General features: G+C 72.9%; 52 protein-coding genes and 1 pseudogene (1 of these 53 only partly in view). 33 read left to right on the top strand and 20 right to left on the bottom strand.

Annotation, left to right across the window (positions count from 1 at the left end; genetic code table 11):
• Window positions 1-154 precede the first annotated feature (154 nt).
• Complete coding sequence (locus QEZ54_RS18685; protein ID WP_281305928.1) at window positions 155-811, bottom strand: response regulator transcription factor; 657 nt, start codon at window positions 809-811, stop codon at window positions 155-157.
• A complete protein-coding gene (locus tag QEZ54_RS18690; RefSeq protein WP_281305929.1) occupies window positions 802-2,064 on the bottom strand; it encodes a sensor histidine kinase in 1,263 nt (420 codons plus the stop codon). The genes QEZ54_RS18685 and QEZ54_RS18690 overlap by 10 nt, the downstream gene beginning before the upstream one ends.
• A 227-nt stretch (window positions 2,065-2,291) precedes the next feature.
• On the opposite strand from QEZ54_RS18690, the gene QEZ54_RS18695 reads away from it, so the two are divergent.
• The 7 genes and pseudogenes from QEZ54_RS18695 (at window position 2,292) to QEZ54_RS18725 (ending at window position 8,434) form a co-directional block, all read left to right on the top strand.
• A complete protein-coding gene (locus QEZ54_RS18695) occupies window positions 2,292-3,038 on the top strand; it encodes a lytic polysaccharide monooxygenase (protein WP_281305930.1) in 747 nt (248 codons plus the stop codon).
• Between the two features lie 71 nt (window positions 3,039-3,109).
• Window positions 3,110-3,706, top strand: coding sequence for a DUF305 domain-containing protein (locus QEZ54_RS18700; RefSeq protein WP_281305931.1), 597 nt, complete (start codon window positions 3,110-3,112; stop codon window positions 3,704-3,706).
• A gap of 276 nt (window positions 3,707-3,982) precedes the next feature.
• Entirely contained in the window at window positions 3,983-4,723 is a 741-nt protein-coding gene (locus QEZ54_RS18705) for an SGNH/GDSL hydrolase family protein (protein ID WP_281305932.1), read from the top strand.
• 312 nt (window positions 4,724-5,035) lie between these two features.
• Complete coding sequence (locus QEZ54_RS18710; RefSeq protein ID WP_281305933.1) at window positions 5,036-6,013, top strand: ATP-dependent DNA ligase; 978 nt, start codon at window positions 5,036-5,038, stop codon at window positions 6,011-6,013.
• Between the two features lie 7 nt (window positions 6,014-6,020).
• Window positions 6,021-6,414: pseudogene (locus tag QEZ54_RS36395) on the top strand (hypothetical protein).
• Between the two features lie 53 nt (window positions 6,415-6,467).
• On the top strand, window positions 6,468-7,370 hold the full coding sequence (locus tag QEZ54_RS18720) for an ABC transporter ATP-binding protein (protein ID WP_281305934.1): 903 nt from the start codon (window positions 6,468-6,470) through the stop codon (window positions 7,368-7,370).
• On the top strand, window positions 7,367-8,434 hold the full coding sequence (locus QEZ54_RS18725) for an ABC transporter permease (protein ID WP_281305935.1): 1,068 nt from the start codon (window positions 7,367-7,369) through the stop codon (window positions 8,432-8,434). The genes QEZ54_RS18720 and QEZ54_RS18725 overlap by 4 nt, the downstream gene beginning before the upstream one ends.
• Window positions 8,435-8,438: 4 nt before the next feature.
• On the opposite strand, the gene QEZ54_RS18730 is transcribed toward QEZ54_RS18725, so the two are convergent.
• Window positions 8,439-8,768: a YkvA family protein gene (locus QEZ54_RS18730; RefSeq protein WP_281305936.1), complete on the bottom strand. Its 330-nt coding sequence runs from the start codon at window positions 8,766-8,768 to the stop codon at window positions 8,439-8,441.
• 159 nt (window positions 8,769-8,927) lie between these two features.
• Window positions 8,928-11,135, bottom strand: a complete 2,208-nt coding sequence (locus tag QEZ54_RS18735; protein WP_281305937.1) for an MMPL family transporter — start codon at window positions 11,133-11,135, stop codon at window positions 8,928-8,930.
• A gap of 279 nt (window positions 11,136-11,414) precedes the next feature.
• Between QEZ54_RS18735 and QEZ54_RS18740 the strand changes: the two genes are divergently transcribed.
• Entirely contained in the window at window positions 11,415-11,996 is a 582-nt protein-coding gene (locus QEZ54_RS18740) for a TetR family transcriptional regulator (RefSeq protein ID WP_281305938.1), read from the top strand.
• Between the two features lie 231 nt (window positions 11,997-12,227).
• On the opposite strand, the gene QEZ54_RS18745 is transcribed toward QEZ54_RS18740, so the two are convergent.
• A complete protein-coding gene (locus QEZ54_RS18745; RefSeq protein WP_281305939.1) occupies window positions 12,228-13,478 on the bottom strand; it encodes a family 16 glycosylhydrolase in 1,251 nt (416 codons plus the stop codon).
• Between the two features lie 293 nt (window positions 13,479-13,771).
• On the opposite strand from QEZ54_RS18745, the gene QEZ54_RS18750 reads away from it, so the two are divergent.
• On the top strand, window positions 13,772-14,605 hold the full coding sequence (locus QEZ54_RS18750) for a PhzF family phenazine biosynthesis isomerase (RefSeq protein WP_281305940.1): 834 nt from the start codon (window positions 13,772-13,774) through the stop codon (window positions 14,603-14,605).
• A 68-nt stretch (window positions 14,606-14,673) separates the two neighbouring features.
• On the opposite strand, the gene QEZ54_RS18755 is transcribed toward QEZ54_RS18750, so the two are convergent.
• Window positions 14,674-14,976, bottom strand: a complete 303-nt coding sequence (locus QEZ54_RS18755; protein ID WP_281305941.1) for a glycerophosphodiester phosphodiesterase family protein — start codon at window positions 14,974-14,976, stop codon at window positions 14,674-14,676.
• Between the two features lie 142 nt (window positions 14,977-15,118).
• Between QEZ54_RS18755 and QEZ54_RS18760 the strand changes: the two genes are divergently transcribed.
• Window positions 15,119-16,066: a MerR family transcriptional regulator gene (locus QEZ54_RS18760; RefSeq protein WP_281305942.1), complete on the top strand. Its 948-nt coding sequence runs from the start codon at window positions 15,119-15,121 to the stop codon at window positions 16,064-16,066.
• 50 nt (window positions 16,067-16,116) lie between these two features.
• Here QEZ54_RS18760 and QEZ54_RS18765 read toward each other — a convergent pair whose 3' ends face one another.
• Window positions 16,117-16,692 (bottom strand): hypothetical protein, encoded by a 576-nt coding sequence (locus QEZ54_RS18765; protein ID WP_281305943.1) that lies wholly within the window; start codon window positions 16,690-16,692, stop codon window positions 16,117-16,119.
• A gap of 304 nt (window positions 16,693-16,996) precedes the next feature.
• On the opposite strand from QEZ54_RS18765, the gene QEZ54_RS18770 reads away from it, so the two are divergent.
• The 8 genes from QEZ54_RS18770 to QEZ54_RS18805 all read left to right on the top strand — a co-directional run bounded on the left by QEZ54_RS18770 (window position 16,997) and on the right by QEZ54_RS18805 (window position 27,376).
• The gene (locus QEZ54_RS18770) at window positions 16,997-17,824 is read left to right on the top strand and encodes an alpha/beta hydrolase (protein ID WP_281305944.1); all 828 of its coding nucleotides are present in this window, start codon (window positions 16,997-16,999) and stop codon (window positions 17,822-17,824) included.
• Window positions 17,825-18,026: 202 nt separating this feature from the next.
• Complete coding sequence (locus QEZ54_RS18775; RefSeq protein WP_281305945.1) at window positions 18,027-19,682, top strand: hypothetical protein; 1,656 nt, start codon at window positions 18,027-18,029, stop codon at window positions 19,680-19,682.
• Between the two features lie 121 nt (window positions 19,683-19,803).
• Entirely contained in the window at window positions 19,804-20,754 is a 951-nt protein-coding gene (locus tag QEZ54_RS18780) for a DUF916 domain-containing protein (protein WP_281305946.1), read from the top strand.
• Window positions 20,751-21,911, top strand: coding sequence for a hypothetical protein (locus QEZ54_RS18785; protein WP_281305947.1), 1,161 nt, complete (start codon window positions 20,751-20,753; stop codon window positions 21,909-21,911). Before QEZ54_RS18780 ends, QEZ54_RS18785 begins: the two co-directional genes overlap by 4 nt.
• A 3-nt stretch (window positions 21,912-21,914) precedes the next feature.
• Window positions 21,915-23,246 carry a hypothetical protein gene (locus QEZ54_RS18790; RefSeq protein ID WP_281305948.1) on the top strand — a complete coding sequence of 444 codons (1,332 nt, stop codon included), beginning with the start codon at window positions 21,915-21,917 and terminating at the stop codon, window positions 23,244-23,246.
• Complete coding sequence (locus QEZ54_RS18795) at window positions 23,239-23,955, top strand: ABC transporter ATP-binding protein (RefSeq protein ID WP_281305949.1); 717 nt, start codon at window positions 23,239-23,241, stop codon at window positions 23,953-23,955. The genes QEZ54_RS18790 and QEZ54_RS18795 overlap by 8 nt, the downstream gene beginning before the upstream one ends.
• Window positions 23,952-26,780 (top strand): ATP-binding cassette domain-containing protein, encoded by a 2,829-nt coding sequence (locus QEZ54_RS18800; protein ID WP_281305950.1) that lies wholly within the window; start codon window positions 23,952-23,954, stop codon window positions 26,778-26,780. The genes QEZ54_RS18795 and QEZ54_RS18800 overlap by 4 nt, the downstream gene beginning before the upstream one ends.
• Window positions 26,781-26,788: 8 nt before the next feature.
• Window positions 26,789-27,376 (top strand): neocarzinostatin apoprotein domain-containing protein, encoded by a 588-nt coding sequence (locus QEZ54_RS18805; protein ID WP_281305951.1) that lies wholly within the window; start codon window positions 26,789-26,791, stop codon window positions 27,374-27,376.
• Window positions 27,377-27,442: 66 nt separating this feature from the next.
• Here QEZ54_RS18805 and QEZ54_RS18810 read toward each other — a convergent pair whose 3' ends face one another.
• Window positions 27,443-27,931 (bottom strand): cupin domain-containing protein, encoded by a 489-nt coding sequence (locus QEZ54_RS18810; RefSeq protein ID WP_281305952.1) that lies wholly within the window; start codon window positions 27,929-27,931, stop codon window positions 27,443-27,445.
• A 128-nt stretch (window positions 27,932-28,059) separates the two neighbouring features.
• On the opposite strand from QEZ54_RS18810, the gene QEZ54_RS18815 reads away from it, so the two are divergent.
• Together QEZ54_RS18815 and QEZ54_RS18820 are read left to right on the top strand one after the other, a co-directional pair.
• Window positions 28,060-28,638, top strand: a complete 579-nt coding sequence (locus tag QEZ54_RS18815) for a TetR/AcrR family transcriptional regulator (RefSeq protein WP_281305953.1) — start codon at window positions 28,060-28,062, stop codon at window positions 28,636-28,638.
• Between the two features lie 54 nt (window positions 28,639-28,692).
• Window positions 28,693-29,304 (top strand): tyrosine-protein phosphatase, encoded by a 612-nt coding sequence (locus QEZ54_RS18820; protein ID WP_281305954.1) that lies wholly within the window; start codon window positions 28,693-28,695, stop codon window positions 29,302-29,304.
• A 5-nt stretch (window positions 29,305-29,309) separates the two neighbouring features.
• Here QEZ54_RS18820 and QEZ54_RS18825 read toward each other — a convergent pair whose 3' ends face one another.
• Window positions 29,310-29,498, bottom strand: a complete 189-nt coding sequence (locus QEZ54_RS18825) for a hypothetical protein (protein ID WP_281305955.1) — start codon at window positions 29,496-29,498, stop codon at window positions 29,310-29,312.
• Between the two features lie 215 nt (window positions 29,499-29,713).
• On the opposite strand from QEZ54_RS18825, the gene QEZ54_RS18830 reads away from it, so the two are divergent.
• Together QEZ54_RS18830 and QEZ54_RS18835 are read left to right on the top strand one after the other, a co-directional pair.
• On the top strand, window positions 29,714-30,652 hold the full coding sequence (locus QEZ54_RS18830; RefSeq protein WP_281305956.1) for an acetyltransferase: 939 nt from the start codon (window positions 29,714-29,716) through the stop codon (window positions 30,650-30,652).
• Window positions 30,653-31,046: 394 nt separating this feature from the next.
• On the top strand, window positions 31,047-31,754 hold the full coding sequence (locus QEZ54_RS18835; protein ID WP_281305957.1) for a M23 family metallopeptidase: 708 nt from the start codon (window positions 31,047-31,049) through the stop codon (window positions 31,752-31,754).
• Between the two features lie 34 nt (window positions 31,755-31,788).
• On the opposite strand, the gene QEZ54_RS18840 is transcribed toward QEZ54_RS18835, so the two are convergent.
• The 3 genes from QEZ54_RS18840 to QEZ54_RS18850 form a co-directional block, all read right to left on the bottom strand.
• A complete protein-coding gene (locus QEZ54_RS18840; RefSeq protein ID WP_281305958.1) occupies window positions 31,789-32,910 on the bottom strand; it encodes a CaiB/BaiF CoA-transferase family protein in 1,122 nt (373 codons plus the stop codon).
• Window positions 32,907-34,601, bottom strand: coding sequence for a long-chain fatty acid--CoA ligase (locus QEZ54_RS18845; protein ID WP_281305959.1), 1,695 nt, complete (start codon window positions 34,599-34,601; stop codon window positions 32,907-32,909). The genes QEZ54_RS18840 and QEZ54_RS18845 overlap by 4 nt, the downstream gene beginning before the upstream one ends.
• A 62-nt stretch (window positions 34,602-34,663) precedes the next feature.
• Window positions 34,664-35,638: an alpha/beta hydrolase gene (locus QEZ54_RS18850; RefSeq protein WP_281305960.1), complete on the bottom strand. Its 975-nt coding sequence runs from the start codon at window positions 35,636-35,638 to the stop codon at window positions 34,664-34,666.
• A 134-nt stretch (window positions 35,639-35,772) separates the two neighbouring features.
• On the opposite strand from QEZ54_RS18850, the gene QEZ54_RS18855 reads away from it, so the two are divergent.
• On the top strand, window positions 35,773-36,393 hold the full coding sequence (locus tag QEZ54_RS18855) for an acetoacetate decarboxylase family protein (RefSeq protein WP_281305961.1): 621 nt from the start codon (window positions 35,773-35,775) through the stop codon (window positions 36,391-36,393).
• Window positions 36,394-36,756: 363 nt separating this feature from the next.
• Here QEZ54_RS18855 and QEZ54_RS18860 read toward each other — a convergent pair whose 3' ends face one another.
• The 3 genes from QEZ54_RS18860 to QEZ54_RS18870 are packed head-to-tail and all read right to left on the bottom strand — an operon-like array spanning window position 36,757 to window position 40,951.
• On the bottom strand, window positions 36,757-38,517 hold the full coding sequence (locus QEZ54_RS18860) for an NAD(P)/FAD-dependent oxidoreductase (protein ID WP_281305962.1): 1,761 nt from the start codon (window positions 38,515-38,517) through the stop codon (window positions 36,757-36,759).
• 52 nt (window positions 38,518-38,569) lie between these two features.
• The gene (locus QEZ54_RS18865) at window positions 38,570-39,190 is read right to left on the bottom strand and encodes a TetR/AcrR family transcriptional regulator (protein WP_281305963.1); all 621 of its coding nucleotides are present in this window, start codon (window positions 39,188-39,190) and stop codon (window positions 38,570-38,572) included.
• Between the two features lie 48 nt (window positions 39,191-39,238).
• Window positions 39,239-40,951: a GMC family oxidoreductase gene (locus QEZ54_RS18870; protein WP_281305964.1), complete on the bottom strand. Its 1,713-nt coding sequence runs from the start codon at window positions 40,949-40,951 to the stop codon at window positions 39,239-39,241.
• 51 nt (window positions 40,952-41,002) lie between these two features.
• Here QEZ54_RS18870 and QEZ54_RS18875 point away from each other — a divergent pair, with 51 nt between their 5' ends.
• From QEZ54_RS18875 to QEZ54_RS18890, 4 genes are read left to right on the top strand one after another with little or no spacing between them, the layout of a single operon-like run.
• Window positions 41,003-41,791, top strand: coding sequence for an alpha/beta hydrolase (locus QEZ54_RS18875; RefSeq protein WP_281305965.1), 789 nt, complete (start codon window positions 41,003-41,005; stop codon window positions 41,789-41,791).
• Window positions 41,792-41,807: 16 nt separating this feature from the next.
• Complete coding sequence (locus QEZ54_RS18880; protein WP_281305966.1) at window positions 41,808-42,977, top strand: acyl-CoA dehydrogenase family protein; 1,170 nt, start codon at window positions 41,808-41,810, stop codon at window positions 42,975-42,977.
• A complete protein-coding gene (locus QEZ54_RS18885) occupies window positions 42,967-44,181 on the top strand; it encodes an acetyl-CoA C-acetyltransferase (protein WP_281305967.1) in 1,215 nt (404 codons plus the stop codon). Before QEZ54_RS18880 ends, QEZ54_RS18885 begins: the two co-directional genes overlap by 11 nt.
• Before the next feature lie 11 nt (window positions 44,182-44,192).
• On the top strand, window positions 44,193-46,271 hold the full coding sequence (locus QEZ54_RS18890) for a 3-hydroxyacyl-CoA dehydrogenase NAD-binding domain-containing protein (protein ID WP_281305968.1): 2,079 nt from the start codon (window positions 44,193-44,195) through the stop codon (window positions 46,269-46,271).
• A 67-nt stretch (window positions 46,272-46,338) separates the two neighbouring features.
• Here QEZ54_RS18890 and QEZ54_RS18895 read toward each other — a convergent pair whose 3' ends face one another.
• On the bottom strand, window positions 46,339-46,986 hold the full coding sequence (locus tag QEZ54_RS18895) for a TetR/AcrR family transcriptional regulator (RefSeq protein ID WP_281305969.1): 648 nt from the start codon (window positions 46,984-46,986) through the stop codon (window positions 46,339-46,341).
• Between the two features lie 56 nt (window positions 46,987-47,042).
• Here QEZ54_RS18895 and QEZ54_RS18900 point away from each other — a divergent pair, with 56 nt between their 5' ends.
• From QEZ54_RS18900 to QEZ54_RS18910, 3 genes are all read left to right on the top strand, one after another.
• Window positions 47,043-47,387, top strand: coding sequence for a cytoplasmic protein (locus QEZ54_RS18900; RefSeq protein WP_281305970.1), 345 nt, complete (start codon window positions 47,043-47,045; stop codon window positions 47,385-47,387).
• Window positions 47,388-47,476: 89 nt separating this feature from the next.
• A complete protein-coding gene (locus QEZ54_RS18905) occupies window positions 47,477-47,824 on the top strand; it encodes a PadR family transcriptional regulator (protein WP_281305971.1) in 348 nt (115 codons plus the stop codon).
• Window positions 47,821-48,930: a hypothetical protein gene (locus QEZ54_RS18910; RefSeq protein WP_281305972.1), complete on the top strand. Its 1,110-nt coding sequence runs from the start codon at window positions 47,821-47,823 to the stop codon at window positions 48,928-48,930. Before QEZ54_RS18905 ends, QEZ54_RS18910 begins: the two co-directional genes overlap by 4 nt.
• A 4-nt stretch (window positions 48,931-48,934) precedes the next feature.
• Here QEZ54_RS18910 and QEZ54_RS18915 read toward each other — a convergent pair whose 3' ends face one another.
• Together QEZ54_RS18915 and QEZ54_RS18920 are read right to left on the bottom strand one after the other, a co-directional pair.
• On the bottom strand, window positions 48,935-49,516 hold the full coding sequence (locus QEZ54_RS18915; RefSeq protein ID WP_348650555.1) for a sugar O-acetyltransferase: 582 nt from the start codon (window positions 49,514-49,516) through the stop codon (window positions 48,935-48,937).
• A gap of 72 nt (window positions 49,517-49,588) precedes the next feature.
• A complete protein-coding gene (locus tag QEZ54_RS18920; protein WP_281305973.1) occupies window positions 49,589-51,229 on the bottom strand; it encodes a RecQ family ATP-dependent DNA helicase in 1,641 nt (546 codons plus the stop codon).
• Between the two features lie 91 nt (window positions 51,230-51,320).
• Between QEZ54_RS18920 and QEZ54_RS18925 the strand changes: the two genes are divergently transcribed.
• From QEZ54_RS18925 to QEZ54_RS18935, 3 genes are all read left to right on the top strand, one after another.
• A complete protein-coding gene (locus tag QEZ54_RS18925; RefSeq protein WP_281305974.1) occupies window positions 51,321-52,175 on the top strand; it encodes a metallophosphoesterase in 855 nt (284 codons plus the stop codon).
• Window positions 52,172-52,837, top strand: a complete 666-nt coding sequence (locus QEZ54_RS18930; protein ID WP_281305975.1) for a 4'-phosphopantetheinyl transferase superfamily protein — start codon at window positions 52,172-52,174, stop codon at window positions 52,835-52,837. Before QEZ54_RS18925 ends, QEZ54_RS18930 begins: the two co-directional genes overlap by 4 nt.
• Before the next feature lie 86 nt (window positions 52,838-52,923).
• On the top strand, window positions 52,924-54,909 hold the full coding sequence (locus QEZ54_RS18935; RefSeq protein ID WP_281305976.1) for an amino acid transporter: 1,986 nt from the start codon (window positions 52,924-52,926) through the stop codon (window positions 54,907-54,909).
• A 52-nt stretch (window positions 54,910-54,961) separates the two neighbouring features.
• Here QEZ54_RS18935 and QEZ54_RS18940 read toward each other — a convergent pair whose 3' ends face one another.
• Together QEZ54_RS18940 and QEZ54_RS18945 are read right to left on the bottom strand one after the other, a co-directional pair.
• The gene (locus QEZ54_RS18940) at window positions 54,962-56,050 is read right to left on the bottom strand and encodes a DUF2855 family protein (protein WP_281305977.1); all 1,089 of its coding nucleotides are present in this window, start codon (window positions 56,048-56,050) and stop codon (window positions 54,962-54,964) included.
• 89 nt (window positions 56,051-56,139) lie between these two features.
• On the bottom strand, window positions 56,140-56,328 hold the 3' portion of the coding sequence (locus QEZ54_RS18945; RefSeq protein WP_281305978.1) for an alpha/beta fold hydrolase. It continues 486 nt past the right edge of the window; only the last 189 of its 675 coding nucleotides appear in the window; its start codon lies beyond the right edge, outside the window — the gene reads right to left on this strand; its stop codon occupies window positions 56,140-56,142.

Here is a 56,328-nt window from a genome sequence, read left to right on the forward strand (position 1 = left end):
GGGTCAAAGAGTCGCTCCGCAACAGGCAATCCGACCGCATACAGTGATCACCGCCAGCCCCCGCTCACCGCTGCGCACGCGCTCACCGCCGGGTCCGCGTTCACCATCAGCCCGCGGTCACCGCCGGGTCCGCGATCCGGCGGGTCGCCGTTGGTCAGGAGCGGAGGAAGGTGAGCACGGCCAGGACGCGGCGGTGGTCGTTGTCGTCGGGTGCCAGGCCGAGCTTGGTGAAGATGCTGGTCACGTGCTTCTCGACGGCACCCTCCGTGACGACCAGCCGCCGGGCGACCGAGGTGTTCGAGCGGCCCTCGGCCATCAGCGCCAGCACTTCGCGCTCGCGCGGACTCAGCACCGCCAGCGGATCGGCCTGCCGGCGGCGTACCAGCAGCTGGGCCACCACCTGCGGGTCGAGCACGGTGCCGCCCGCCGCGACCCGGCGCACCGCGTCGATGAAGTCGGCCACGTCGGCGACCCGGTCCTTGAGCAGGTAGCCGACCCCGCCGGGCCGCGGCCCGCCCATCAGCGCGAGCAGGTCGTCGGCGTAGGACGCCTCGACGTACTGCGACAGCACCAGGATGGGCGCCTCCGGGTGGGTCCGCCGGATCGACACCGCCGCCCGCAGCCCCTCGTCGGTGTGCGAGGGCGGCATCCGTACGTCGACGACGCTGATGTCGGGCCGCAGCCGCGCGACGGCCGCCACGAGGGCCGGTCCGTCGCCGACGGCGGCCGCCACGGTGCAGCCGTTCTCCTCCAGCAGCCGGATCAGGCCCTCGCGCAGCAGCACCGCGTCCTCGGCGAGGACTACTCGCACGGCAGCTCCCACCGCAGGGTGGTGGGCCCGCCCACCGGGCTGTCGACGGTCATGCGCCCGCCGAGTGCCTCGATCCGGTCGGCCAGGCCGGCCAGCCCGTGCCCCTTCGACATGTGTGCTCCGCCCCGTCCGTCGTCGGTCACCGACGCGAACACGGTAGCGCCGTCGGCGGCCACGGTGACGCTGGCGATGCCCGCGCCGCTGTGCTTGGCCACGTTCGTCAGCGCCTCCGCGACGGCGAAGTAGACGCCGGTCTCGACGGCGTCGGGCAGCCGCCCGCCCGCGGCGAGGGCCTCGTCCAGGCGGAGCGCGACCGGGACCGGGCAGCGGCTGGCGACCGCGGTGAGCGCGCTGGCCAGGCCGCGGTCGGCCAGGATCGGCGGGGCGATGCCACGCGAGAGCGTACGCAGCTCGTCGAGGGTCTCCCGGGTGAACTCGATCGCCTCGTCCAGGGTCTCGCGGACCCGCTCGGGGTCGGCGTCGAGCTGCTGGCGGGCCCGGCCCAGGTCGAGTGCCAGCCGGACCAGGCGCTGCTGCGGGCCGTCGTGGATGTCGCGCTCGAGCCGCCGCAGCGCGGTCGCCTCCGCCGAGACCGCGGCCCGGGTCTGGGCGCGGGAGCGTACGAGCTGGGCCCGGGTGTCGGCCAGGTCGCTGAGCAGGGTCGCGGCGGGGCGGGCGGTGAGCAGGGCACTGCCGCGCACGACCCAGGGCAGGCTGAGGGCCAGCGCCGTACCGATGGCGAACTGCAGCCAGCGCTCGGCGGCCAGGGTGTCGCCCAGCCCGATGAGCTCGGCCAGGCCGTGCTGGTCGGGGCCGTCGGGCAGCCAGCGCGACCAGAACCAGAAGGTCAGCCCGCCCAGCGCGCCGGCCCACCAGGTCGTGGTCAGGACGAAGCCGATGATCGCCAGCGGGAACTGCAGCACGCTCCAGAGCAGGTCCAGCCAGGACTGGCCGTCGCGCAGCGGGGTCAGCAGGCGCCGCAGGGTCGAGTCGGCCGGTTCGGCGGTGCGGTAGTACGGGCGGGGCAGCGGCCGGTCGAGCACCCGGGCGGCGCGCAGCCGCTCCAGGTCGGCCAGGCCGCGGGCCACCATCAGGCTCCCGGCCAGGACGAGCAGGCCGACCCCGAACAGGACCAGGGTGCCGACGCCGAGGCTGAAGCCGACCACGGCGAAGACGAAGGCCGGGACGCACAGCAGCATGCTGACCAGGACGTACACGGTGTCGGCGCCCAGGCGGCGCACGGTGGGGGTCATGGTCGAAACGGTAGAGGCCGGACGGCGCGCCTCCCATGCGGCCAGCAGGCGAACCGGGGGTGGGGTTAACCCGAACCCGACCGGTCCGCAGAACGTGCCAACCTGAATCGGCATGGTAAGGAGTATTTACTGTTAGGAATCTTGACTTTACATTTCTATGAACCAGCGTCGATGGCTTCCCACCCCGGCGACCGGCGCGTACCTCTCCAACCAAGTGAGGAGGAGCCATGCGTAAACGTCTCGCCGTACCGGTGCTGTCGATCCTCGCGGTCGCGGCGTCCCTGCTGGTCGGTGTACCGGCCGACGCCCACGGCTACATCTCGTCGCCGGCCAGTCGGCAGGCCAACTGCGCCCAGCACAAGACGTCGTTCGACTGCGGCGACATCGTCTGGGAGCCGCAGAGCGTCGAGGCCCCGAAGGGCTCGATGCAGTGCAACGGCGGCGGCAGCCGGTTCGCGATCCTGAACGACAACTCGCGGCCGTGGCCGACCACGTCGGTGGGCAACAACGTCACCTTCAACTGGGTGCTCACCGCCCGCCACCGGACCAGCACCTGGGAGTACTTCGTCGGGAGCACCCGGATCGGGGTCGTGAACGACAACGGCGCCACCCCGGGCGCGACGGTGTCGCACAACATCAGCCTCGGCGGGCGTACCGGCCGGATCACCGTGCTGGCGCGCTGGAACGTCTACGACACCGGCAACGCGTTCTACTCCTGCGTCGACCTGCAGGTGGGCGGCGGTGGCGGCGGCAACCCGACGCCCAGCCCGACTCCGCCGACCAACCCGACGCCGTCCCCGCAGCCGACCTCCAGCCCGAACCCGCCCTCGGGTACGACCTGGACCGCGGGCACGGCCTACGCGGTGGGCGCGACCGTCACCTACGCCGGTCTGAGCTACCGGTGCCTCCAGGCGCACACGGCCCTCGCCGGCTGGGAGCCGCCGAACACGCCCGCGCTCTGGCAGCGCGTCTAGTCCCACCCGAGGACCGGGTCCGCCACCCCCGCCAGGGTGGCGGACCCGGCACCGTACCCCCGAGGAGGACCATGAAGCGCGTCGTCGCGCTGGCCGCCGCCGTGCTCGTGCTGGCCGGCTGCGGGAGCACCGAAGGGGCGGCCCCCGCGGCGCAGCCGCCCGCCGCGTCCGCGCTCGGCTCGCCGCCGCCGATCTCGCCCTCGGGGGCGTTCAACGACACCGACGTGATGTTCCTCCAGATGATGGTCGGCCAGTACGGCCCAGCCGCCGAGCTGCTGGATCTGGCCCGCAGCCGCAGCACCGACCAGAAGGTGCGGGAACTGGCCGCCGCCATCGCGGTCACCCAGGCCGACGAGGCCAGGACCATGCGGGACTGGCTCGCGACCTGGAAGCAGGCGCCGTCGCCCGCCGCCGACCCGCACCTGCACGAGGGCCACGGCGGGCTGCCCGCCACCGGTCCGAAGGAGATCGAGGCGCTGCGCGGGGCCGCCGCGGCCGACTTCGACAAGACGTTCCTGAACCTGCTCATCGGGCACCAGCACCAGGCCGTCGAGTACGCGCGGATGGAGCTGGGCGGGGGCATCCACTCCGGCGCGCTGGAACTGGCCACGCGTGTCGACCAGACCAGATCCTCCGAGATCGCCATGATGCTCGGCATGGTCGCCTGACTGGATTGGACGCGCATCCGGCAATTCCTGGATCTCGTCATCGCCACCATCCGGATTCCAGCGCGCTGACCAGCGACATCCACTCAGGACCTCGATCAATTACGGGCGGTCACGCCAAGATCGCTGAAAGTTCTTGCACGCCTTGCGTTACGGGGTATTCCCACCCGGCATAGAAGCTGGTATCTATACGTGCACGATCGACCCCCTAGCCCGGAGGACGACTTGCGCCGATCGCGTCTCGTGACCCTCGCAGTAGGATTCGCCACCGCATTCGCTGTGACGGTCACCCTGGCAGCCACACCCGCACAGGCTGCCTCATCTGTCCGCTACGTCGCCCTCGGCGACTCCTACGCCTCAGGCGTGGGAGCCGGCTCCGAGAGCGGCACCTGCCAGCGCAGCCCCAACGCGTACCCCGCGCTGTGGGCCGCCGCCAACGCCCCCGCCTCCTACGTGTCGGTCGCCTGTTCCGGGGCGACGACCACGACCGTCATCAACTCCCAGCTGTCCGCGCTGAGCAGCACCACCACGCTGGTCAGCATCTCCGTCGGCGGCAACGACATGGGGTTCAGCAACATCATGTCGACCTGCGCGCTGAAGGGCACCACCGAGTGCGTCGCCGCGGTCCAGGCGGCCGAGGACAAGGCCCGCTCCAGCCTCACCGGTCTGTTGAACAACGTGTACAACGGCATCCGGTCCAAAGCGCCCAACGCCCGCGTCGTCGTCCTCGACTACCCGGTCTTCTACCAGCTCGGCACCACGTGTGTCGGGCTGAGCGCCACCTCGCGCACGAAGATCAATGAGGGCATCAACGTCATCGACGACATCATCCGCTCCGCCGCCCAGGCGCACGGGTTCGTCTTCGCCGACGTCCGCTCGATCTTCGTCGGGCACCAGCTGTGCAGCGGCGACAAGTGGCTGCACGCGCTGAACTTCGCCAGCCTCAGCATCTCCTACCACCCCAACAGCTCGGGCCACGCCAAGGGATACCTGCCGGTGTTCCGCACGGCCGCAGGCTGATCCGGGGTCCGGTGCGGCGGGCACCTCCCGGCCCGCCGCGCCGGACCTCGCCCCCGGCCCCCTCGACCCTCGTCGGGTCAGCGCGAGCGGCGGGCCGGCCGCAGCCGTTCCGGTGATGATCGCCGTCTGGAAGCGCAATCTGGTCTCAGCGCGCGCCGTCCGACTCCGATCCCTGACGCGCTCGGAGTCCGGGAGCGGCTGCGGGCAGGATACGGTGAAAGCTGTGAATTGCCGCCTCGGTGAGGCACCGGTGGCGGTATTGGTGGAAGTGCCGCAGTGACGGCGGCGGCATCGATGGTGGAGGGTGATCAGGTGGCGGCAGCGGGTGAGACGCGCGACGGGGTGTCGCTGACCAACCTCGACCAGGCCCTCTTCGAGGGGGCCGACGCGACCAAGCGCGACCTCGTCGACTATCTGGACGCCGTACACCCGATGATGCTGCCCGCGCTGCGCGACCGGCCGCTGTCGGTGGTGCGGATGCTGCGCGACCAGCCTCCGTTCATGCAGAAGAACCTGCCGAAGTACACCCCGGACTGGGTGCGGTCGATGTCGCTGTGGGCCGAGACCTCGCACCGCGAGGTGAACTACGCGCTGTGCGACGACCGCCGCACGCTGCTGTGGTTCGCCAACCAGAGAGCCATCGAGTACCACCCGACGCTCGTGCTCGCCGCCGACTTCGGCCACCCGACCCATCTCGTCCTGGACCTCGACCCGCCGGACGTGCACGAGCACGCCGCGGAGGCGTTCGCCGCGGCCGCGCGGGCCGCGCTGCTGGTGCGCCAGGTGCTGACCGAGGCCGGTCTGGACGGCGCCGTAAAGACCAGCGGCGCCAAGGGCGTGCACGTGTTCGTGCCGCTGGACGGCAAGGCCGGCACCGAGGACGTCGCGGCCGCCACCAGGGCGGTCGCCGCCCGCGCCGAACGGCTCGACCCGGCGCTGGCCACCACCGCGTTCATCAGGGCCGACCGGGGTGACCGGGTGTTCCTCGACTCGACCAGGGCGGGCGGCGGCACGGTCGTCTCCGTGTACAGCCCGCGCCTGCGCCCCGGCGCGCCGGTGTCGTACCCGGTCGGCTGGGCGGATCTGACCTCGGCCACCCCGGCCGACTTCACCATCCGGACCGTGCCGGGGCTGCTCGGCGGCGTCGACCGCTGGGCCGAGGCCATGCCCGCCGCGCAGGTGCTGCCGGCGGATCTGATCGCCGAGGGCCACACCATCCCGATCGCCCGGGTCCAGGCGATGCACGAGGGCAAGCGCCGCGCCAGGGCCCGCCGCGAGCAGGCCGACTAGCGGTGGTATCGGGTCAGGGTGCGCCACACGTAGGCACCCGGATCCCAGAGCAGCAGCGGCGTCATGGTCCACCAGCAGAAGAGGCCGGCGTCGTGCCATGACCAGACGTCGCACTCCGGGCGACGATTGGGCGGGCGCGGAGGGGGTATGCGATCTTCATGGTGACGAACGTGACTGCCCCGCCCGGTGGGGTGATGACCGACGAGGTCGGGACCATCACCGGCGACCTCAGCCTCGAACCGACGGTGACGCCCGACGGCCTTGTCACGCTCCGGGTGCAGTACCAGGGGGCCGACGAGTGGTACACGGTCGCCGGTGCCAGCGCGAGGGTGCCCGACCCCGCCGATCAGGAGGCGGTGGAGCGGGTCGAAGAGCAACTTCTGGCCCGGTTCGCCGGATAGGCGCCGTCCATTCCCGATGATCGTCGTGGCGCGATGTCGGTATGGTGCAACGCATGCCACCTACGATCCAGGTCACCGACCTGCGCAAGGCCTACGGGGAACTCGTGGCCGTGGACGGGGTGTCGTTCGAGGTCCAGACCGGGGAGTTCTTCGGCATCCTCGGCCCGAACGGCGCCGGCAAGACGACCACGCTGGAGATGATGGAGGGACTGCGCCAGCCCGACGCGGGGCAGGTCACCCTGTTCGGCGAGAAGCCGTGGCCGCGCAACCCGAAGCTGCTGCCCCGCATCGGGGTGCAGCTTCAGGCCAGCGCGTTCTTCGAGCGGCTGACCGCCCGCGAGCAGATCCGCACCTTCGCCTCCCTGTACGGCGTCTCCGCCAAGAAGGCCGACGAGTGGCTCGACCGCGTCGGCCTGTCCGACATGGCCGGCAAGCGCAACGAGGACCTGTCCGGCGGCCAGCAGCAGCGGCTGTCCATCGCCTGCGCGTTGGCGCACGAGCCCGACCTGGTCTTCCTTGACGAGCCCACCTCGGGGCTGGACCCGCAGGCGCGCCGCAACCTGTGGGACGTGCTGCGCGACATCAACTCCCAGGGCCGCACCGTGGTGCTGACCACGCACTACCTGGACGAGGCCGAGTCGCTGTGCGACCGGGTCGCCATCATGGACCACGGCCGGATCCTGGAGTCCGGCCCGCCCGCCGCGCTGGTGCGTGACCTGGACGCGCCGACCCGCATCTCCGTCGAGACCGGCACCATGGCGCTGGACGCGGCCCGGGGGCTGGTCGAGGGCGTGGAGGTGGAGGACGACGGGGTGTCGCTGACCTTCGCCACGCGTACCCCCGCGCCGGTGCTCTCCGCCCTGGCCGAGCGTGACGCGCTGCGCGGCCTGTCGGTGCGCGGCGCCACGCTCGAAGACGTCTTCCTGCACCTGACCGGACGGGAGTACCGGGCATGACCGGGCTGCTCAGCCTCTCCGCGGCGATGGCGCGCGGCTTCTTCCGCGACCGCACCGCGCTGTTCTTCACCATCCTGTTCCCGCTGATGTTCCTGATCATCTTCGGGGCGCTGCTGAACTCGCCGGGCTCCTCGAAGACCGAGGTGGTGCAGATCGGGTCGATCGCGGCCCTGGACAATCTGCCCGCCGACGCGAAGCAGCAGCTGTCGGACGTGCTCGAGGTGGTGCGCGTGGACGACCGCGCCGCCGCGCTGCAGCAGGTGCGCGACGGTGACGTCGCCGCCGCGCTGGAGCAGCAGGGCGACCGGGTGATCGTGCACTTCTCCGCCGCCGACCAGGTCAAGGCGGCCACGGTGCACGGCATCATGCAGGCGCTGGTGCAGCAGGGTAATCTGGCCGCCGCGGGGGTGACCAAGCCGGCGCTGACGCTCACCAGCCAGCAGGTCGAGGACGAGTCGCTCAAGGCGATCCAGTACATGACCCCGGGGCTGCTGGGGTGGGCCATCGCCAGCGGCGCGACGTTCGGCGCCGCGCTGACGCTGGTGTCGTGGCGGCAGAAGAAGATCCTGCGGCGCCTGCGGCTCTCGCCGGTGCCGCTGGTCTCGGTGATCGGCGCCCGGGTCTCGGTCAGCGTCATGATCGCGCTGGTGCAGTCGGCGGTCTTCGTCGGCGTGGCGCTGCTGCCGATGTTCGGCCTGCAACTGTCCGATCAGTGGTACGCCTTCATCCCGCTCATGATCGTCGGGACGCTCGCGTTCCTCTCGATCGGCCTGCTCGCCGGGGCGGCGGCCAAGACGTCCGAGGCCGCCAGCGCCATCGCGAACCTGATCGTGCTGCCGATGGCGTTCCTGTCCGGCGCGTTCTTCCCGCTGGACAACGCCCCGAAGTGGCTGCAGCAGATCTCCGACCTGCTGCCGCTCAAGCACCTGGTCAGCTCCATGCAGGACGTGATGGTCCGGGGCGAGGGCTTCACCGCCACGCTGCCCGCCATCGGCATCCTGGCCGGGTTCTCGATCGTGGTGTCCGGCATCGCCGCACTGCTGTTCAAGTGGGACGACGCCTGACGGTTCAGCGCCGTACGCCGCGCTCGCTGCCAGCCTGGCGCGAGCGCGGCAGCGGCAGCTTCACGCCGCGTTTGCGCAGCTGGCTGGTCAGGTAGACGAGCGCCGCGGCGAGCACGCCCATGTCGTCCAGGTAGATCGGGTCGGGCAGCAGGTCGACCGGCAGGAACGTGTAGATCAGCGCGCCGTAGAAGGCCCATCTGCCGCCGGCGCCGACCTGGTCCAGCAGGCGCTTGGTGACGAACAGCCGCTTGCCCAGCTTGATGGCTCCCCAGAGGGTGAGCAGGCAGAAGACAGCGCCGACGACGGCGATCAGAATCCAGGTCTCTCGCGACACGAACGCTTTCTACCCCATCCCCCCGCGAATAAGCACCGGGGTGTCGGGCGGGCTCGTCGGCAGGTGCAGTTTCGGGGAAAGTGCTGGAATCTTGGCTCGGATTCCTACACTTTCCCCGAAACTGCAGTGACCACCAGGCCGTGGAGGCCGGCGCGACGATCAGTCGACGGCGACCGGCTCGGCGAGCGCCGCGGGCGCCGCCGGCTCCGGCTGGTGCAGGCGCTGGCCCTCGACGTCCATGTCGGGCAGCAGGCGGCCCAGCCAGCGGGGCAGCCACCAGGCCGCCTTTCCGAGCAGCGACATCACCGCGGGCACGATCGTCATCCGGACGATGAACGCGTCGACCAGTACCCCGAACGCCAGCGCGAACCCGATCGACTGGATCAGCGTCTCGCCGGAGAACACGAACCCGCCGAACACGCTGATCATGATGATCGCCGCCGCGGTGACCACCCGGGCCCCGTGCCGGAACCCGGTCACGACCGCCTCCCGCGCCGGCGCCCCGTGTACGAAGTCCTCGCGCATCCGGGTCACCAGGAACACCTGGTAGTCCATGGCCAGGCCGAACAGGATGCCGATGAGCAGCACCGGCAGCATGCTCATGATCGGGCCGGTCTCCTCGACCCCGAACACCTCGCTCAGCCAGCCCCACTGGAACACGGCCACCACCGCGCCGAACGTGGCCGCGACGCTGAGCAGGAACCCGAGCGTGGCCTTCAGCGGCACCAGCAGCGAGCGGAACACCAGCAGCAGCAGCAGGAACGCCAGCCCGACCACGACCGCCAGGTACGGCACGAGCGCGTCGTCGAGGCGGGTGGACACGTCGATGGCCAGTGCGGTGACGCCGGTGACCGCGAGGGTGGCGCCCGTTCCGGCGGCGATGTCGGCGCGGTGGTCGCGGATGCGGTGCACCAGGTCGGCCGTGGCCTGGTCGTTCGGGCCGGTCTTCGGGATCACCGCGATCAGCGCCGTGCGCCCGTCGGGGGACAGGCCCTGCGGCGCGGCGTACGCCACGTTGCGCTGGCTCATCAGCTTGCCGGTGAGCGCACCGGTCACGGCCTGCGGGTCGGCGCCCGCGGGCAGTTCGGCCACGATCACCAGGGAGCCGTTGAAGCCGGGACCGAATCCGGTGGTGAGCAGGTCGTACGCCTTGCGCTGGGTGGTGGCCGAGGGCTGCATGCCGTCGTCGGGCAGGCCGAGGCGCAGGTCCTTGGCGGGGACCGCGATCACGGCGAGGGCGGCGATGGCCAGGATCAGCACCGGGATGCGGAAGCGGACCACGAACCGGGCCCAGCGCTCGCCCATCGGCACCGGCCCGCCGTCGGCCTCCGGGTCGGGCGTGGCGTGGCCGAACAGGCGGCCCTTGACCAGGCGGTTGCCGCTGAAGCCGAGCAGCGCGGGCAGCAGGGTGACGGCCACCAGCACCGCGATCGCGACGACGCCGGCGGCGGTCAGGCCCATACCGCGCAGCAGCGGGATGCCGACGACCGACAGGGCCGCCAGCGCGATGATCACGGTGAGGCCGGCGAAGACCACCGCCGATCCGGCCGTGCCGACCGCGCGCCCGGCCGCCTCCGCGCCGTCCTTGCGCACCAGCAGCTCGTGCCGGAACCGGGACACGATGAACAGCGCGTAGTCGATGCCGACGGCCAGCCCCAGCATCAGGGCCAGGATCAGGCTGTTGGAGTTGATGTCGGCCACGCGGGCGACGATGAGGATGGCCGCCATGCCCACGGCCACGCCCGCGAACGCGGTGAGCAGCGGCAGCCCGGCGGCGATCAGCGAGCCGAGTGTGATGATCAGCACGAGCGCGGCGATGGCCAGGCCGATGACCTCGACGATGCCGGTCTCCGGGTTGGCCCGCAGCGCGTCGCCGCCCACCTCGACGGTCAGCCCGGCGTCGCGGCCGGTCTGCGCGGCGTCCATCAGCGCCGCGCGGTCGTCGTCGGTCAGGGCCATCCCCTGCACCGCGTACGAGACCTGGGCGAAGGCGTAACGGCCGTCCAGGGAGATGGACTTCGCCGTGTACGGGTCGACGACCCGCGCCACCTGCGGCGCGTGCTGCAGCTGCGCCACCACCTGGCCGATCGCCGCCTGCACCGCCGGGTCGGCGACGGTCTTGCCCGCCGGCATCGCGAACACGACCCGGGCGCTGGCGCCACCGGCATGCGCCTCGGGGAAGCGCTCGGCCAGCTGGTCGATGGCCCGCTGCGCCTCGGTGCCCGGAATCTTGAAGTCGTTGGACATCTTGCCGGACAGGGTGGCCGCGCCGGCGCCCGCGAGGGCGAGCAGCAGCACCCAGACGCCGAGCACCAGCCAGCGACGGCGGTAAGAGAACCGGCCGAGTCGGTAGAGGATCGTTGCCACGGTGGAGAACTCCAGACGAGGGAAGGGTGGCGGTCATCACGGCGAAACACGCAGTTCATACGCGTGAAGGGGTTGCCGTGCTCGGGGCCGACACTAGCCGTTCGTCAAGGCCGCAGCAAGCCGATCGGCAAGGCGTGAACTTGACGTTCGGCAAGTTTTCAGCTTGCCGTTCGGTAAGTTCGCAGCTAGCCGAACGGCTGGGTAAGGGCTTGCCGAACGGCTAGCCTTTACTCGAACAGGGACTTTCCCTAGAGTGAGTGATCTGGTAAGGAGTACGCCGTGACAGCTGTGGCCCAGGCCGACTCGCGCGGTCCGGAGCGCACCCGGCAGCGCCTGATCGACGAGGCCTGCCGGCTGTTCGCCATGCACAGCTTCGCGGGCACCTCGCTGCAGATGATCGCCGACAACCTCGGTGTGACGAAGGCCGCGATCTACCACCACTTCAAGACCCGTGACGACATCCTCACCGCCGTGATCGCGCCCGCGATCGAGGAGCTGCGCGGCATCATCACGACGGCGCAGGCGCAGCGGACCCCGGCCCTGCGGGCCGACGCGATGCTGTCGGGGCTGGTGGACCTCACGGTCAAGCACCGGGCGCTGATCGCGATGATCGGCACCGACCCGGGGGTGACCAGCGCGCTGGAGAGCCACCCGGACATAGTGGACCTGTTCCGGCGTCCGGCCGAGCTGATGACGCTCGACGACACCCCGGCCGCCGAGATCAACGCGGTGGCGGCACTGGCGGGTATCGCCACGACCGCTTCGTCGCCGATTCTGCAGCACCACGAGTCGTCGGTGCTGCGCGAGTGCCTGATCGCGGTGGGCCGCCGCATCCTGGGCATCCGCGGCCGCCGCGCCTGACCGGCGCCGGGGCTCGACCGCCGGTGGCGATCTCTGGGCCGAGATCGCTTCGTGATCGCTGTTCGCGGTCGGAAAGTGGCGCGGTGGCCGAGGTCTTCACCCCGGACGGCGATCTTGGAGGTTCGGCGGGCTGGTGATCGCCGGCTGGGGCGGAAAGCCGGTGGCCGTCGGCTGCGGGGTGAGCGGGTCCGTCGCGGTGGGCGCGACGGACCCGCGAGCCGACACGTCGGATCAGCCCTTGCGCCACTTCTGGGCGCTGGTGCCGTTGCAGGTCCACAGCTGGAGCTTGGTGCCGTTGCCGGTGGCCGCGCCGGTCACGTCGACGCACTTGTTGGCCTGCGGGTTCACCAGGTCGCCGGCGGCGTTGAGGGTGAACTTCTGCGCGCCGCTGCCGTTGCAGGTGTAGAGCTGGATCGCCGCGCCGTCGGCGGATGAGCCCGCCGCGACGTCCATGCACTTGCCCAGCGCCTGCACGCTGCCGTTGGCGGCGAAGGTCCACTTCTGGGCACCGGTGCCGTTGCAGTCCCAGATCTGCAGGCGCGCGCCGTCGACGGCGTTCGAGCTGGGGATGTCGATGCAGCGGTTGCTGCCGCTGCCGATGATCGAGGAGCCGGTGGGGGTGGTGCCCCCGTCGTTGGCGTACACGCGGACGTAGTCGACGACCATGGTCTGCGGGAACACGGTGCCGGCGTTGGGGGAGCCGGGCCAGTTGCCGCCGACCGCCACGTTCATGATCATGAAGAACGGGTGGTCGAAGACCCAGCGGTTGCCGCCCGCGTCGGCGCTGGTCTTGCGGGAGTACTGGATGCCGTCGATGTACCAGGTCACCGAGCCGGGCGCCCAGTCCACCGCGTACGTGTGGAAGTCGTTGGCCAGCGCGGCGCCGCCGGGCAGGGTGTACTGGCCGGTGAGCGGGTTGCCGCCGGAGTAGCCCGGGCCGTGCAGGCTGCCGTGGACGGTGCCCGGCTCGGCGCCGATGTTCTCCATGATGTCGATCTCGCCGTTGTTGGGCCACGGGTTGGTGGCGATGTCGTTGCCCAGCATCCAGAACGCGGGCCACAGACCCTGCCCGCGCGGGATCTTGAGGCGCGCCTCGAACCGCCCGTACGTCTGGGTGAACTTGCCCTGGGTGAGCAGGCGCGCGGAGGTGTACTGGCAGCTGCCGTACCAGCAGCCGTAGCCGGCCGGGTTCTCCTTGCGCGCGGTGATCACCAGGTGGCCCTGGCCGTCGTGTGCGGCGTTGCTGGTGCTGTTGGTGTAGTACTGCAGCTCGTTGTTGCCCCAGCCGCCACCGCCGATGTCGAACTTCCACTTGCTGCCGTCGACCGGCGTGCCCGCGGCGGCGTTGAACTCGTCGGCCCAGGTCTGCGGGCCGACCGCGGCGGCGGGTGCGGCGGTGACCACATTGACCGGAACGGCCAGGCCGACCGCGACGAGTGCGGCCGCGGACAGCCGTGCGACCAGGTGTGTTGCTCTGCGCATGTGACTACCTCCCGGGCTCGGGATCGGATGCCGCCAAGCGGTGCCGAGCGGGACACATTGGAAGCAAACTTTATAGATGTATGTCGCTGACGTTACAAATCCGCACCGGTCCCGTCAAGAGAGCGCTCCCTCGCGGCCCGACGGAGCTGGTCGATCAGGAAGCCGTGCCCGCGACACGCCGCCGAACCGTGCCATAGGTTCATGATCGACGGGGTGAGGGGCGGCGCCGGTCACAGCCAGGAATACGGAATTGGTCGTCGTGGCGGGCCCCGGCCGTGACTACGGTCGGGGGCGTGGAGATCCTGCGATACACGGCGTTCAGCGAAGATCCGCGCGGCGGCAACCCGGCCGGGGTGGTGCTCGACGCGACCGGCGCCGACGACGCCTCGATGCAGGCCGTCGCCGCCGAGCTCGGCTACTCGGAGACGGCGTTCCTGGTGCCGCGCGGCGGTGACGACTTCGACGTGCGGTACTTCAGCCCGCAGGCGGAGGTGCCGTTCTGCGGCCACGCCACCATCGCCACCGCGGCCGCGTACGCGCGGCGGCACGGGGCCGGGCGGCTGCGCCTGCACACCAGGGCGGGCCTGGTCGAGGTCGGCACGGCGGTGGACGGCGGCACCGCCACGGCGACCCTGACCAGCGTCGCGCCCCGCGTCGAGCCGCTGGCCGAGGCCGACCTCACCGAGCTGCTGGCCGCGCTGGGCTGGTCGGCCGACGACCTCGAGCCGGTGCTGCCGCCCCGGCTGGCGTACGCCGGGGTGTGGCACCCCGTCATCGCCGCCGCGAGCCGCGAGCGGCTGGCCGAGCTGTCGTACGACATGGATGCGCTCGCCCCGCTGATGGCCCGGCGCGGCTGGACGACGGTGGCCCTGGTGTGGCGCGAGTCGGCGACGGTGTTCCACGCCCGCAACCCGTTCCCGCCCGGCGGCGTCTACGAGGACCCGGCGACCGGTGCGGCCGCCGCCGCGTTCGGCGGCTACCTGCGCGAACTCGGCCTGGTGGCGGCACCGGCGACGATCACCGTGCGCCAGGGCGACGACATGGGCCGCCCCAGCCTGCTCACGGTCGCCATCCCGGCCGGGACCGGCGGCATCGACGTCACGGGCACGGCCGTGCCGCTGGCCTGAACCCGTTCTGAGCGCGGGTCCGCCGGCACGCGGACCCGCGCTCATTCCAGCGGGGAGGATCGCCGGAGTCAGTGGGCGTACGAGTTCCAGCCGGCCAGTTCGGCCGGACGGTTGGTGATGATCCCATCGACGCCCAGCGCGTCCAGCTGGTTCCATGTCGTGTCCGAATCGACTGTCCACGCCATCACGGCCACCCCTGCCGCGTGCAGTCCCGCCACCGCGGCGGGGCGGCCGAGCAGCGCGGAAGCGTCCGGGTTGTACGCGGTCAGGTGCAGTTGCGCGGCGAACGCGGCCGGGTCGGTGTCCAGGGCGGGTGGAGCGGCGCGGGGTTCGTGCAGTTTCGGGGAAACTGCACGAATCTCGGCCCGCATTCGTGCAGTTTCCCCGAAAATGCAGTCACCGCACGCGCGGGCGGGGGGCGCGGCGCGGGCAGTCGACTCTGACGCTGCCGTCGGTGCGCGGTGCCGGTTTCCGACTTGAGTCTCCAGTAGGGGGAGACGGCAGGGTGGGGGCATGAACGACGACGACACGCTCTACACGATCGGCGCGTTGGCCCGGCGGACCGGGCTGACCGTGAAGACCATCCGCTTCTACGCCGACAGCGGGATCGTGCCGTCGACCGACCGCAGCCCGGCCGGCTACCGGCGCTACGACGTCCACGCGCTCGCGCGGCTGGATCTGGTGCGTACGCTGCGCGACCTGGGATTCGACCTCGCCGCCATCCGGCGGGTGCTGGACCGCGAGGTCTCCGTGCCCGAGGTTGCGGCGATGCACGCCGATGCCCTTGACGTGCAGATCCGCACACTCCGCCTGCGCCGGGCGGTGTTGCGCGCGGTGGCCCGGCGGGGCTCCACTTCCGAGGAGCTGGATCTCATGCACAAGCTGGCGAAACTCTCCGACGCCGAGCGGCGCCGCCTCATCACCGACTTCGTCGACGACGTCTTCGGCGAGTACGACGCCAACACGGCCTTCATCGAGCTGCTTCGCTCCACGATGCCGGAGCTGCCCGACGACCCCGAGCCCGAGCAGGTCGAGGCGTGGGTGGAGCTGGCCGAACTCACGCAGGACGAGGACTTCCGGGCCTCCGTACGCCGGCTGGCGCGATACCAGGCGGCCGAGCGGGCCAGCGGAGACGACACCGGTCTGCACCACGAGCTGACCGAGCAGGTGCGCAGCACGGTCGCGGCGGCCATCGAGGCGGGCGTCGATCCGACGTCCGCCGCGGCGGCGCCCGTCCTGGCCCACGTCGCCGCCCGGTACGCCGCGGTGTTCGCCCGTTCCGACGACGATGAGCTGCGGCGCTGGCTGCTCGACCGGCTGGAGACCGCCAACGATCCGCGTACCGAGCGTTACTGGCACCTGCTGTCCGTCGTCAACGGATGGCCGGTCCCGCCGAGCCTTGCCCCCGTCTTCGCCTGGCTCATCGAAGCCCTCCGCCACCACGTACGCGACGAGCGTTAGGAAGGGGCCCTTTTACATCGTATTGCGATAAGAAGGGTCTCTTCCTTTCCTCAGGGCCAGCGGGCCGTGAGGTGGCGGGTGATGAGGGCGGCGTGGGACAGCGGGGTGGCCAGGTCGGTCACGTCGCCGTTGACGGTGTAGTCCAGCAGGACCAACGGGCCGGCCAGGGCCAGCGCGCGCAGCTCGGCGACCACGTCGGCGGCGCGTTGCTCCAGCTGGAACAGGTAGGTCGGCAGGTAGATCTCGCGGCGGGCCTGCTCGTATCCGAGCAGTTCCGTGCCGTGCAGGCCGCGCCGGTGCCCGCGGACCGTGCCGCCGCGGTGCGGGGCCCGCTTGATGCCCCGCATCGCGGCGACGGAGAGCTTGGCCGGGTCGACGTCGGCGTGGTCGAGCACCTTCAGCGCCTGCCAGACGCCCTCGGTCGACATGCTCGTCACGCCCGGTGTGAACGGCACCGGAATGCCGCCGTGCGGGTAGAACGGGCTCAGCCGCACCCACGGCTGCTCGCCGCGCGAGGTCACGTCGACGACGGTCGCGCCGGGAAACCGGCGGGCCAGCGTCGCCGCGCCCAGTCGCGCGCTCGCGACCTGCAGATTCTGCGGCGGTACGGTCTCGGCGTCGGTCACGGACCGATACTGCCGCCCGGGTGTGACAAGCCGTCTGAACAGGACTTCCGATCGCTACGTCGGCAAGCCGGGTCCTTGCTCGGCGCCGGTGGTTGAAGAGATCGTTCTGCGGTCGGTGCCGAAACGGATTAACGCAGCAAACAGGCATTTTGCTCCTGAACGGCCTCGGAGCTCTCGCTAGGGCAAACCGCTGAGGGTGAAATGTCGCTGATGCTAGCTTCGTGAGATGGCGGCCCGGCGCCGTGCCGCGACACCCCCGACGCCACTCGCCCGTACCTGGGCGTCGACCTCAGGGAGTCGCAGCATGAGCACCGGTAGGGTCACCACCAAGGACGGCACCGAGATCTTCTACAAGGACTGGGGCACCGGCCAGCCGGTCGTGTTCAGCCACGGCTGGCCGCTGACCGCCGACGCCTGGGACGACCAGATGTGGTACGTCGTCTCCAACGGCTTCCGCGCCATCGCCCACGACCGGCGCGGCCATGGCCGCTCCAGCCAGCCCTGGGAGGGCAACGACCTCAACACGTACGCCGACGACCTGGCCGCCGTGATCGAGAAGCTGGACCTGCGCGACATCGTCCTGGTCGGACACTCCACCGGCGGCGGCGAGATCACCCGGTACATGGGCCGGCACGGCACCGACCGGGTGGCCAAGGCGGTGCTGGTGGGTGCGATCCCGCCGCTGATGCTGCAGACCGACGCCAACCCCGAGGGCCTGCCGCGCAGCGTCTTCGACGGGCTGCGGGAGAGTGTCGAGCGGGACCGGTCGCAGTTCTGGCAGGACCTCAGCGCCCCGTTCTACGGCGCCAACCGGGACGGCTCGAAGGTGAGCCAGGGGGTGCGGGACGCGTTCTGGCTGATGGGCATGACGGTCGGATTCAAGGGGGCGTACGACTGCATCAAGGCGTTCTCGGAGACCGACCTGACCGAGGACTGCAAGAAGATCGACGTGCCGACGCTGATCATCCATGGCGACGACGATCAGATCGTGCCCATCGTGGCCTCGGCGAACAAGTCGTCGAAGCTGATCAGGGACTGCACCCTGCACGTGTACAAGGGCGCGCCGCACGGGCTGACCGCCACGCACCAGGACGAGTTCAACGCCGACCTGCTCGCCTTCCTGAAGGGCTGACGGCGTTCCGTTCAAAGGAACAGTGTTTCTCGTAAGGAAATTTTGGTGGGCCGATCCCTGGTCAGGGGCTCGGCCCACCGCTCGTTGTTTGGCAACCCCCGATTCGACCGGTTGACAACCGGGTTCGGCCCTGCCTTCATTGTCGTATCGCAGATGAGAACGACGTTTCATCTAGCGAAACAATCGAGGGAAGGGAGGTGCCATGCGAAAGAAACGTGCGGTCGTCACCAGCAGTCTTGTGGTCGTCGCCGCGCTCGGCCTGAGCAGCACAGCCGCCCAGGCGTACGGGCCGACGGCGGACTCGCTGGGTTGCCGCCTGTACTTCGGCGACACGGGCACGGGCAGCTCGCCCAGCACGTGGAGTGACACGTTCGGGCTGACCCTGTCGCCGGCCACGCCGACGCCCGGGCAGACCGTGACGGTCACCCTCACCGCTGCGGCAGGTGTCACCAACGGGCCCGCACCGCTGAACCCGGGCGACGTGCCGGTGATCGTCAAGATCGCGCTCGGCGGGTCGCAGTCGGGTTCGGTGAACCTGAACCTGGCCGCCTACCCGGCGGCGGCGAAGGCGGGCTACGTCCCGCTCGGTCCGATCACGGCGACGGGCACGTTCGTCGCCGGAGCGGCCGGTGCCGCCACCGCCACGGTCAGCCAGGTCAAGTTCGCCAACGCCACCGCGGCCACGTACTGCTCGGCCGCGGGCGACCGCGACCAGAAGGCCGCGCCGCAGGCGACCGACATCGCCGAGGCGTTCACCGTCTTCGACGGAGCGGTGCACGTCACCACGGTGTCCGGGCAGACCGTCAGCACGCATGCCCGCGCCGGCAACATGATCGACTACACGGTCTCGGGCCTCGCGCCCGGCGCCACGCTCTCCGCGTCGCTCAAGGACGCGGCCGGGGCGGGCACCGGCGAGGGCTCGGGCACGGGCAGCACGGACGGCACGGGCGCCGGCAGCGGCACCCTGGTCGTACCGGCTGGGGCCACCACCGGTGCGCGGACCCTCGCGGTCACCGACGGGGTCAACACCGTGGTCACGCCGATCACCGTCCTGGGTACGCCGAGCATCGCCATCACCCCCGGTGGCGGCGGCGCGGGCACCTCGGTCACGGTGACCGGCACCGACTGGAACCCGGGCAGCGCCGTCGCGATCCGCGGCTACAAGGCGCTGACCGGGCCGCCGCCGCCCAACCCGACCGGTGACGCCCCCGTGGGTGTGACCGCCTCGGCGACCGGCGGCATCAGCGGCACGTACGTCGTGAACGACGCCGCCACCGCGTACCTCGGTGCGTCGTCGGGCGTCGGTCCGAGCACGCTGTTCGCCGTCGCGGCATGGGCGGCCTCGGCCGACTCCTGCGCCGCGAAGACGGGCTCGGCGACGACCGGGACGTGCGGGCTGACCTACAACCTGTCGCAGACGGTCACCGCGGGCAACCTCGCGATGGGCCGCGCGGCGGGCACCGGCAACATCGCGCTGTCGGGCGTCACGCTCGACGGCACCGTCCACACCAGCACCGGCGCCCTGGCGCCGATCACGGTGACGGACTACCGCGGCAGCACCTTCGGCTGGAGCCTGGTCGGTACGGTCACCGACTTCACCGGCACCCCCGGCGGCACCATCCCGAAGGCGAACCTGTCCTGGACGCCTGCCTGCACCGGCACCGCCGGCGCGACCAACGCCGCGACCGCGGTCGCGGGTTCGGCAGGCCCCGTCAACGGCGCCACGCTGTGCTCGGCCCCGGCCGACGCGGCAGGCACCGGCGGCAGCTTCGACGCCTCCGCGGCGCTCGCCCTGACCGTGCCGGCGAACCAGCTGGCCGGTTCGTACACCGCGACGCTCACGCTCACGCTGAGCTGACCGGGACCGGTGGGGGCGGGCGCTATCCGTCCCCACCGGCCGATCGAGGACGCGGACCGGCCTTCCGGCGCGTCCCGCGTGTTGATTCTGCGATCCAATTCAAGCATCGGGGAGTCGGACCATGACCACGCTGGCCCGTACCACCGCCGCCCTGGCGGCCCTGCTGCTGGCCGGGGCGCTGACGGCGGTGCCCGCCGCGCCCGCCGCAGCCGCGGGCAACGGCCGGTGGGCCGTGGTGCCCACCCCGCCGAAGACGCCCACCCCGGCCGCGCGGCAGTACTTCTTCCTGGAGTCGCCACCCGGCCAGACGGTGCTGGACTCGGTACGGGTGACGAACCTGACCGACGCCGCGCTCACCCTGCGCGTCTACGGCGCCGACGCCTACAACACCGCCGACGACGGCGGGTTCGGCCTGCGGGAGCAGTCCCAGCCCCAGCACGACATCGGCGCCTGGACCAGCACCGGCGTCACCGACCTGGTCGTGCCCGCCCGCCGCGGGGCCGACATCCCGTTCACGGTGGTGGTGCCCAGCAACGCCAGCCCCGGCGACCACGTCGGCGGCATCGTGGTCGCCGAGGCCGCCCCCAGCGGGCAGCTCGACAGCGGCGGGGTCGCCGTCGCCGTGCGGCAGGCCGTGGCCGCCCGCGTCTACCTTCGGGTCAGCGGTCCGGCGGTGCCGGCGCTGACCGTCGGCGCGGCGGCCGCGGAGCGGGACCGGATCGCGTACACGGTCACCAACACCGGCAACCTGCACCTCGCCCCGACGATCACCGTCGCCTCGACCGGACTGTTCGGACACGCGGTCCAGGCGGGGCCGGTGCCGAAGCTCGACCTGGTGCCCGGTGCGCAGACGGTGCTGCGTACGGCGCTGCGCGGCGCCTGGCCCGTCGACGTCGTGACCACCACGGTCACGGTCACCGCCGACGGCGGTGTGCGCGCCAGCACCGAGGCCACCACCGTCACCGGCGGATGGCAGCTGCTCGCCGCCGTGGGCGTACTGCTGGCCGCCGGGTTCGCGCTGCTACGCCGGCGCCGCCGGGCCCGCCTGCGCCGCCCGCGAGGCATCGCGTGAACCGCCGGATGAGCGTCTTCGGCGACGGGCGTCACGGCCGCCGCTCGACACCTGCCGGGCGCCGCGCCGCCAGGAGGTTCGCCGTGCCGCGCGGTGCCGCCGCCACACTGGCCCTGTGCTGCGCCTTCGTGCTGGCCGGCCCGGCCGCGGCGACGGCTGAGCCGGGCCGCAGCGTCAGCCTGGCCGCCGCCCGCGCCCAGGCCGGAGACCGGCTGCGGGTCACCGGCGCCGGCTGGCCGCAGGGCGCCCTGATCCAGCTGGTCACCTGCGGCGAGCTGGCGCTGCCCGGATCGTCGTCGTGCGACATGCGCGCCGCGCTGGCGACCGTGGCCCGCGCCGACGGCACGTTCGCGGTCGAGCTGACCCTCGGCGACCCGCCCCGGCCCTGCCCGTGCGTCGTACACGCGGCCGAGGTAGGCAGCGGCAGCGGCGGCGGGCACGTGGACGCGCCCATCGAGCTGACCGGCCACGCCACCGGCCCGACTCCGGTGCCCGGCCGGGTGCAGGCCCGGCTGGAGGTGATCGAGGCGCGGCTGACCGGCGGCAGCAGGACGGCCGCCTGGTTCGGCTGGGTGCAGCACCGGAAGCTGGTCTACACCGTGCGCAACGCGGGCAGCCAGCCGCTGGACGGGGCGCCGCTGGTGGTACGCGTCGGCCGCAGCGCCGAGGGCGTGCCCACGCCGCCGACCGGGCAGCTGCGACCGGGGGAGACCCGCACCTTCGAGGTGCCGGTGACCATCCCGTTCGCCGCGTTCGGGGCGTACCCGGTCACCGCCGAACTGGGCGGACTGGGCCAGGCGAAGGCGGTGCACCAGGCGTACCCGTGGGGCCTGGTGGTGCTGAACGTGATCGGCGCCGCGATGATCGCGTTCGGCGTGCTGCGCCTGGTCCGCCGCCGCCGTGCCCGCACCGTGCCCGCCCTGGCCGTCACCGACGAGGTGCTGCTGCCCGCCGTGGTACGCGTGCCCGCGCTGCAGGCGTACCTGGTCTTCGACGACGCCCCCGGAGCGGGCCGGCTGCGCCGCCTGGCCGCGGGGCAGCTCGACCCGGCCGAACTGGACCGGCTGCTGCACGCCGCGCCGCCGCAGCAGGAGCCCGACGCCGTCGTGGACCTCGCGGCGCTCGACGAACACCTGACCCGACCACGAAACGGGTGACCCGTGGACCGACCCCTCATCCTGCGGCTCGGCGCGGTCGCGGCCGCCGCCGTGCTCGCCTTCACCGGCTGCTCGGCGATCATGCCGGGCGCCATCGACCAGCCCGGCACCGCGACCGCCGACGGCGTCGGCCCCGGCGTCACCGACAGCACCGTCAAGGTGGTGTTCGTCGGCGTCGACCTGGGCAAGACCAGCTCCTTCACCGGCTTCCGCACCGCCGACGCGGGGAACCTGCCCGAGCAGGTCAAGGCGCTGCAGACGTGGATCAACGCCAACGGCGGCATCGCCGGGCGGCGGCTGGAGGCCGTCTACCGCAGCTACGAGGCCAGCGACGACTCCCCGGCGGCCGAAGAGAAGCTGTGCAACCAGATCACCCAGGACGACCGGGCCTTCGCGGTCGTGCTGACCGGGCAGTTCCAGGCCAACGCGCGCCCCTGCTACGCGCAGCGGCACACGCTTGTGCTGGACGCGACCCTGGTCGCCACCGACGACGCCACCTACGACCGGCTCGCGCCCTACCTGTGGTCGGCCAGCTACCCGGGCTACGACTCCTTCGTCCGGGCGCTGCTGAAGACGCTGGCCGAGCAGGACTTCCTGGCCCAGGGCAGCGCCGTCGGGGTGGTCGCCGCGGACACCCCGGCCAACCGCGCCGTCTACACCGGACTGGCCGCGCCGGAGCTGGCCCGGCTGGGCACCACCGCGACCGTGGCCTGGGTCGACACCACCGACCTGGGCACCCTCAACGCCGGGCTCAACCAGGCCGCCGTGGACTTCCGCAGCAAGGGCGTGACCCGGGTGGTGTTCCTCGGCGGCGCCCGGCTCGCCTCGTTCTTCCTGACTACGGCGGCGGCGCAGGACTTCACCGCCCGTTACGCGGTGTCCAGCTTCGACAACCCCGCGTTCCTGGTGAACAACCCGGCCACCATCCCGCCCGCCTCACTGCGCGACATGGTCGGCATCGGCTTCAACCCCAGCCAGGACGTGCCCGACAGCCAGGCGCCGTTCCCCGGCGGCGACGCGGAGAAGCAGTGCCTGGACATCTTCGGCGCGGGCGGGCAGACCTTCAAGACCAGGGAGAACGCGCGGATCGCGTTCACCTACTGCGACGCCGCGCTGCTGCTGCACGCCGCGGCCAAGGACCTCGGGCCGAACCTCAACGCCACCGCGTTCGCGCGGGCGGCCGCCGCGCTCGGCGACGGGTTCACCCCGGCCGCCGGGGTCAGCGGCGGGCTGGGCGGCGGCCGCCGCGCCGCCGGGGGCGGCTACCGGGTGCTGGCGTACGACACCGCCTGCTCCTGCTTCACCTACCGGGGCGAGGAGGTGCGCTTTGACTGACGCGCTCACCGCCACCGGGGTCTGCTGCTCGTACGGCCCGGTGCAGGCGCTGTTCGGGGTGGACCTGCGGGTCGGCCCCGGGGAGCTGGTCGGCCTGTGCGGGCCCAACGGGGTCGGCAAGTCCACGCTGCTGCGGGTGCTGTCCGGCCTGCACCGGCCCTCGTCGGGCACGGTCGAGCTGCTGGGCGCCGACGTCACCGCCGTGCCGGCCGCCCGCCGGGTACGGCTCGGCCTGAGCACCGTGATCGGGCAGGCCGCGTACGGCTCGCTGACGGTCCTGGAGAACCTGCGCCTGCAGGGCTACCGCATGCCGACCGCCGACGCCCGCGCCGGACTGGACGCGGCGCTGGCCGTCTTCCCGCGCCTGGCCCGGCGGGCGCATCAGCCCGCCAGCACCCTGTCCGGCGGCGAGCGCCAGATGCTGGTGCTGGCCAAGGCGCTGGTGCAGCGGCCCCGGGTGCTGCTGGTCGACGAGCTGTCGCTGGGCCTGGCCCCGATCGTGGTCGGCGGGCTGCTGGAGATGCTGCGCCGCATCAACGCCACCGGCGTGGCGATGCTGATCGTCGAGCAGTCGGTGAACGTGGCCCTGTCGCTGGCCGACCGGCTGTACTTCCTGGAGAAGGGCGCGGTCGCCGCCGAGCACGACGCGGCGCGCCTGGCCGGGCGGCCGGAGCTGGTCCGCTCGCTGATGCTGGGCGGTCACTCGTGATCGACGCGGTGGTGCTGGGACTGTTCACCGGGCTGACCTACGGGCTGCTCGCGGTCGGGCTGGTGCTGGTGTACCGGTCCAGCCGGTTCGTCAACTTCGCGCACGGCTCGGTCGGCGTCTTCGGCGCGGCGGTGCTCGGCAAGGTGGTGACGAGCGGGGTGCTGCCGTACTGGGTGGCGTTCCCGCTGGCCATGGCCGCCGCCGGAGCGGTGGCCGCGGCGATCGAGGTCGTCGTCGTACGCCGGCTGAAGAACCGGCCCGCCGTGACCGGCATGATCGCGACGCTCGGCCTGTCGCAGTTCATCCTGATCGCGGCGCTGCTGCTCAACAGCCAGGGCCTGAGCGGCCTCACCTTCCCGCGCCCGCCGGGCCTGCCCACGTTCACGCTCGGCCGGACCCCGATCGGCCCCGCCTTCGTGGCGATGGCGCTGCTCGCGCCGGTGCTCTTCGGGGCGCTGGCGCTGCTGCTGCGGCGCAGCCGGGCCGGGCTCGGCCTGCGGGCCGCCGCCGACGCGCCGGACATGGCCCAGCTCGACGGGGTGCCCGCCGCCCGGATGACCACCCTGGCCTGGGCGGTGGCCGGTGCGGTCGCGGCGTTCTCGGCGATCCTGGTCACCCCGACGCAGGGCGCCCAGTCCATCGACACCCTCGGCCCGGAGCTGCTGCTGCGCGGGCTGGCCGGTGCGGTGGCGGCGCGGATGTCCTCGCTGCCCCGGGCGCTGGCGGCGTGCCTGGGCATCGGCGTCGCCGAGCAGGTGCTGCTGTCCTGGGGCGCCGGACGCGGCGGGGTCAGCCTGGCGTTGGCCCTGTTCATCCTGGTCACGCTGCTGAGCCAGCCCCGGTTGGGGCGCCGCGACAGCGCGCAGGCCGGCTGGCCCCGCAGCGTGCCGCTGCCGGGCACCGCGCTGGGCCGCGCGGCCACGGGCGTCGGGCTGCTGGCCGCGGCCGGGCTGGCGTACCTGGTCAGCAACGAGACCGCGTCGGTGCTGACCACTGTCGCCGGGTTCGCGCTGGTCGGACTGTCGGTGCTGCTGGTCACCGGCCTGGCGGGCGAGCTGTCGCTGGGCCAGTTCGCCTTCGCCGGTATCGGCGCGGCCGTGTCCCTGCATGTCGCGGCCGCCACGGGCAACTTCTTCACCGCCGCGCTGGCCGGCTGCGCGGCGGCCGCGGCAGCGGCGGCCCTGGTCGGGCTGCCCGCGCTGCGGCTGCGCGGGCTGGCGCTGGCGGCGGTCAGCCTGGCGTTCGCGCTGGCCGCCGAGGGCTGGCTGCTGCGCCTGCCGGTGCTGCTCGGCGACGGCGTCGAGGCGGCCAAACCGCAGTGGCAGGGCTATCCGCTGCTGCTGGCCAAGGACTACTACCTGTTCGCGCTGCTGATGCTGGGGCTCGGGCTGTGGCTGGCGCACCGGCTGCGCACCGGCGGGTTCGGACTGACGGTGCTGGCGCTGCGCGACAACGAGGACGCGGCCAAGGCCCTGGCGATCCCCGCGACGCTGCGCAAACTCCAGGTTTACGCCGCCGCGGGCGTGCTGGCGGGCCTGGGCGGCGTCGTCATCGCGCACGGCCAGACCCAGGTCACGGTCAACAGCTTCCCCGCCGCCGCCGGGATCGACGCCGTCGCGCTGACCGTCGTCGGCGGCCTGGGCGTGCTCGGCGGCCCGGTGCTGGGCTCGCTGCTGCTGGTGGGCCTGCCCGCCCTGGTCGACCTCGGCATCGGAGGTCAGGCCGTGCTCACCGTGGGCTGGCTGCTGGTGGTGGTGCTGCTGCCCGGCGGGCTCGGCGAACCGCTCGCCCGGCTGGCCGGGCGCCTGCCGTCGCACCGCCGACCGTCCACCTCCGACGCCGCGCCGCCGCCACCGCCGCCGCCGTCGTCGCCGAAGCCGGAGCCCGAGGCGCCGATCGGTGACCCGGCCGTCCGGGCGCGCTGGGCGACCGTCGGCGAGGTCGCGGCGGCCCGCGCCCGCTCGGCGGCCGGTGACGCGGACGCCAGGGTGCAGCGGATACGGCTGCCGCGCTTCGAGTTGCCGACGACGGCGGCCGGGGTGCCGCTGCTCAGCGCCCGCGCGGTGGCGCGGTCGTTCGGCGGGGTACGGGCCGTGGCCGGGGTCGACCTCGACGTCGCCGCCGGTGAGGTGGTCGGCATCATCGGGCCGAACGGCGCGGGCAAGACCACGCTGTTCGAGATCCTGGCCGGGTTCACCCGCCCCGAGTCCGGGCGGGTGCTGCTGGCCGGGCACGACGTGACCCGGCTGCCGCCGCAGCGGCGGGCGCGGCGCGGCCTGGGCCGCTCGTTCCAGGACGCCCGGCTGTTCCCGACCCTGACGGTTCGGGAGTCGCTGCTGGTCGCGGCCGAGCGGCGGGACCCGGCCGGGCTGGCCGCGGCCGCGCTCGGCGCCACCGCGGGCGCCCGGCGCCGGGCCGGGCGCACCGGCGAGCTGCTGGACCTGTTCGGGCTGGCCGAGGTCGCCGACCGGCCGGTCGGCGCGCTGTCCACCGGCACCCGGCGCACCGTCGAGCTGGCCTGCCTGCTCGCGCTGGAGCCGGCCCTGCTGCTGCTGGACGAGCCCTCGTCCGGGGTGTCGCAGGCCGACGGGGTCGCGCTGGGGGAGCTGCTGCTGCGGGTCAACGGCGAGCTGGGCGTCGCCCTGGTGGTCATCGAGCACGACCTGCCGCTGCTGGCCCGGCTGGCGCCGCGGCTGGTCGCCATGGAGTCGGGCCGGGTGATCGCCGACGGGCCAACCGCGTCCGTACGGGCGCATCCGGCCGTGGTCGCGTCATACCTCGGCACCGATCCGGTGGCCGAGAACCGGTCCGGCACACCTGTCTAGGAGGAACCATGTGGAAGGCACGAGTCGTGGCCGTGCTGGCCGCGGTCGCGGTGAGTGTCCCGCTGTACGCCCAGCCCGCCGCGGCGGCACCGCGGCTCACGCTGAGCAAGTCCAGCGGACTGTCCAACGGCAGCCAGATCACGGTCAACGGCTCCGGGTTCACCGCGAACCTGAAGCAGATCGCGATCGGGCAGTGCATCGCGAACCCGGTCGGCCCGACCGACTGCAACCTGGCCGGGGGTGCCCAGTTCGTCAACGCCGACGGCAGCGGGAAGATCCCGGCCGTCACGTTGAAGCTGGCGACGAAGTTCGGGTCGTACGACTGCACCAAGCGGCAGTGCGTGATCGCGGCGCAGATCCTGCCGTCGTCGGCCTCCGACGCCGTGGTGAAGGCGAACCGGGCGAGCACGCAGATCTCGTTCGGCGCGGCGAGCTCGCCCAAGCCGGGCGTCAGCACCAGCCCGGACGCCCTGGCCAAGACCGGCCCCGGGGACGAGCACTGGGTGCTGGTGCTGGGCGGCTCCGCGCTGCTGCTGCCCGGTATCGGGCTGCTGCTGCTCCTGCCGCGCCGCCGCCGGGCGGCCGCCGCAGCGTAGGCGGCGCGCGGTGACCCGGACCGGTCCGGGCGGGTGAGCCCCCGCCCGGACCGGTCCGCCGCGCGCTCAGACGGTCTGGCGGTGGCGGTCGGTCCACTGCGGAGCGCTGAGCAGGTGGTGGTTGTCGTACTGCTCCTGCGCGGCCTTGATGTCCTCGGCCGTGGCCTGCCCGGCGTGGAAGCGGTCGAGCAGGCGGTAGTACTCGAAGCGGGCGGGGCCCGGGGTGAACAGGAACAGCACGTCGGCGTCGGTGCCGGGTGCGGGTGCGAACGCGTGCGGCATATACGGCGGGACGATCAGCAGGTCACCCTGGTTGAGCGTGACGATCTCCTCGCCGAGCAGCACCTCCAGCTCCCCGCCGAGCATGAAGAGGATCTCGTCGGAGCGTTCGTGGAAGTGCGGCGGGGCGCCGGGTGAACCGGCCTTGAGCAGCGAGCGGTTGCTGGTCAGCACGTTGCCCGTGTGCGGGGCGTCGGCCAGCAGCGTGATGACGCTGCCCGGGTCGCGGGTCAGCCGCTCCGCCTCGCCGGCCCGCACCAGTACTCCTCCGCGCATCGCGGCCTCCCTCAATGATGTGGAGTCAAGGCGAGACAGCCCGTCTCGTCTTGCGCAGACGGTAGGCGCTGCTCGTGGAGGGTGTCAAGACGAGACGTACCGTTTCGCCATGCGCTACGATGCGTGACGTGACCCCACCTCCACCGGACGCCACCCGCCGTAATGAGCAGTCCCGCCAGGCGATCCTCAAAGCCGCGCGCGAACTCTGCGCCGAGCGCGGCTACGCGGCGACGACCATCGAGGGCATCGCCGCCAAGGCGGGCGTCGGCAAGCAGACGATCTATCGCTGGTGGCCGTCGAAGGCGGCGGTGCTCATCGAGGTGATGGAGGAGCAGCGCGACCGGGCGGCCGGGTTCCCCGACACCGGCGACATCTGGCGCGACCTGGGCACCCAGACGCGCAGCGTGATGCGGCTGTTCATGTCGGACTTCGGGCTGATCTGGCGCGGGCTGATCGGTTCGGCGCAGACCGAGCAGGCCGCGGCCGACGGCGTACGGCGGATCCTGCGGGTGTCGATCGACCAGTGCACGGCCCGGCTGGCGAGGGCGCGCGACGCCGGGCAGCTGCGCGCCGACCTCGACCTGCAGCTGGCGGTCGAGCTGATCTACGGCCCGGTCTACCACACGTGGCTGCTGCGCGTGCGCACGATCGACGAGTCGTACATGGACACCGTGCTGGCGGCACTGCGCCCCGCGCTGGCCCCGTAGCCCGGTGGCGCGCGGGCCCTACGATACGGCCATGTCCCTGGGCGGAGTGACCTCGTGAGGCTCGACTGGCCCGGCTGCCGCAACGCCCGCGACCTGGGCGGCCTACCCGCCGCGGACGGCGGCCGGATCCGGGCCGGGGCGCTGCTGCGCTCCGACCGGCACGACCGGATGACCGAGGCGACGGTCCAGGCCCTGCGCGGCGGCGCCCTCAGCCGCATCCTGGATCTGCGCTGGTCCTGGGAGTGCGCCGAGCTGCCGAGCCCGTTCGCCCAGGATCCCTGCTACCGGCATACGCCGCTGCTCGAAGACGTGCTGGACTACGTGCCGCCGCCGGACAGCTACGCGCCGATGCTCGACCACAACCAGGTCCGCATCGGCGCGGCCGTGCGCGCGTTCGCGCAGGCGCCGCCGGGCGCGGTGGTGATCCACTGCCACGCCGGGCGCGACCGCACGGGCGTGCTGGCCGCGCTGCTGCTGCGGACGGCGGGCGTGGACGACGACACGATCGCCGCCGACTACGCGCTGACCGAGGGCTGCGTGCCCGGCCCGATGCTGCACACCCTGGCCCACCTCGACCAGGCGCACGGCGGCGCGGCGGCCTACCTGGCGAAGGCCGGGGTCGGCGCCGACGACGTACGCGCGGTGCGCAGCCGGCTGCTCGCCTGACCGGGTCAGCTGCCGCGCTTGCGCAGCCCGAACCAGGTCAGGGCCAGCCCGACGACGGCCGTGATCGGACCGACGACGGCCCACGTCCGGTCGCCGCTCATCGCGCTGCCGCCGAGCACGTCCAGCCCCTGCAGGGTCCACACGAGCCCGGACAGCACCAACAGGATCCCGATACCCGCCCACACCCAACGCATGACCGACACGGTACGCGTCCGGGCCTGGTCGCGGCGTCAGCCGAACGGTGCCCGATGATCGCCGCGGTTGCGCGACCGGGGCCGCTGTCGTACGGTTTCGGCACGCCACGCGAGCCGAGAGGAGGTCAGAACACCATGTCCGATGTTCTGCGCCCCTTCCGCGGCCCGGCGTACTCGCGGAGCTGACCGGGGCGTTCGCCCGGAAGGATCCACCTATGGCCGATCTGGTCATCCGCCCGCTCACCGCGGGCGAGGAGCACGTCTTCGACTCGATGCCCGACCCGCAGCCCGAACTGCGGCAGGTCGGCTACGCCGACGGCCTGGCCGGCGGCGGCTACCGGCCCGAGCACACCTGGATCGCCCAGCTCGACGGGCAGGTGGTGGCCCGGGCCGCCTGGCTGCTGCCGCCGGGTTCGGTGGGCCGCCCCTGGCTGGAGCGCTTCGACCTCACCGCCGAACCGTCGGTGGGCGCGGCGCTGCTGGCCGCCGCGCACCGCAGCCTCGGCGGCCCCACCGGCTACTACGCCTCGATGCCCGCGTCCTGGCGGCAGGTGCCGCACCAGCAGGCCGCGGCGCGGCCGCCGATGGCCGCGGCACGCCTGGCCGGCCTGGTCGAACAGGGCGAGCGGCTGCGTATGGCCTGGACCGGGACTCCGGTCGCGCCCGGCTCCGACCGACGCGCGCTCCGGTCCGCCGCCGACGCGGCCGAGACCGGGGCCCGGTGCACGTTCCGACCCGCGGCCGACGTGGCGGAGATCGAGGCGTTGACGGCCCGGGTCGGCGAGCCCGACGTGCTGACCGGAGCGGAGATCGCCCGCCTGGTGCGCGGCGTGGACCTGGCCCGGGAGCCGCTGAAATGGCTCTCCGGGCCGCCCGGGGACTGGCGCGTGGCACTGGTCGACGGCGAGCCGGTCGGCCTGACCGGCCCGGCCGGAGACGCCTGCTACCCGATGATCGCCTACCTGGGCCTGCTCGACCCGCCCGATCCGGCGGTGCGCGCAGAGATGCTGGCCGACGCGGTCAGCGGCCTGGTCGCCGGGGGTGCGCTGGAGATCGTCGCCGACGTCGACGCCGACCGCCCCGGCGTCCGGGCAGACCTCGAACGCACCGCCTTCGCCCCGGTCCGTTCCCGCGTCCACTTCGCACCGGCCTGACGGACCCGCGCCCCCGGACCGTGGCCCGCTCCGGGGGCGCGCCCGCGCGCAGCGTGCAGTTTCGGGGAAACTGCACGAATCGCGGCCATGATTCCGGCAGTTTCCCCCGAAACTGCACCCACCGTTCGCTCGGGCGGCGCGGCGGGGTGTCCGGGATGGTGTATATGCGGCACCTGTCAGCGGGGTGTCCGGGTGTCGGAGCCGTCACATTCATGAGTGCGCATTTTCGCGGGTACCGGCTGGCGCACCTGGGTAGACGGTCCCCGGCGGGGGGCGGAGCGCAACCCGTGGGGTTGTCCGCCCGGTGACGGGCCGTTACGTTGGTTCAGGTCTTGAAAGAGCACGCAAGGTGAACCGGCACATAGGATCACCGCGACGCTACGGAGAGTGTGTTGTGCAGTACCGGCCCGCGCTGTCGAAAGAGAGCGACCGATACCGGGGACGTCGACGAGTCGACACCCCGCCACGGCACCGGTACGTCGCCGTGCTCGCCACCGCCGTCGCCGGAGCGGGGGTCGTGGCGTTCGGCGCCGGAGCGACCGTCGACGACGGCAAGGCCGACCCGTACGCGGTCGAGATCTCGGCGTACTCGACGGGTGTGGCCGACCGCGCCGATACCGTCGACCGGGCCAGCCGGTCCGACACCCGCGAAGCGGTCGCCACGACCGACGACCGCGACCCGAACGCCTGGGTGCTGCCGCTGCACGACTTCAAGCTGACCTCGCGCTTCAAGTCCGACTGGAACCAGACCCACCAGGGCGTCGACCTGGTCGGCCCAGCCGAGGGCACCGCGATCGGCGCGCTGCACCGGGGCACGGTCGTGCAGGCGGGCTGGAACGGCGCCTACGGCTACTCCGTCGTCGTCGACCACGGCGACGGCATCCGCTCGCTGTACGGGCACGCGAGCAAGGTGCTGGTGAAGGTCGGCCAGCGGGTCGAGGCGGGGCAGACCGTCGGGCTGCTCGGCAACACGGGCCTGTCCTACGGCACCCACCTGCGCCTCGAGGTCTACGTCAGCGGCGTTCCGCAGAACACGCTGGAGTGGCTGCGCGAGCAGAAGGTCGACCTCGAGCTGGAGATCGAAGCCGTCCTCGGCAGCTGACCACCCGGGCCGCGCGCGGCGGCCCGGGGTCACCTCAACCGGCCAGCCAGTCGGCCAGCACCTGGTCCGTGTGCTCGCCCGGTTCGGCGGGCGGTCCGCTCAGGGCCGCCGGCGTACGCGAGAAGCGAGGCGCGGGTGCGGGCTGCACCACCCCGTCGCGGTCCACATAGGTCTGCCGTGCCCGCAGCTGCGGGTCGGCGGGCGCCTCGGCCCAGGACAGCACCGGCGCCACGCACCCGTCGCCGTCGGCGAACACCTCGGTCCACTCCTGCCGCGTACGCTGCGCGAACCGGTCGGCGATCGCGGTGCGCAGGCGGGGCCAGGTCGCCGGGTCGTACTGCGCGGCGGCCTCTTCGCCCAGGCCCAGGCGCTGGGCGAAGACGGCGAAGAACTGCGGTTCGATCGGGCCGACCGCCATGTGGCCGCCGTCGGCGGTGGCGTACACGTCGTAGAACGGGGCGCCGGAGTCGAGCAGGTTCACCCCGCGCCGGTCGCGCCAGGCGCCGCCCGCGCGCAGCCCCGCCACCATGGTGGCCAGGTGCGCCGCGCCGTCGGTGATCGCCGCGTCGACGACCTGCCCCTGGCCGCTGGCCTGTACCTCCCACAGCGCCGCGAGGATGCCGGTGGCCAGGTACAGTGCACCGCCGCCGAAGTCGCCGACCAGGTTGAGCGGGATCTGCGGTGGACCGCCGGCCCGGCCCATGGCGTGCAGGACGCCGGTGACGGCGAGGTAGGTGAGGTCGTGTCCGGCCGTGTGGGCGCGGGGGCCGTCCTGGCCCCAGCCGGTCATCCGGCCGTACACCAGGCGCGGCTGGCGGGCCAGGCACACGTCGGGGCCGAGGCCGAGCCGCTCGGCGACGCCCGGCCGGTACCCCTCGATCAGCACGTCGGCCCGCTCCACCAGCCGCAGCGCGGTCTCCAGGCCGGCCGGGTCCTTCAGATCGAGGGCGATCGAGCGCTTGCCCCGGTTCAGCAGGTCGAAGCGCGGCTCGACGGCCATGGTGCCGCCGCCGGGCCGGTCCACCCGCACCACGTCGGCGCCCAGGTCGGCCAGGTGCATGGCGCAGAACGGGCCGGGCCCGAGCCCGGCCAGCTCCAGCACCCGCAGCCCGCGCAGTGGGCCGGTCGGCGCAGGCGCCGCGATGCCGTCGGTCATGACGCTCCCGAGGTGTTGTAGAGCCGCTCGATCTCGGCGGCGTACTTGGCGGACACGGCCGAGCGGCGCAGTTTCAGGGTCGGGGTGAGCTCGTCGCCGCCGGGCTCCCACGGTCCGGGCAGGATCGCGAACTTCTTGATCTGCTCGACGCGGGACAGCGTACTGTTCGCGGCCGCGACGCCGTCGGCGACGAGCGCGTGCGGGTCGGCGCCGGGTTCGCGCCGGTGCAGCGCCGCCAGCGCGTCGGCGTCGAGCACGAGCAGTGCGACGTTGTACGGCCGCCCGTCGCCGACCACGGCCACCGTCCCGACGAGCGGGCACGCCGACAGCAGCGCGCTCTCGATCGCCACCGGGGACATGTTCTTGCCCGCCGCGTTGATGATCAGTTCCTTCTTGCGCCCGACGATGCTCACGTACCCGTCGGCGTCCATCGTGGCCACGTCGCCGGTGCGCAGCCAGCCGTCCTCGAACAGCTCCTCGCTGCGCGCCCGGTCGCCCCGGTAGCCGCGGGTGGTGATCGCGCCGCGTACCAGCAGCTCGCCGTCGTCGGCCAGGCGCAGCTCGACCCCGGGCAGGGCCCGGCCGACCGTGCCGGGGCGGATCGCCGACGGCGGGTTCAGCGTGGCGACGCCACAGGTCTCGGTCATGCCCCACACGTCGCAGACGGTGACGCCCAGGTCCAGGAAGTAGGTCAGCACGGCGGGCGGCAGCGGCGCGGCGCCCGACATGACCCAGCGCGCCCGGTCCAGGCCGAGCTGGGCGCGTACCTTCGCGAGCACGACCCGGTCGGCCAGGCGGCCGAGCAGGCTGTCCGGCTTGGCGCGCATCGCGGCCCGCAGGAGCCGTCGGCGCGGGGCCGGGGCGGTCGCCAGCGCGTCCTCGATCCGGCCGCGCATCTTCTCCAGCACCCGGGGCACCGCCGCCCAGAACGTGGGCCGCACCTGCTGCAGCGCCTCGCCGAGCCGGGCCAGGTCGGACAGGCACACGATCTGCAGGCCGTACACGATGGGGATGTAGTGGCTGGCCAGGCGGTCGGCGATGTGCGCGGCGGGCAGGTAGGACAGGCCGACGTCGTCGGGTTGCAGGTCCACCACCTGCGTCAGCCCGTCGATCTCGGCGAGCAGGTTGGCGTGCGTCAGCTCGACACCCTTGGGCAGCCCGGTGGTGCCGGAGGTGTAGATGATCGTGAGCAGGTCGTCGGGTCCGACGGCGGTCCACGCCGCGTCGAAGTCGAACCCGGCCGTCGCCGCCGCCGCCTTCAGCTCGGCCAGGGTGATCGCGCCGGTCGCCGGACCGTCCACGCAGACCACCGCATCCAGGGGCACGCCGCTGGCCAGCACCCGGGGCAGGTACTGCGACTCGGTGGCCACCAGCCGTGCCCCGCTGTCGCGCAGCACGTGGGCCAGCTGCTCGGGCGACGAGGTGTTGTACACCGACACCGGCACCGCGCCCAGGTGGACGGCGGCCAGGTCGAGCAGGTGGAACTCGGGGCGGTTGCCGAGCATCAGCGCCATCGCGTCGCCCCGGCCCAGCCCGAGCCCGGCCAGGCCCGCGGCCAGCGCGGCGACCTCCTCGGCGTACTCGGACCAGGTCAGCGCGCCGCCGCGGACATGGTCGCGCAACGCGACCGCCCCCGGTGTCCGGGCGGCGGTCTGCTGGAACACGGCGCACAGGCTCGCCGGTGTGGTCATGGGCCTCTCCAGGGGACGGTCCGGCCGAGGGAGCCAGCGGTGGCTCCCCCGGCCGGAGCGGATCACGAACCGCTGAGCGTCTGCGTCACGCCGGCGGCGATCAGCGAGTCGTAGTAGCCGCCGCCGGGGTAGTAGGCGGCGGTCGTGGTGCCGCTCACGGCGTCGCCGGCCCAGGCCACGGCCAGGGTCTGCAGTGCCGCGATGTTCTGCTGCTGCGGCGTGCCGGAGGTGACGGTGCACAGCCCGTCGGTGCTGGCGCCCTCGGCGTCGCAGTGGCAGCCGGTGGTCAGCCGGACCCCGAGGAACGGCCGGTGCAGGTCGTTCGTCAGCTCGACCGTGCCGTTGGCGTCGCTGTTGGCCGTGTACGGCGGCGACGAGATCGCGTAGACCGGCAGCCCGGTCGGGGCGATCCCCTTCAGCCCGGTGCCCATGTTGGATCCGATGAACGACTTCACCGGGTCGAGCAGCTGCACCAGCGCCACCCGCGCGTACTGGCTCGGGTAGGTGCTGCGCAGCCGGTTGGCGACGTACGCGGCGACCTCGCCGCCGGCTGAGTGGCCCGCGATGACGTACCGCGTCGGCAGGCTGCTCGCCGGCCGCCCGGCCTTGGCCAGCGCGTTGGCGTAGCTGCGCGCCAGCGCGCCCGAGCTGTTGCCCGCGGTGCCCAGCAGCGCCGCGACGTTGTTCAGGAACGGCGAGTTGTTGCCCAGGTTGCTGACCGTGCAGCCGAAGATGTCGGCCGACGGCAGCGTCGGGGCGACCACGACGAACCCGGCCGCGGCGTAGTGCTCGGCGAGGTCGGCCATGTTGCCGTTGGAGCGGGAGAAGCCGTGCTGCAGGTAGACCAGGCCCTTCGGGCTGGCCGTGGCGGGCAGGAACCAGTCCGCGGACTGGCGGTAGGTGAACGCCGCGCAGGACACGTCGACGGTGTTGCTGACCTGTGTCCAGCTGACCGCTGCGGCGGCAGGCTGGGCGGACAGGGCGATGGCGACCGTCGCGAGCAGGGCGGGAAGGCTGATCAGGCGTCGTAGGGACATCGTGCACGTACCGCCTTTCGTGTATCGCTGGATGGAACGGTGTTTCCTACGAAGGGATTTAGCACTTCTTGTTGGCAGACTGTCAAGAGGCGTAGAGTGCCTTCATCAGCTCGGCCCGGCGTCGGAGGTGTCGCATGGCGTACCCGCCCCAACCGTGGTCGCTGCGCGGGCAGATGTACGTCTCCGTGTGGCTGGTGCCGGTCGACCGGCTGCCGCCGGTACCGCCCGAGGTCGCCGCCGCCGTCCGGCTGGTCCGGCTCGGCCGGTTCGCGCTCGTCGGCACCGCCTGGGTCGACTACCAGCCAGGAGGCGACATGGCGTACCGCGAGCTGCTCGGCGCGGTGCTGATGCGGGCCGGGCTGCGGCCCCGCGTCACGATCACCCACATCTGGGTCGACAGCGCCGACTCCCGCGACGGCGGCCGGGAACTGTGGGGCATCCCCAAGGACCTGGCCGACTTCGAACTGACCGGTACGGAAGCCGCCGCCGTCACCGCCGGTCAACCGATCGCCACGGCGAGCATCCGCCGCTCCCGCCTCGCGCTGCGCCTGCCCATCGGCTTCCGGGTCGTCCAGGCGCTGGCCGGCCCCGCCCTGACCACGCCCGTACGCGCCCGCGCCCGGTGCGGCCCGGCCCGCCTCACCTGGCAGATCGCCCCCGACGGTCCGCTGGGCTTCCTCGCCGGCCGCCGCCCGCTGCTCTCGCTCGCCGCCACCGACTTCGACATGCGCTTCGGCACCCCACCCCCGAACTGACCCACATCCCGACGCCTCGCACCCCGCCATCACCGCGTCCCAGCGCTCCAGCCCCTCAACGCCCCAGCCCTCAACGCCCCAGCCCCCACCGGTTTTTCATAGACGTTGGCCTATTACGTCGAAAATGATCAAGCAAGCTTTAGTCGACGTAATAGGCCAACGTCTATGCGGATCGTGGATCGGCCCGTGGCATGGAGGGTTTGCGGCGCGTTATTTGACCGGAAGTGGCGATCGGCGCTGTTCCGCGCTGCGATTGACACAAGGAGTGCTGGCTGCGTCTCATGTGTCGAGACGGAATGCGCAGATTCCGACCGCGAGTGGCGATCAAGCTCCCGGTTCACCGCCATGATCGTCGTTTGTGGTCTAAACCTGCCCTGAACACGTGCATTCTGACCGCTGGCAGCGATCATGAGCCGAAGCCGAAGCCGAAGCCGAAGCCGAAGCCGAAGCCGAAGCCGAAGCCGAAGCCGAAGCCGAAGCCGAAGCCGAAGCCGAAGCCGAAGCCGAAGCCGAAGCCGAAGCCGGAGTCGGAGTCGGAGCCGGAGCCGGAGCGGGAGTCGGAGCGGGAGTCGGAGCCGGAGCCGGAGCCGGAGCCGGAGCCGGAGTGGGAGTCGGAGCGGGAGCGGCGGACTCGGGCGCGGACCGGCCTGCGGACGGGGCCGGAGCCGTGGACGTGGGCGCGGACGGAGTCGTGGGCGGGGGCGGCGTGGTGTAGTCGGTGGGGTGGAAGTGGCGGGTGCGGGCGGCGTACTCGCCGGCCATGCCGGGCCAGTTGGTGACGATGCGACCGCTGCCGGTGCGGTACCAGCTCTCGCAGCCGGTCCAGACGCTTCCGCCCAGCCGTCGCTGCATCTCCGCGTCGAAGTCGGCCGCCACCTCGGCCCGCACCTCCAGCGGCCCGGACGCGTGCACCGCTGCCACCGCCTGGGCGAGGTAGCGCGCCTGCGCCTCGTGGAAGTACACGACCGACGTGTTGCCCGTGTTCGTGTTGGGGCCGTACATCAGGAACAGGTTGGGGAAGCCGGGGACGGCGATGCCCAGGTGCGCGTAGGCGCCGTCGCGCCACTGCTCGGCCAGCGGCAGCCCGTCCCGGCCGAGCACCCGCAGCGAGGCCAGGAACTCGGCGGCGGCGAAGCCGGTGCCGTAGACGAGCAGGTCCAGCTCGTGTTCGGCGCCGTCGGCGGTGCGTACGCCGGTCGCGGTGAGCCGTTCGACGTCGGCGGTGACCAGGTGCACGTCGGGGCGGCGCAGTGTACGGAACCAGCTGCCCGTGAACAGCACCCGCTTGCAGCCCATCGCGTAGTCCGGCGTGACCTGCTCGCGCAGCCCGCGCGCCTGCACGTACCGCTGCGCCCGCGACAGCGTCCCGACCGCGAGCCGGGCCAGCGGGTCGCCGGTGACGGCCCGGCCGGTGACCACGGTCAGCAGCCAGGTGCCGGCCCGCGCGGCGCGCATCAGCACCGGCAGGCGCCGGTTCAGCGCCCGCCGCACCCGCCCGTAGCGGTGGTCGGGCTTGGGCAGCGTCCAGGGTGGAGTCCGCTGGAACACGGTCACGCTCGCGGCCTCGTCGGCGATCGCCGGTACGAGCTGAATCGCGCTGGCCCCGGTGCCGATGACCCCGACCCGCTTGCCGGCCACCTCGACGGTGGCATCCCAGCGGGCGGTGTGCACTGCGCGGCCGGTGAAGTCGGCCGCCCCGGCGAGCTTCGGGATGACCGGCTGGGACAGCTGGCCGAGGGCCGGGACGAGCACGTCGAACTCCTCGACGGTGCCGTCGGTGCCGGTCAGGCGCCAGCGGGTGCCGGTCCAGCGGGCCTCGGCGATGCCGTGGCCGAGCCGCAGGTGCGGGGTGAGCCCGAGGTCGGCCACGCAGCGGCGCAGGTAGTCGAGGATCTCGCCGTGCGGCGGGAAGCGCCGGGTCCAGTCGGGGTTGAGCGCGAACGAGTACGAGTACAGCGGCGCCGGGATGTCGCAGGCGCAGCCCGGGTAGGTGTTGTCGCGCCACACTCCGCCGACGTCGTCGGCCCGTTCGAAGACGGTCAGGTCGGTGAACCCGGCCTGGCGCAGCAGGTGCGCGGCGGCGATGCCGCCGAAGCCCGCCCCGATGATGGCAACCCGTGTCACGGCCGGAACGTAACAGCTTGTTGGCCGACTGCCAATAGGTGGCGCGGCCGGACTACTCCGGATCGAGGGTCGGGAAGACCCGCTCCACCAGCGTGATCAGCGTCGTGGCCAGCAGCAGGTGCGCCTGCTCGCGGTCCAGCGCGTCGCGCTCCAGCCACTCCCGGGCGGTCGCCTTGGCCAGCCCGCAGTACGCCCGGACCATCGCCCGCAGCTCGTCGCGGTGCCGGGTCGCCTCGGCGAGCCCGACCGCGACCAGGATGCTGTCGGCGGCGATCTCGTCGGCCTCGGCCAGCACCCGCTCGATGTCGGGGTCGCGGCCCACCCCGCCGCCGTCCACCGCGGCCAGCCAGGACCGGCTGTGCCGCGACACCACGTCCAGGAACCACGTCACGCTCGCGTCGACGCGGGTGGCCAGGTCGCCCCGCGGCAGCTGCTCCACCGCGACCGCCGGAATGGTCACCAGCACCCGCACCGACTCCAGGAACAGGCCCTTCTTGGTGCCGAAGTAGTGGTTGATCAGCCCGCGGGCCACGCCCGCCGCGTTGGCGATGTCGGTGGTGCTGACGTCGGCGTACGGCCGCTCGCCGAACAGCCGCACGGCACAGGCCAGGATCTGCTCGCGGCGGGCGTCCGGCTCCAGCCGGCGGCCGCGCGGCATCACGTCACTGGTCATCGAAGGCGTTCCGGCAGGCACAGTCAGCCATTATCACCCAGCGCACGCTCACCCCGCAGTGCCGTCACCCGGCAGGCGCAGCTCGCCGGGCGCCCCGGCGGGCACCGCCGGCGCGGTCGGCGGCACCGCCCGCACCGGCCGGTACGCCGCACCCAGCGGCGGCCGCGCGTCCGCCTCGCCCTTGTTGGGCCACATCGCCAGCGCCCGCTCGGCCAGCGCGCAGATGGTCAGCGACGGGTTGACCCCGAGGTTGGCGGCGACCACCGCGCCGTCGACGACATGCAGGCCCGGGTGGCCGAAGACGCGGTGGTACGCGTCGACGACGCCGTGCCCGGCGTCCGCGCCGATCGGGGCGCCGCCGAGGAAGTGGCCGGTGACCGGCCGCCCCGCCAGCTCGGTGACCGAGCCGATCGGGATGCCGTCGATCTTCTCGGCGACGCGCCGGGTCACCTCGTGCGCCACCGGGATGTACAGCGGCGCGGGCTCGCCGATCCCGGGGCGGCTGGTCAGGCGCTGGCCGCCGAGGGGGCCGCGCCTGGGCCGTACCGTGATGGAGTTGTCCTTGGGCTGCATCGCCAGCAGCACGATCGTCTGCTGCGACCAGCGGCGCGGCCACAGCAGCCGGGGCCAGTCGCGCCAGCTCGCCAGGGTCCTGCCGAGCCCGGCCAGCCAGCGCGGCACTCGGCCGGTGTCGTCGACCAGCACCGCGGCCATCAGGCCGAGCAGGTTGCTGCCCGGTCCGTAGCGGACCGGCTCGATGTGGGTGTCGGCGTCGGGGTGGAACGACGAGGTGATCGCCACGCCGTGGCTGAAGTCGCGGTCGTCGCGGCGGGTGCGCGGCCCGAGGATCGACTCCGAGTTGGTCCGGCTCAGCTCGCCCAACCGGTCCGACAGGTGCGGCAGCGTGCCGCCGCGCTTCATGTGGTGCAGCAGCCGCTGCGTGCCGAGCGCCCCGGCCGCCATGATCACCTGCCCGGCGGTGAACGTCCGCGCCCGTCTGCGCAGCCTGCCTGCGGTGCGCACGGTCCGCACCGCGTACCCGCCCTCGGGCCGCGGCGCGACCGACACCGCCGTGGTCAGCGGGTGTACCACCGCCCCGGCCTGCTCGGCGAGGTGCAGGTAGTTCTTGACGGTGGTGTTCTTGGCGCCCACCCGGCAGCCGGTCATGCACGACCCGCAGAACGTGCAGGTGGTCCGCTGCGGCCCGGCCCCGCCGAAGTACGGGTCGGCCACCGGCTGCCCCGGCTGCGCGCCGAACAGGACGCCGACCGGGGTGGGCCGGAACGTGTGCCCGACGCCCATGTCCTGCGCGACCTGGCGCAGCACCTCGTCCGATGCGGTGTGCACCGGGTTGGTCGCGACCCCGAGCATCCGGGTGGCCTGGTCGTAGTACGGCGCGAGCTCGCGCTTCCAGTCGGTGATGCCCGCCCACTGCGGATCGGCGAAGAACACGTCCGGCGGCTGGTAGAGGGTGTTGGCGTAGCCGAGGGACCCGCCGCCGACGCCCGCGCCGGTCATCACCAGCACGTCGGGCAGCACCGTCATCCGCAGGATGCCGTAGCAGCCCAGAGCCGGGGCGAACAGGTAGTCGCGCAGCCGCCACGACGTCTTCGCGAAGTCGGCGTCGGCGAACCGGCGCCCGGTCTCCAGCACCCCGACCCGGTAGCCCTTCTCGGTCAGCCGCAGCGCGCTCACGCTGCCGCCGAAGCCGGAGCCGATGATCAGCACGTCGTAGTCGAGATGCGGTGCCAGCGTGGACATGCCGAAACCGTGCACTGTTGTTGTCGGCCTGTCAACAACTACCGTGGGGTGATGCTCGCGCATCATCGCGGCGGCTCGGGCGAGCTGCTGGTCCTGATCCACGGTATCGGCGCCACCTGGCGGCTGTGGCGGCCGGTCCTGCCCGCGCTGGAGGCGCGCTACGAGGTCCTGGCCGTGGACCTGCCCGGGTTCGGCGACTCGCCGGTCGGGCCGCGCGCCGACGTCGCCGCCTTCGCCGACGCGGTCGCCGAGCTGGCGGGCCGCCCGTGCCACGCGGCCGGCAGCTCGCTGGGCGGCGGCGTCGCGCTCGAGCTGGGCCGGCGGGGCCTGGCCCGGTCGGTGACCGCGTTCGCCCCGATCGGCTTCTGGGGGCCGCTGGGCCGCCGCTGGTGCCAGGCCTCGGTCAGCCTCGGCCGGGCCGCCGCCCGGGGGCTCGGTCCGTCGCTGCCCCGGCTGGCGGCCACGGGTCCCGGCCGGTCCGTCCTGTTCGGCCTGTTCTACGGGCGCCCGAGCCGGGTCGATCCGGAGTCCGGGCTGGCCGACGCCCGCGCGCTGGCGGCCGCGCCCGGCTTCGCGGCGGCGCGGGCGGCGTTCGCGGACCACCGATTCACCGATGCCGGTGCGCTGCCGCGGATCCCGGTCACGGTCGCGTGGGGCAGCCGGGACCTCGTTCTTCCGGTGCGGCAGGCGAAGCGCGCCGCCGAGCTGCTGCCCTCGGCGCGCCACGTCCGCCTGCCCGGCTGCGGCCATCTGCCGTTCGGCGACGACCCGGGCAGGTGTGTCGAGTTGATCACCCAGACCACTATTGACAATCTGCCAACAACTGGAAAAGCTGGCTGAGACGTTGGGAGGTCCCATGCCCGCAATCCCTGGGCTCGACGGCTACCGGTCCCGGTGGCGCAGCGCCGATCATGACGCGCTGGCCGAGACGGTCGCCACGTTCTTCAGCCGGGAGGTGACGCCCCGCGAGCAGGAGTTCGCCGCGCAGGGCCACACCGACCGCGAGCTCTACCGCCGCGCCGGCGCGCTCGGCCTGCTCGGCCTGTCCGTGCCGGAGGAGTACGGCGGGGGCGGCGGCGACTTCAGCCACGAGACCGTCCTGTTCGAGCAGCAGACGTACTCGGGGGACGCGAGTCTGGGGCTGGCCGTGCACAGCGGCATCGTCACCGGCTACCTGACCGCGTACGGCACCGACGAGCAGAAGCGCGCCTACCTGCCCGGCCTGTGCAGCGGCGAGCTGGTCGGCGCGATCGCGATGACCGAGCCGTCCGGCGGCTCGGACCTGCAGTCGATGCGCACCTGGGCCCGAGCCGACGGCGACGACCTGGTCGTCAACGGCGCCAAGACGTTCATCACCAACGGGCAGCTGGCCGACGTACTGCTGCTGGCCGTCAAGACCGACCGCGACCAGGGCGCCTCCGGCATCTCGCTGATCGTGTGCGACCTGCGCGACGACCCGCCCGGCTTCCGGCGCGGCCGCACCCTGCACAAGATCGGATTGCAGGCCAACGACACCGCCGAGCTGTTCTTCGACGACTACCGGATCCCGGGCAGCGCGATCCTCGGCGGCCTGCCCGGCCTCGGGTTCGTCCAGATGATGCAGCAGCTGCCGCAGGAGCGCCTGGTCATCGCCGTCGGCGCGGTGGCGGCGATGGAGCGGGCACTGGAGCTGACCGTGGCGTACACCAAGGAGCGGACCGCGTTCGGCAAGCCGGTCTACGCCCAGCAGAACACCCGGTTCACACTGGCCGAGTGCGCCGCCCTGGTCCGTACCGGCCGGATCTTCCTGGACGACTGCGTGCAGCGCCACCTCGACGGCGAGCTCGACCTGCCGACCGCGGCGATGGCCAAGTTCCACCTGACCGAGTCGCAGTGCACCGTCATCGACCGCTGCCTGCAGCTGTTCGGCGGCTACGGCTACATGACCGAGTACCCGATCGCGCGCATGTACGCCGACGCACGCGCGCAGAAGATCTACGGCGGCACCAACGAGATCATGAAGGAGCTGCTGGCCCGTGCCCTCTGAAGCGTTCATCTACGACGCGGTCCGCACCCCGCGCGGCCGCGGCCGGGCCACCGGCTCGCTGCACGGCGTCAAGCCGATCACGCTGGTCACCGGCCTGATCGACGCGCTGCGCGAGCGCAACCCCGGGCTCGACCCGGCCCGGATCGAGGACCTGCTGCTCGGCATCGTCACCCCGGTCGGCGAGCAGGGCGGGGTGCTGCCCAAGGCGGCCGCGCTGGCGGCCGGGCTGCCCGACCACGTCGGCGGCGTGCAGCTGGACCGGTTCTGCGCCTCCGGGCTGGAGGCGGTCAACATCGCCGCGCAGAAGATCCGCTCCGGCTGGGAGCACCTGATCGTGGCGGGCGGCGTCGAGTCGATGTCGCGGGTGCCGATGGGCTCCGACGGCGGCGCCTGGGCGATGGACCCCGAGACCGCGCTGACCACCTCGTTCATCCCGCAGGGCATCAGCGCCGACCTGATCGCGACGGTGGAGAGCTTCAGCCGCGCCGACGTCGACTCGTACGCGCTGACCTCCCAGCAGCGGGCCGCGCACGCGCAGGCCGCGGGCTGGTTCGACCGGTCGGTCGTGCCGGTGCGCGACCGCAACGGCGTACTGATCCTGGAACGGGACGAGCACCTGCGGCCCACCACCACCCTGGACGGGCTCGGGGCGCTGCCCGCGTCGTTCGCGGCGGTCGGCGACGCGGGCGGGTTCGACGCGGTCGCGCTGCGCAAGTACCACTGGCTCGAGGCGATCGAGCACGTGCACACCGCGGGCAACTCCTCGGGCATCGTCGACGGCGCCGCGCTGGTGCTGATCGGGTCCGAGCAGGTCGGCCGGGAACTCGGCCTCACCCCGCGCGCCCGGATCGCCGCCGTCGGCGTCAGCGGCGCCGACCCGACGCTGATGCTCACCGGCCCCGCCCCGGCCAGCCGCAAGGCGCTGGCGGCGGCCGGGCTGACCGCCGACGACATCGACCTGTGGGAGATGAACGAGGCGTTCTCCGCCGCCGTGCTGCGCTACCGCAAGGACCTCGACCTCGATCCGGAGCGGCTCAACGTCAACGGCGGCGCCATCGCGCTGGGGCACCCGCTGGGCGCCACCGGGGCGATGCTGGTCGGCACGGTGCTCGACGAGCTGGAGCGGCGCGAGCAGCGCCGCGGACTGATCACCCTGTGCATCGGCGGCGGCATGGGCGTCGCCACCATCATCGAGCGCTGCTGAGGGGCGAGGCTGTGATCTCCTACGAACTGGGCGCCGACGGCGTCGTCACGCTGACCATGGACGACCCCGAGCAGTCCGCCAACACCATGAACGACCGGTACGTCACCGCGATGGGCGCCGCGCTGGACCGCCTGGAAGCCGACCGCGACCGGATCACCGGCGTGATCGTGACCAGCGCGAAGTCCACCTTCTTCGCCGGTGGCGACCTCGACCTGATGGTCAAGGCGCAGCCCGAGGACGCGTCCGCGCTCACCGAGCTGGTCAACCGGATCAAGCACGACCTGCGCCGGCTGGAGAAGCTGGGCCGCCCGGTCGTCGCGGCGGTCAACGGCTCGGCGCTGGGCGGCGGCCTGGAGATCGCGCTGGCCTGCCACCACCGCGTCGTCCTCGACGCCAAGGGCTGCCGCCTGGGCCTGCCCGAGGTCACCCTCGGGCTGCTGCCCGGCGCGGGCGGCGTCACCCGCACCGTACGGATGCTGGGCCTGGCCCCGGCCCTGATGAACGTGCTGCTCACCGGTCGGCAGTTCCGCCCTGCCGACGCGAAGGTGGCCGGGCTCGCCGACGAGGTCGTCTCCACGCCCGAGGCCATGTTCGCGGCCGCCCGCGCCTGGATCGCGGCCAACCCCGGCGCGTCCCAGCCCTGGGACCGCAAGGGCTTCCGGATCCCGGGCGGCGGCCCGAACGACCCCAAGGTCGCCGTGCAGCTGCCCGCGTACGCGGCGAACCTGCGCAAGCAGCTCAAGGGGGCGAGCCTGCCCGCGCCCGAGGCGATCCTCGCCACCGCGGTCGAAGGGGCGCTGGTCGACGTCGACACCGCGACCCTGATCGAGACCCGCTACCTGGTCAGCCTGCTGACCGGGCAGATCGCCAAGAACATGATCGGGGCGCTGTTCTTCGACCTGAAGGCGGTCAACTCCGGCGCCAACCGGCCGCAGCTGCCGCCCACCGCCGCCACCCGGGTGGCCGTGCTGGGCGCGGGCATGATGGGCGCGGGCATCGCGTACGTCTGCGCCAAGGCCGGGCTTGACGTGCTGCTCAAGGACATGACCCTGGAGGCGGCGGCCAAGGGGCGCGGCTACAGCGAGAAGCTGGTGGCCGGGCAGGTCGCCAAGGGGCGGCTGAGCGCCGAGGCGGCGGCCGCGCTGCTGGACCGGATCACCCCGACCGCCGACGCGGCCGACCTGGCCGGGTGCGACGTGGTCATCGAGGCCGTCTTCGAGGACCTGGCCCTCAAGCACCGGGTGCTGGCCGAGGTGAGCGCGGTCGTGGGGGAGGGCGCGCTGCTCGCCTCGAACACGTCCACGCTGCCCATCACGCAGATCGCCGAGCCGCTGGACCGGCCCGGTGACGTCGTCGGCATGCACTTCTTCTCGCCCGTGGACAAGATGCCGCTGCTGGAGATCGTGGTCGGGGCCCAGACCGGCGACGCCGCCATCGCGCGCGCGTTCGACCTGGGCCGCCTGATCGGCAAGACGCCGATCGTGGTGAACGACAGCCGGGGCTTCTTCACCAGCCGGGTCATCGGCACGTTCATCGAGGAGGCGATCACCATGGTCGCCGAGGGCGTGCCGCCCGCCTCGATCGAGCACGCGGCGCTGCAGGCCGGGTACCCGACCGGGCCGCTGGCGCTGGCCGACGAGGTGACCCTGACCCTGATGCAGCGCATCCGGCGTTCGGCGCAGGCCGCCGGGCAGGCCCGCGCCGAGGTGCCCGCGCACGCCCTGATCGACGCCCTGGTCGACGCGCACACCCGCCCGGGGCGCTCCGGCGGCGCCGGGTTCTACGAGTACGCCGACGGGCGGCGGGCCGGGCTCTGGTCCGGGCTCGCGGCGTACGCCACCGAGGCGGGGCGGGCGGTGCCGATCGAGGACATCAAGGACCGGATGCTGTTCGTCGAGGCGATCGAGTCGCGGCGCTGCCTCGACGAGGGCGTGCTGCGCTCCGAGGCCGACGGCAACATCGGGTCGATCCTCGGCATCGGCTATCCGGCCTGGACCGGCGGCGTGCTGCGCTTCATCGCCCAGCACCCGGACTTCCCCGGCCGCGCCGCCGAACTGGCCGACCGCTACGGAGACCGCTTCCGCCCGTAGGCGACGCGGCACCGCATCGCGACGTCGCCGCGCCATGATCGCTGCAGGTTCGGGGAAACTGCAGCGATCATGGCGCTTTTTCGTGCACTTTTCCCGAAACTGCACCGTCCGTCGCCCCCGTCGCCCCCGTCGCGTCCGTCGCGGCGTCCAGCAGGGCGCGGGCGGTGCGGTGGACGGTGCGGGTGGCCTGGGTGCGGTCGTACCCGGCGATGTCGGTGAGCCAGATCAGCGACTCGATGCCGATGGCCGACCGGATCGCCACCGCGAGTTCGTGGCGGTCCACCCGCGGATGGGTCGCGGCCAGCGGGCGCAGCGCGTCCTCGACCCAGGCCACGGCCCGGCCCTGCCGCAGCGTCGGCCGGGCCGCGCCCGGTTCCAGCGCCACCCGCAGCGCCGCCCGCAACTGGTGCTGCCAGGTGAAGTTGTAGTCGCAGAAGGCCTCGACGAACGCGTCCAGCCGCTCGGGCAGGGTGCCGGGCGCGTCCGGGCCGAGCAGCGTGTCGGGGGCGATGTCGGGCTGGGCCGCGTGCAGCAGTTCGCGCTGGTTGGGGAAGTAGCGGTACGCGGTGGTGCGGGAGATGCCCGACGCCTCGGCCGCGTCCTCCACCTGCGGCGTCTGCCCCTCGGCGAGCAGCCTGCGGGCCGCCTCGACCAGTGCCTGCCGGGTGCGCGCCTTCTGGTTGGTGCGCCCGGTCGTCTCATATGGCATCGGCATCTCCATCATGGTACCGTAGTCCCACGAAAGCGGCTCTCGTAGAAGCGGACCTGCCCATGATCCAGGACGATCCGGTGGTCACCGACCCGGAGTGCTACACCGTCATCTTCGAGAACGACCGGGTGCGGGTGCTGGAGTACCGCGACCGCCCCGGCGACCGCACCCATCCGCACCGCCACCCCGACAGCGTGATGTACACGCTGAGCGCCTTCCGGCGCCGGGTCTCCTCCGGCGGCCGCGAGGTCGAGGTGGAGCTGCCCGCCGGGCAGGTGCGCTGGGTCTCCGCGCAGGAGCACGTGGGCGAGAACATCGGCGACACCGGCACCCACGCCGTCTTCGTCGAGCTCAAGGAGCCGGGCCTGGCCGCCGGACCGGCTGGCGCGCTTGGTCCGACCCAGTAGCCGCCGTCCTGCCTGGACGTCCGATGCGGAACAGCGAGGCCTGTATGCCTTGCGGTTGAATATATTTCGAAGACGTATATGCTCGCCTCATGGCTGAGCTACCCCTTGGCGAGCCCGCGTTCCTGATCCTCACCGCCCTGGCGGCCGAGCCGAAGCACGGATACGCGGTCATCGAAGACGTTCGCGAGATATCCGGCGGGCAGGTGCGCCTGCACGCGGGCACGCTCTACTCCGTACTGGACCGGCTGCGCACCAGCGGCCTGATCGAGGTCGAGCGGGAGGAGATCGTCCAGTCGCGACTGCGCCGCTACTACCGGCTCACCGGTGCCGGGCAGCAGCGCCTGTCCGGCGAGGCGCTGCGCCTGCGCCGCAACGCCGACGCGGCCGCCAGCCGCCTGGCCGGGTTCACGCCGCGCCCCGGGACGGGGCTCGCATGAGCGACCTGCTGGCCCGCCGCTACGAGCGCCTGCTGGCGCTGTACCCGGCCGCCCACCGCGCCGAGTACGGCGACGAGATGATCGGCGTGCTGCTGGCGGGGGCGCGCCCCGGGCAGCGGGTGCCCGGCATCCGCGAGACGGTGAACCTGCTGTTCTGCGCGGTGTCGCTACGCCTGGGCAGCCGGGGGACCCGTCCGGTGGCCGCCGCGGTGAACCGCTCCTGGCGCACCTCGGCCGGGGTCTTCGGACTGGTCGGCGCCATGGTGCTGGCCGCGCTCCAGCTGCGTGACGTGCAGTGGGTCTGGTTCGGCGGGCCGATCCTGCAGGCGCGCGCGCCGATGGAGTGGGTGCTGGTGCTGGGCTGGCCGGTGGTCGCGCTCGCGGCCTTCGCCCGGCTGCGCGTGCCGGCGGCGCTGGCGGCCTGGGCGGTCGTCCTCTGGCAGCTGGCCGAGCTGCCCCGCTCCGTGGCGGAGCCGAGCACGGTGCTGCTCGAACGGTGGTGGACGCTGGTGCTCGCGGTGGGTACGGCCGTGGCGCTGACGCTTCGGGGGACCACCGGCGGGCGCACCGTGCTCGGCTCCGCCCGCGCCTGCGTCGTGGCGGCGGCGCTGCTTGTGCTGGGCTTCCTGCCCCTGCTGGAGGACATGCTGCGGGAACCGCCGGAGGGCAAGGCGATCTTCTTCGACGGCGCGCCGGGGAAGGTCGTGTACTACGAGGACACCGTCTACGCGTCCAGCGAGTGGCTGCGGCGGCTCGGGATCGGCGGTCCGGTCTCCGCGGTGCTGACCCCGGTCTGCGTGCTGGTCGTGGTGGTGTGCCTGGCGGGGCTGGCCGCCGGGGTGCGGCGCCGGTTCGCGGTGCTCGCCGTGCCGAACCTGCTCACCATGTTCGCCGTGCCGTGGCTGGTCGACGACGTGATGTTCGCGCCGGTGCCGATGGGCTCAGCGCAGGCGCTGCGGCCCGACCAGTGGCTGGTGGTCTTCGGGCTGCCGCTGCTGTCGCTGGCCGCAGGTGTGCTGCTGGTGCGCCGAGCGGAGCGGAGCGGCGCGGCCGGGGACTCCGGCGACCTGCCCGAAGCCGGCGCCGGGGTATCGGCGGTGGGCTGAGCGGTCAGCCGGCCAGGCGGCGGACCACCCGGGCCGGGTTGCCCACGGCGACCACGGCGGGCGGCACGTCCCGGGTGACCACGGCGCCCGCGCCGATGACGCTGTTCGCGCCGACGGTCACCCCGGGCAGGATGATCGCGCCGCCGCCCAGCCATACGTTGTCGCCGATGGTGATGGGCAGCGCCGCCTCCCACTTGTCGCGGCGCGGCCCCGGCTCCAGCGGGTGCGTCGGCGTGAGCAGCTGCACGTTCGGTCCGATCTGGACGTCGTCGCCGATGGTGATCGCGGCGACGTCCAGGGCGACCAGCCCGAAGTTGGCGAAGCAGCGCGCCCCGATCCGGAGCTGGTAGCCGTAGTCGCAGTAGAACGGCGCCCGGATCTCGGTGCCTTCGCCGAGCGAGCCCAGCAGCTCGGCCAGGATCTCGCGCCGGTGCGGGTCGGCCGGGTCGCACGCGTTGAACCGGGCGCACAGCCGCCGCGCCTGGTCGCTCTCGGCGGCCAGCACCGGGTCGCTGCCCTGGTACAGGTCACCGGCCAGCATGCGTTCGCGCTGGCTGCGGCTGTCGGCCGGATCATCGTGGCTCACGACGTCCCACCCTGCCACAGCGAAGGCGGCGGCACCCGGCAACCGGGGTGCCGCCGTCGCCGTGTCCTCCGCTCAGCTGAGGGTGAGCAGGCTGCGGGCGCGGACCGCCTTCAGGGACAGGGTGCGGTAGCCGACCTCGTCGAACAGCACCGTGATCCGGTCGGGCTCGGTGCGCATGACGATGCCGGGGCCCCACTCGGCGTGGCGCACCCGCGCCTGCACCGCGAACTCGCCGTCGGCCGCCGCGTCGTCCTGCGCGGTCCCGGCGGCGCAGGTGTCGCAGTTGCCGCAGAGGCCGGGCAGCTGCTCGCCGAAGTAGCCGAGCAGGAACTGGCGGCGGCAGTCGTCGGTCTCGGCGTACCCCCGCATCATCTCGACGCGGGTCAGCTCGATGGTCCGCTGCTGCTCGGCCTCCTGCGCGGCGGCCGCGACCGCCTGCTCGGGCGTGCCGCCGGACCAGCGCAGGCCCTCGGGGCCGGAGGTGAGCGCCTCGGCCTGCTGCAGCAGGTTGGCCGCGCGGGTGATCCGGGCCCGGGTGACGTCCAGCTCCGCGACGAGGTCGTCGATGTCCACCGGGCGGTCCGCCGCGATGAGCGCGGTGGACACCAGGGTGAGCAGCTCCTCGTCGACGGTGCCGGAGGAGAAGAAGCGGGGCAGGCGCAGGTCCTCGGGGCGGAAGTAGAGCACGGCGGCGGCCGGGTCGCCGTCGCGGCCCGCGCGCCCGATCTGCTGGTAGTACGAGTCCAGCGACTCGGCGGGCGCGGCGTGCACGACGAACCGCACCCCCGGCTTGTCGATGCCCATGCCGAACGCCGAGGTGGCCACGACGATGACCCGGTCGGAGGCCAGGAACGCGTCGTGCACCCGGGCGCGCTCGGCGGCCGACAGCCCCGCGTGGTACGCGTACGCCTCCTCCCCGGCCTCGGCCAGCGCCTGCGCGTACTCCTCGGTCTCGGCGCGGGTCTGCACGTAGAGCAGGCCGGGCGGGTCCAGCGCGATGATCCGGTCGACGATCTCGCGGCGCTTCTCCCGCTCGGTGATCTCGCGCGACACCTCCAGCCGGATGTTGGGCCGGTCGAACCCCTTGACCAGCTGCAGCGCGTCGCGCATGCCCAGCCGCTCGACGATGTCGGCGCGCACCGGCGGCGACGCGGTCGCCGTCAGCGCCAGCACGGTCGGGTGCCCCAGCCGCGCCACGACCTCGCCCAGCCGCAGGTAGTCGGGCCGGAAGTCGTGCCCCCAGGAGGAGACGCAGTGCGCCTCGTCCACCACGAACAGCGAGGGCTTCGCCTCGGCCAGCTCGGCCACCACGTCGTCCTTGGCCAGCTGCTCGGGCGCCAGGAACAGGAACTCGGCCGCGCCCGCGCGCAGCGCCTCGAACGCCGCGGCGTTGGCACTGTCCGGGCGCGACGAGTTGACCACGTGCGCGTCGGCGGCGCCGCGCTCCAGCAGGCTCTGCACCTGGTCGCGCTGCAGCGCGATCAGCGGCGACACCACGATGGTGGGGCCGCCGACCAGCATCGCCGGCACCTGGTAGATCGCCGACTTGCCCGACCCGGTGGGGGACACCACGAGCGTGTCGCGCCCGGCCATGACCTGCGCCATCGCCTCCTCCTGCGCCGGTCGCAGCGACGGCCAGCCGAACACGCGCCCGGCCACCTCCCGCAGCTGGTCGAGGTGCTCGGTGGGCGTGGGCGTCGGTTCGCTGCGCATCAGGGCAGTCTGCCACGCGCCGGTGCGCATCGACGCGGGCGGGCAATCCGACCACGGCATGGCAGCATGGTCACGGCAGACTGGCACCGAAATGGACGGACGGGTGGGGGATCGGATGGCGGGGCTCTACGCGATCAGCGACCTGCATGTGGCGTATCCGCAGAACCGGGAGTACGCGCTGTCCCTGCGCCCGCAGGATCCGGGCGACTGGCTCATCGTCGCCGGTGACGTGGCCGAGAACGTCGCCGACGTCGCCATGGTGCTGGAGACGCTGGCCGCCCACTGGGCCAAGGTGATCTGGGCGCCGGGCAACCACGAGCTGTGGACCTCGCCGCACGACCCGGTGCAGGTGCGCGGGGTGGACCGCTACGAGCTGCTGGTCAAGGTGTGCCGGGAGCTGGACGTGGTCACGCCGGAGGATCCGTTCCCGGTGTGGTCCGGGCCCGACGGGCCGGTCACGGTCGCGCCGCTGTTCCTGCTGTACGACTACACGTTCCGCCCCGCCGGGGCGAGCAACAAGGAGGAGGGCCTGGCCCAGGCGTACGCGGAGGGCATCGTGTGCTCGGACGAGTACGTGCTGCACCCCGATCCGTACCCGAGCCGGGAGGCGTGGTGCCGGGCGCGGGTCGAGCACACCGAGCGGCTGCTGGCCGGCCGGGACGAGAGCCTGCCCACGGTGCTGATCAACCACTGGCCGCTGACCCGCACGCCCACGCTGGTGCTGCGCTACCCGGTGTTCGCGCAGTGGTGCGGCACCGAGCTGTCGGCCGACTGGCACGTGCGCTACCGGGCCGCCGCCGTGGTCTACGGCCACCTGCACATCCCCCGTACCACCTATGAGGACGGGGTGCGGTTCGAGGAGGTGTCGGTGGGCTACCCGCGCGAGTGGGGCCACCGGGGTACGAACCCGCCCAAGCCGCGCCGGATCCTGCCGGTGACGGCATGATCGAGCAGGTGCTGCCGTCGGCCGTACGCGTCGCCGCCGTGTTCGCCGACCCCGAGCACGCCCCCGACGTGCTGTTCCCGCAGGAGCAGGCGCAGATCGCCAAGGCGGTCGACAAGCGGCGGCGCGAGTTCACCACCGTCCGCGTGTGTGCCCGCGCGGCCCTGGCCGAGCTCGGCTTCGCACCGGCGCCGCTGCTGCCCGGCGTACGCGGCGCGCCGACCTGGCCCGCCGGGGTGGTCGGCAGCCTGACCCACTGCGACGGCTACCGCGCCGCGGCGGTGGCCCGCGCGGCCGACTTCGCCTCGGTCGGCATCGACGCCGAGCCGCACGACGCCCTGCCCGAGGGCGTGCTCGGCATGATCACGTCGGAGTCCGAGCGGCGCCACCTCGACGGCCTGGCCCGGACCGCCCCGCAGGTGCACTGGGACCGGCTGCTGTTCTGCGCCAAGGAGGCCGTCTACAAGACGTGGTCGCCGCTGACCGGCGGCCGGTGGCTGGACTTCCTGGAGGCCGACGTCGCCCTCGACCCGCGGGCCGGGACCTTCCGCGCGCGCCTGCTGGTGCCCGGCGACTGCCCGGACGGCCGGGTGCTGACCGGATTCGACGGCCGGTGGCACGTCGCCGACGGACTCGTGGTGGCCGGGATCACCGTGGCGCCCTGACCTACCGGGCGTGTGCCCCGTGACAGGCGGGCCTATGGTGTTCCAGCACTGTCACGAGTCGGGTTCAGGTTGGGTAGCGGAAGGTCATGAGCGGCGATACCAAGGAATACGCCATCCCAGCGGTGGTGGACAGCCCCGACCGGGCCCCGGGTCCGGTCGGGAAGGTGAGCCGCTGGCTGCTGCAGCACCGGGTGCAGCCGGTCGGCCCCGAGGCCGACGAGAGCCACGCCCCGCCGCAGGCCTGGTGGAAGGTGATGTGCCTCACCGGCGTGGACTACTTCTCCACGCTGGCCTACCTGCCCGCCATCGCGGCCACCGCCGCCGGGGCGCTGTCGCCGCTGGCCACGCTGCTGATCATCGCGTTGACGCTGCTGGGCATGCTGCCGATGTACCGGCGGGTGGCCAAGGAGAGCCCGCACGGGCAGGGCTCGGTGGCGATGCTGGAGGACCTGCTGCCGTTCTGGCGCGGCAAGATCTTCGTACTGGTGCTGCTGGGCTTCGTGGCCACCTCGTGGATCATCACGATCACGCTGTCCGCCGCCGACGCCTCGGTGCACCTGCTGGAGAACCCGCTCGCGCCGCACTTCCTGGAGGGCCACGCGGTCCTGATCACCGTGCTGCTGCTGGTGATCCTGGGCGGGGTGTTCCTGCTCGGCTTCAACGAGGCCGTCGGCGTCGCCATCCCGCTCGTCGCGGTCTTCCTCACCCTCAACGCCGTCATCGTCGTGGCGGGCCTGGTCGAGGTGTTCACCACCCCGGGCGCCTGGTCGTCCTGGACCGGCCAGCTCACCTCAGGCGGCGGTGGCTGGACCGGGCTGCTCGGCCCGGCCGTGCTGGCGTTCCCGCTGCTGGTGCTCGGCCTGTCCGGGTTCGAGACGGGCGTCAGCATGATGCCGCTGATCGCCGCCGACGGGGCGGACCCGAAGCAGCGGATGGTGTCGCGGGTGCGCAACACCCGCAAGCTGCTGACCGTCGCCGCGCTGGTCATGTCGGTGTACCTGCTGGCGACCAGCTTCGTCACCACCGTGCTGATCCCGGCGAAGGAGTTCCAGCACGGCGGCGCCGCGCAGGGCCGCGCCCTGGCCTTCCTGGCGCACGAGCACCTCGGCGGGGCGTTCGGCACCGTGTACGACATCAGCACGATCCTGATCCTGTGGTTCGCGGGCGCCTCCGCGATGGCCGGCCTGATCAACATCGTGCCGCGCTACCTGCCCTCCTACGGCATGGCGCCGGAGTGGGCGCGCGCGGTCCGGCCGGTGGTCCTGGTCTACACCGGTGTCTGCGTCGGCGTCACGCTCGCCTTCGGCGCCGACGTCGAGGCGCAGGCCGGGGCGTACGCCACCGGCATCCTGGCGATGATGGTCTCCGGCAGCGTCGCGGTCACCATCTCCGCCTGGCGCTACCGCCGTAAGGCGGCCGCCACCGGCTTCGGCGTGCTCACCCTGATCCTGCTGTACGCCCTGGTCGAGAACATCCGGGAGAAGCCCGACGGCATCGCCATCTCGGCGGCGTTCATCGGCGCCATCATCCTGATCTCGCTGATCTCGCGGGCGTCGCGCACCACCGAGCTGCGCGTCGAGCGCATCGAGTTCGACAAGGCCGCGCGGGTGTTCGTCACCGACTCCCTGGCCCACGACGGCGCGCTCAACCTGATCGCCAACCGGCGCCAGGACGGCGACGTCGCCGAGTACGCCGCCAAGGAGCGCGAGCAGCGCGGCATGAACCCCGTCCCGGGCCGCGCCGACGTGATCTTCCTGGAGATCGACGTGGTCGACCCGTCGGCGTTCCGAGACGTGCTGCGGGTGGAAGGGGTGCAGGTCGGCGGCCACCGGGTGCTGCGCGCCAGCGCCCCGGCCGCACCCAACGCCATCGCGGCCATCCTGCTCGCGCTGCGCGACACCACCGGCGTACGCCCGCACTGCTACTTCGAGTGGTCCGAGGGCGCCCCGGTGACGCACCTGCTGCGCTACCTGATCCTCGGCCGCGGCGACACCCCGCCGGTCGTCCGGGAGATCCTGCGCCAGGCCGAACCCGACCCGGTCCGCCGCCCAGGCATCCACGTCGGCGGCTGATGCAGACAGGGGCCGCACCGCTCAGCCGGTGCGGCCCCTGTTCCGGGTACGCCTACCGCATGGCGACCACGTGCCCGGTCCGGGCGGGAGCGCGGCCGCCCAGCACGTCCAGCCACGCCGCCCGCAGCGCGTCCGGGCCGGTGCCCACGGTCACGTCCACCCAGTCGCGGGCGGCGACACTGAACCGGCGCCACGCGTCGGCGAACCGCGCGTCCAGCCCGTCGCGGCCCCAGTCCTGGGTCCGCTTGCGCATCTGGACCGGGGCGAAGAACACCGCCGACGCACTCTGCGCGTTGGGCGTCTGCGAGGTCAGCCCGACGGCGAGGTCGTGCACCAGGCGCGGGCCGAGGCGGGCGCGCACCGCCTCCCGCACCTCGGGACGGCCGGACAGGTCGAGGTAGACCGTCGGCCGGTCCGGGTCTAGGTCGTGCACCCGGTCGTAGGTGAGCACCTCGTCGTAGCAGCCCAGGTCCGCGGTGAACGCGACGTTGCCGGGCGAGGTGAGCCCGACCAGTCGCGGCCCCTTGCCGTGCAGTTCGAACGCCGCCGCGTAGGCCGTCTTGCTCGACGCCGAGGAGACGACCAGCGCCTCGGCGCCGTGGTAGCCGCTGTCCTCGAGCTGGTCGGCGAGCATGAACGAGGTGAAGAACAGCGGCCGGAACAGGATCAGCAGATCCTCCTGCGCGGCGTCGTACGCCTGGTCGCCGGTGGTCAGCCGGTAGGCGTTGTACGGCGACGGCAGCTCGGCGCGGTGCGCGGACGCGTCGCGGAAGCCCTGCGCGTCCACCCGGTCGGGCCGTACGACCAGGTGCGAGGCTGGCGGCAGGTAGCCGTAGAGCCGCCGGCCGGGCGTCACCCCGGGCACGGTCGAGGCCTGCACCTCGGCGAAGCCCCACACCGGCGGCAGCCCCCAGGCGGCGTCCAGCCCGCGCGGCTGCGGCGGGAAGAACTCCCAGTAGCGGAACGACTCGCCCAGCACCGCATAGGTGATGTTGTTGGCGGTCACGCCGACCCGGTCCACCCGCAGCAGCACCTCGCCGTCGACCAGGTCGGGCAGCGGATGCGCCGCCACGGTCACGCGCGACAGGTCGGCGCGGTCCACGGCCAGCGTCCAGGCGGTCGGGGCGGGGGTCTGGGTCATCGAGGCTCCGTTCGAGAGGTGGCGTTCGCAGGGGACAGCCGGCGGCGCTCCCCGCGCCGGTGCCACGCGGGGAGCGCCAGGGTCGCGGGTCAGGCCGCGATGAAGGAGCGGATCTGCGTCAGCACGCTGGTGTTCGTGAGGAACCCGATGTGGGTCTCGCAGGCCACGTTGTTGTTGCTGGCCCCGGACAGCGGCGTGCTGGTGTACGGGATGATGATGCCGTCGCAGGCGGAGTACCAGGTGCCGTACTTCGCGGTGCCGGGCGTCTCGTCGCCGTC

It is taken from the genome of Catellatospora sp. KI3, assembly GCF_029948125.1.
Lineage (GTDB): Bacteria > Actinomycetota > Actinomycetes > Mycobacteriales > Micromonosporaceae > Catellatospora.

Bases quoted from the DNA above. Each gene is read 5' to 3' on its own strand.
- QEZ54_RS18690 (WP_281305929.1), bottom strand. From the start codon at position 2,064: ATGACCCCCACCGTGCGCCGCCTGGGCGCCGACACCGTGTACGTCCTG.
- QEZ54_RS18695 (WP_281305930.1), top strand. From the start codon at position 2,292: ATGCGTAAACGTCTCGCCGTACCGGTGCTGTCGATCCTCGCGGTCGCG.
- QEZ54_RS18700 (WP_281305931.1), top strand. From the start codon at position 3,110: ATGAAGCGCGTCGTCGCGCTGGCCGCCGCCGTGCTCGTGCTGGCCGGC.
- QEZ54_RS18720 (WP_281305934.1), top strand. From the start codon at position 6,468: ATGCCACCTACGATCCAGGTCACCGACCTGCGCAAGGCCTACGGGGAA.
- QEZ54_RS18725 (WP_281305935.1), top strand. From the start codon at position 7,367: ATGACCGGGCTGCTCAGCCTCTCCGCGGCGATGGCGCGCGGCTTCTTC.
- QEZ54_RS18745 (WP_281305939.1), bottom strand. From the start codon at position 13,478: ATGCGCAGAGCAACACACCTGGTCGCACGGCTGTCCGCGGCCGCACTC.
- QEZ54_RS18755 (WP_281305941.1), bottom strand. From the start codon at position 14,976: ATGCGGGCCGAGATTCGTGCAGTTTCCCCGAAACTGCACGAACCCCGC.
- QEZ54_RS18760 (WP_281305942.1), top strand. From the start codon at position 15,119: ATGAACGACGACGACACGCTCTACACGATCGGCGCGTTGGCCCGGCGG.
- QEZ54_RS18770 (WP_281305944.1), top strand. From the start codon at position 16,997: ATGAGCACCGGTAGGGTCACCACCAAGGACGGCACCGAGATCTTCTAC.
- QEZ54_RS18775 (WP_281305945.1), top strand. From the start codon at position 18,027: ATGCGAAAGAAACGTGCGGTCGTCACCAGCAGTCTTGTGGTCGTCGCC.
- QEZ54_RS18780 (WP_281305946.1), top strand. From the start codon at position 19,804: ATGACCACGCTGGCCCGTACCACCGCCGCCCTGGCGGCCCTGCTGCTG.
- QEZ54_RS18805 (WP_281305951.1), top strand. From the start codon at position 26,789: ATGTGGAAGGCACGAGTCGTGGCCGTGCTGGCCGCGGTCGCGGTGAGT.
- QEZ54_RS18810 (WP_281305952.1), bottom strand. From the start codon at position 27,931: ATGCGCGGAGGAGTACTGGTGCGGGCCGGCGAGGCGGAGCGGCTGACC.
- QEZ54_RS18825 (WP_281305955.1), bottom strand. From the start codon at position 29,498: ATGCGTTGGGTGTGGGCGGGTATCGGGATCCTGTTGGTGCTGTCCGGG.
- QEZ54_RS18830 (WP_281305956.1), top strand. From the start codon at position 29,714: ATGGCCGATCTGGTCATCCGCCCGCTCACCGCGGGCGAGGAGCACGTC.
- QEZ54_RS18840 (WP_281305958.1), bottom strand. From the start codon at position 32,910: ATGACCGACGGCATCGCGGCGCCTGCGCCGACCGGCCCACTGCGCGGG.
- QEZ54_RS18845 (WP_281305959.1), bottom strand. From the start codon at position 34,601: ATGACCACACCGGCGAGCCTGTGCGCCGTGTTCCAGCAGACCGCCGCC.
- QEZ54_RS18850 (WP_281305960.1), bottom strand. From the start codon at position 35,638: ATGTCCCTACGACGCCTGATCAGCCTTCCCGCCCTGCTCGCGACGGTC.
- QEZ54_RS18855 (WP_281305961.1), top strand. From the start codon at position 35,773: ATGGCGTACCCGCCCCAACCGTGGTCGCTGCGCGGGCAGATGTACGTC.
- QEZ54_RS18865 (WP_281305963.1), bottom strand. From the start codon at position 39,190: ATGACCAGTGACGTGATGCCGCGCGGCCGCCGGCTGGAGCCGGACGCC.
- QEZ54_RS18870 (WP_281305964.1), bottom strand. From the start codon at position 40,951: ATGTCCACGCTGGCACCGCATCTCGACTACGACGTGCTGATCATCGGC.
- QEZ54_RS18875 (WP_281305965.1), top strand. From the start codon at position 41,003: ATGCTCGCGCATCATCGCGGCGGCTCGGGCGAGCTGCTGGTCCTGATC.
- QEZ54_RS18880 (WP_281305966.1), top strand. From the start codon at position 41,808: ATGCCCGCAATCCCTGGGCTCGACGGCTACCGGTCCCGGTGGCGCAGC.
- QEZ54_RS18895 (WP_281305969.1), bottom strand. From the start codon at position 46,986: ATGCCGATGCCATATGAGACGACCGGGCGCACCAACCAGAAGGCGCGC.
- QEZ54_RS18900 (WP_281305970.1), top strand. From the start codon at position 47,043: ATGATCCAGGACGATCCGGTGGTCACCGACCCGGAGTGCTACACCGTC.
- QEZ54_RS18905 (WP_281305971.1), top strand. From the start codon at position 47,477: ATGGCTGAGCTACCCCTTGGCGAGCCCGCGTTCCTGATCCTCACCGCC.
- QEZ54_RS18910 (WP_281305972.1), top strand. From the start codon at position 47,821: ATGAGCGACCTGCTGGCCCGCCGCTACGAGCGCCTGCTGGCGCTGTAC.
- QEZ54_RS18920 (WP_281305973.1), bottom strand. From the start codon at position 51,229: ATGCGCAGCGAACCGACGCCCACGCCCACCGAGCACCTCGACCAGCTG.
- QEZ54_RS18925 (WP_281305974.1), top strand. From the start codon at position 51,321: ATGGACGGACGGGTGGGGGATCGGATGGCGGGGCTCTACGCGATCAGC.
- QEZ54_RS18930 (WP_281305975.1), top strand. From the start codon at position 52,172: ATGATCGAGCAGGTGCTGCCGTCGGCCGTACGCGTCGCCGCCGTGTTC.
- QEZ54_RS18935 (WP_281305976.1), top strand. From the start codon at position 52,924: ATGAGCGGCGATACCAAGGAATACGCCATCCCAGCGGTGGTGGACAGC.
- QEZ54_RS18940 (WP_281305977.1), bottom strand. From the start codon at position 56,050: ATGACCCAGACCCCCGCCCCGACCGCCTGGACGCTGGCCGTGGACCGC.